The organism is Corynebacterium lipophiloflavum DSM 44291 (assembly GCF_000159635.1).
Taxonomy (GTDB): domain Bacteria; phylum Actinomycetota; class Actinomycetes; order Mycobacteriales; family Mycobacteriaceae; genus Corynebacterium; species Corynebacterium lipophiloflavum.
Genome location: NZ_GG667191.1, coordinates 382308 through 437537 on the forward strand (window position 1 = coordinate 382308; position 55230 = coordinate 437537).

Below are 55230 nucleotides of genomic sequence, written 5' to 3' on the forward strand. Positions count from 1 at the left end.
GCCGTGCGAAACCCCGCCCGCTGTGCGGCGACCGCGGCCGCCGACCCCGCCGGACCGGCGCCGACGACAACGCACTCGAACTCATTGGCTCTGATAGTCACGATGATCCATTGTGGCAGAAGCGCCGGGCGAGAACACGCGACCCGCTACTGCGCATACACCCCGCCGTGGGCTACCGTAGGAAACGCACAACTCACGGACCTCTTAGCACCAAGGACGACACCGATGACCCACGGGATCCAACCGGCACCCCGCCACGACTTTTCCATGGACCTCGGGGACGCAGAACTAACGGCTCGAGTGGCCGAGGGGCTTGAAAAGTCCGAAAAGCTGCTGATGGAGCGCCTGTCAACCGGCGAAGATTTCATCGTGGATAAGGTAACCCACTTAGCGCTTGCCGGGGGCAAGCGCTTTCGGCCCCTCGTCGCGTTGCTGTGCAGCGAGTTTGGGCCCCACCCAGGCAGTGACAACGCCGTCAAGGGTGCGGTGATCACTGAGCTGGTCCACCTCGCCACGCTGTACCACGACGACGTGATGGACGAAGCCGACATGCGCCGCGGCGTGGAATCCGCCAACGCGCGCTGGAACAACACGGTGGCCATCCTCGCCGGAGACATCCTCTTTTCCCACGCCTCGTTGATGATGAGCGAGATCGACACCGAAACCGTCAGGCACTTCGCGGACACCTTCGGCCAGCTCGTCACCGGGCAGATGCGCGAATCCGTCGGAGCGCGCGGAGGGGACCCGGTCCAGCACTACCTGACGGTGATCCGCGAGAAGACCGCCGTGCTCATCGCCTCCGCCGCCCACCTCGGATCGCTCCACGCGGGGGCGAGCGCCGACGTAGTCACACGTTGCGAGACGATCGGCGAGGCCATCGGCATGATTTTCCAAATCGTCGACGACATCATCGACATCTTCTCCGACTCGGAGCAATCCGGCAAGACACCGGGCACCGACCTGCGCGAGGGCGTGTTCACCCTCCCGGTGCTCTACGCCCTGGAGGATCCTTCCCCCGCCGGCGAGCGGCTGCGCGGCATGCTCACGGGGCCGCTCGAGCGCGACGAGGACGTCGCCTACGCCATCGAACTCATCGGGCAGACCCAGGCGCGGCAGAAAACGCTCGACACCGTGCGCCACTACCTCAGCATCGTCGACGAGCAACTCGCTGAACTTCCCGACATCGCCGCGAACCGGGCGCTGCGCGACCTGTCGCAGAGCACCGTCGAGCGCGTCGGGTAAAAATGGCGGTTATGCTCGCGATTTGTTGACTGCCGCGGGCGTTGCTGTATTGTTGTTCACGCACTCGTTGAGTGCGCGCCAGGTTGCCCGAGCGGCCAAAGGGAGCGGACTGTAAATCCGTCGGCATTGCCTACAGAAGTTCGAATCTTCTACCTGGCACAACGAAGTGAACGTAACCCGCCCACCTCCGTCGTGGAGGTCGGGCGGGTTTCGTCGTTTTGGCGTGTCGGTGAGAGTGCCTTTTCGGGCCGGAAATGTGTACTGACCTGCCGATTTGTGCTGTCGCGCTATGTCGGGTTAATCTTTTCAAGGCTTCAAGGGCAGCGGGATGAAAAACGCCCACAACTTGAGAGGCTGCGCCCCCTTAGCTCAGTCGGCAGAGCGTCTCCATGGTAAGGAGAAGGTCAGCAGTTCGATTCTGCTAGGGGGCTCTGTTGTTTGTCGGGCTCAAAGCTCGGCGGACACATGGCGGTGTAGCTCAGTGGTAGAGCAAGCGACTCATAATCGCTGTGTCGAGAGTTCAATTCTCTCCATCGCTACTTCCCTTGACACTGGGGTGAAACCTCCGTGATAGGGTAGGCGTACTGTTAAGTCAGTGCCCAAGGGGCGTGGCGCAATTGGTAGCGCAACGGTCTCCAAAACCGTAGGTTGCAGGTTCGAGTCCTGTCGCCCCTGCCACAGTGTGAAGCAATAGGAGCTGTAGTGACGAACCCGCAAGGTCAGAACCCGGCCCAGCCGACCAGTAAGCGTCAGCTGCGCGGAGTTGCACCTGCAGCCCCCAGCAGGGAAACCACGCCGGCAAAGGCCGAGCCCACGGACAGCCCCGGTGCCGGCGTCGGCGCTTTCCCCGGTGAAGTTGTCTCCGAGATACGCAAGGTGATCTGGCCCACCGGGCGCCAGATGGTCAACTACACCCTGATCGTGTTCGCCTTCCTGATCGTCCTCACCGCCATTGTGTGGAGCGTGGACTGGGTCGCACGCTGGGGGATTGAACAAGTCCTCGTGCGTTAGTTATACTTCCTTCTTGTACACGTCCCGCCGCCTCGAAAAATCATCGAGGGCGGCGGGATAATTTGTTGGCTCGCACGCCTGCCAACCGGCCCGTCCCGTTGGTAGTCTGGGGCGCACAAACGAGTGATAGAGGAGAACTAGCCATGGCTGAAGACACCACCGGCAAGATTGAGAACAACGAGCAGGAGATGATCGACGAGGGTGCCCCCGTGACCCCGGAGACCGATCCTGAGGCGAAGGAAAACCAGGAGACTGGTGAGGCAGGTGAGACCGCGTCCGACTCCGACGAGGAGTCCGACAGACCCGGCGACGAGGCGGTCGACCGCGAGCTGATTGCGGAGACGAAGATGATCTCCGAAGGCGGCCCGGTGAACCCGGAGGGCGAACCTGAACTCCTGACAGAGGACGGGGAGGACTCCGGCGACTCCGAGTACCGTCGCCGCCTGCGTGAATACACCAAGGAACTGAAAAAGCTTCCCGGTCAGTGGTACATCATCCAGTCGTACTCGGGTTACGAGAACAAGGTGAAAACCAACCTCGACATGCGTATCCAGACCCTCGAGGTCGAGGAGTCGATTTACGATGTCGTCGTGCCCATCGAGCAGGCTATCGAGCTCAAGGACGGCAAGCGCAAGATTGTTAACCGCAAGTTGTTGCCCGGCTACGTGCTTGTGCGCATGGACATGAACGACGCTGCGTGGTCCGTGGTGCGCGAAACCCCCGGCGTGACGTCGTTCGTGGGCAATGAGGGTAATGCCACCCCGGTCAAGCACCGCGACGTGGCCAAGTTCCTTATGCCGAAGGAGCCGACCGTGGTCGGCGACGCCAGCCAGAAGTCCGCCGTCAACGCCGAGGGCGAAACCGTCATCGCGATGCCGGAGCAGGAGGTCGCGCCGAAGCTGGCGCACGATTACGAGGTCGGTGAGGCTGTGACCATCCTCACCGGTGCCCTGGCTACCGTGTCCGCGACGATCTCGGAGATCGATCCGGAGTCCGGCAAGATCCAGGCGCTGGTGTCGATCTTCGGCCGCGAAACTCCGGTCGAGCTCACTGCGGATCAGATCGAGCGGATCATGTAATCCGCGTTTTGCGTCTGAGCTGCCCAACAGCGTAAAGTCAAACGTCGCGCGTGCTTAGCATGCGCGACGTTTTTGTTCGTTATCCCCGGTGGCTCCCAACGCTAAGGGGGCATCCGGCAGGGCCCGTTATTCATCGTGGCGCGGCCCGGTACCAAGGAATTGAGGTAATCCGATGGCAAAGAAGAAGGTCACAGGCCTGATCAAGCTGCAGATCCAGGCGGGCATGGCCAACCCGGCCCCGCCGGTCGGCCCGGCACTGGGTGCGCACGGCGTCAACATCGTCGAGTTCACCAAGGCCTACAACGCCGCCACCGAGTCGATGCGCGGCGACATCATCCCGGTGGAGATCACCGTCTACGAAGACCGCTCGTTCACCTTCATCCTGAAGTCCCCGCCGGCAGCGAAGCTGCTGCTCAAGGCTGCGGGTCTGCAGAAGGGCTCCGGCGTCCCGCACACCCAGAAGGTCGGTTCCGTGACCTGGGAGCAGTGCAAGGAGATCGCCGAGACCAAGAAGGCTGACCTGAACGCCCGCGACATTGAGGCCGGCGCGGCCATCATCGCAGGCACCGCCCGTTCCATGGGCATCACCGTGGAGAAGTAGAAAAAACTCTTCTCTCTCGTGGCAGGGCCGGCCAGGCCCGCACCACAACTCCCCCCTTTAACTAGAAGGAAAAGGAATCCAACATGGCCAAGAAATCCAAGCGCTACAACGAGCAGTTCGCCAAGGTCGACCGCGACAGCCTGTACCACCCGCTCGACGCAGTCGCACTGGCGAAGGAGACCTCCTCCGACAAGTACGACGCCACCATTGATGTGGCAATGCGCCTGTCCGTGGATCCGCGCAAGGCTGACCAGCTCGTGCGCGGTACCGTCTCCCTGCCTAACGGCACGGGCAAGACCGTGCGCGTCGCCGTTTTCGCCGAGGGCGAGAACGCCACCAAGGCCGAGGAGGCCGGCGCAGACATCGTCGGTACCGACACCTTGATCGAGCAGATCAACGCCGGCCAGCTCGACTTCGACGTTGCTATCGCGACGCCGGACCAGATGGCCAAGGTCGGCCGCGTGGCCCGCGTGCTCGGCCCGCGTGGTCTCATGCCGAACCCGAAGACGGGCACCGTCACCCCGGATGTGGCCAAGGCCATCGCCGACGTCAAGGGCGGCAAGATCGCCTTCCGCGTGGACAAGGCTTCGAACCTCCACGCGCTGATCGGAAAGGCTTCCTTCACGCCGGAGCAGCTCGCCGAGAACTACGGCGCTCTGCTCGATGAGGTGATTCGTCTGAAGCCGGCATCCTCCAAGGGCATCTACCTGAAGAAGATCACCGTCTCCGCCACCCAGGGCCCGGGCGTTCCGGTCGATCCCTCCGTGCAGAAGAACTACGCCTCCAAGGCGTAAGAGTTCTCACGCAAAGGCCCCGCTTCGGCGGGGCCTTTTTCAGGCCCGGGGTGGAGGTAATCCCATTCGAGGGTAATTGGCAATTCGGTTCTTAAATGAAAACCGTTATCAGTAATATCCCACTTGTTTTCTGACAAGAAGGGAACCCTCCATGACCCATGAACGCGCCCGCTTACTCTACACGCGGGCATTTCTCGCGCTTGCATGCGCTGGGATTGCTGCTGCAGGAGCTCCTGCATTACCGCAAGCCAATGCCGATAGCGTCACAGTATCGGCAGCATCGACGTGCAGCCAGCCCCTGCAACCGATGATCAAGGATGACCGCACGGTCCCGGCCCAGTGGAAGGATCCCGCATCGATCGTCTTCGGCCTGGGCGACGCTGCCAAAGCGAACCTGCCCCAGGCAGTCGGGCCTGTTCCGGCTGGGACCGCGTGGATGGTGGGCGCCACCCAGCAGGCGGGTGTGCCGTGGATCGGCGCCAACACGCAGCACGAGTCCCTCGGCGGGAACACGTCGGTGACATGGTCGCTGACCGGATTCGAGGGCCCAGGTGAAATGATTGTGTTCACCCAGGGCTCGCTCGGCCAGATCGTCGGGGAGGAGTGGTTCCGCGCAAGCAACGGACAAGGCCAAGGCACGCACACCATCCCCGCGAACTCGCATGTCCACCCCTCCTGGGTGTTCAGCGCACCGGGTACGTACAAGGTCACGGTGCGTCAGACAGCGACGTCGAAAAGCGGCGAAAAGCTCTCGGGCTCTGCGCAGCTGACCTTTAACATCGGCGGGGCGGGCAACGCCGACGACGGCCACTTCGACCTCGGCTCCACTTTTGACCCGCAGGGCAGCTGCATAGGTGCCGCGGGCGGTGCCGGCTCGGCGGGACACGCGGGCCGCGACGGAACCCTCGCCGAAACGGGCACGACGGTGATGACGCTTCCCTTCGCCGTCCTGGGCCTCGGCATTATCGTGTTCGGTGCGGGCATGATTGCGCTCGACGCCCGGCTGCGCAACCGTTTGTTCGGCACCGCAGGCGGGCGGCAGTGAGTAAACGAGTGGCAGCTGCCGCGGCGTGCGCCGTGGCGTTGAGTGTCGGACTTGCGTCCGTGGGTGCTCCGAATGCGTTGACGGGGGCGTCGGCAAGCAGCGAAAAACTGCAAGTCGTGGCCTCGACATCCATTCTGGCGGACGTGGTGCGCAGCGTCGCAGGTGAGGCCGCCGACATCACGGGGCTCATGCCGTCCGGCGTTGACCCGCACACGTACGAACCGAGCCTGCACGCCACGCGCGACATCGCGTACGCTGACGCCGTATTTACCAACGGGCTACTCCTCGAGCCCCAGTCGCTGACCCGGACGGTCAACGCGACCGTTCGCCCCGGAGTGCCCGTCGTCGCGGTCGCCGAGGACGCACAGCGCTACGGATTCAGCCCGATCCCGCTCGTGGAGGACGCGAGCCTGGACACCGTCTGGCTCGGCCTGAAAGTAGTCACAAAGGGCGACCTGCCTCTGACGGCGGTCGCGGACTTCACGCTCACAGCAGCTGAGGGGCCGGGCGAGGCGTCGGCGTTCGTGCTGGGAATATTCGGCACCCCCGAGGTGCTGTTCAACACCCGCGACGGTATCGACACCGGTGATTCCACGACGCTGCCTGTCGACGCCCACACGCACGTCAGCTGGGCTTTTTCGGCGCCGGGAGTGTACACACTCACGTTCAGCTCCCAGGTGCGCGACTCCGTCGCATCGAAGGAAGTGCGCGACGTTGCGCAGGAGACGGTCACGGTCGTCGTTGGCGTCGACCCCGCACAAGCGGCGCCCGGTGCAACCGTCATCGAACACGGGCACGTCGACATCGCCACAGTGGTCGAGCCCCCGGCCGGGAAAATCGTGCTGCGGGGAGATACTCCGCCAGACACGGACCTGAACGACGCGGTCATCGTGGTGCCGAACACGACCCTCCAGCCGATCCCCCCGGAGCGGGCGTTCCGCTTCCTGGGCAATCCCGGCGACGAGACGTACCTTCTTCCCCAAGCCGTCCTGGGCCGGCACGTCCACGGAGAATTGGACCCGCACATCTGGCACGACGTGGCCTCGATGAAGGCGGTGGTCAACGTCGTGCGCGACACGCTGAGCTCGGCTGATCCCGCGCACGCGGACGTCTACGCAGCCAACGCGTCGGCGTACCAGTCGAAATTGAATGCGGCGGATGAGCAGATGCGCGCCGCGGTGGACAGCGTGCCACCGGCCAACCGCAACCTGGTGACCACCCACCACGGGTACTCCTACCTCGGCAGGGCTTACGGCATGACCATCGCAGGATCTGTCACCCCCAACCCGAGCGTGCAGGCCAGCCCCCGCGACCTGATGGCGCTGACGCGCACGCTACAGAACCTCGACGTGCCTGCGGTGTTTTTGGAACCCGAGCTGGTGGGCCGCTCCAACGAACTGACGGAGACAGCGGCGCATCTGGGAGTGCGGGTGTGCACGATCCGGGGCGATTCCCTCGACCCCCCGGGCACCGGCCCCGCGACGACGTACGTGGACATGATTCGCGCCAACGCCGAGCAGGTGGGCGAATGCCTGAAAGACCCGAAAGATCCGAAGGATCCACACGAAAGGACAACTCCATGGATGTGAAACTCGCGGCGTGCGCCGCGGCGCTGTTCTGCGCACTTTCCGCCGGCCCCGTCGGTACCACCGCCACCGCGTCAGCGCAGGTGGCGGACAAGGACCCGGCCCTGCAGCAGCAGGTGTCCGCCGAGGAGCGCATCGCGCCGGCGGGGGAGCGGACCGTTATCTCGGCGGGCCACGCCGACTTGGGTGCGACGTTCGTGGACGGCACGCTCGTCTTCCTCATGCGCGACGATTGAAGTGTGCCCCCGGTGTGGCGCCAGCTTGAGGACGTCGTGCTCGAGGTCGGCGACGAGGCACAGCAGACCATCCCGGAGGGCGGTGACTTCGACTTCACGGGCGCGAAGCCGGGTGAAGAGGTCTGGGTGATCCCGCAGACGGAGGTCGCCGGGGTGCCGTGGCTTGGATGGAACACGCAGGCCCCGCCCTTCTCGAGCACGCCGGGGCTGGAGTCAGCCTCGAACTCGGCGGGCATCAGGGCGCCGGCGACTTCAGCCTGTTCATCCAGCCCGGCGGCTTCCACCAGCCCCAGCAGCTGTGGAACTCGCGTCTCGACGGCGCGCAGCCGATGTGGGTCGAACCAAACACTCACACGCACGCCAACTGGGTGTTCACGGATCCGGGGGTGCACCTCGTCGGGGTCCGGGCGGTAGTTAAGGACAACGCCGGCGAAGTCCACACCGACGAGCAGGTGGTGCGCATCGCCGTCGGCGACGGAACAGATCCCGCCGAAGCGTTCGACGCCACCTTCGCCGGACCCGGCGCACCGTCATCCGCGACCGTACCCACTCTGACCGTCGCGATCGCGGTCGCCGCGGGAGGCATCGTACTCGCGCTGATCGCGTTCGCTGCCGTGCGGGCCGCGCGCGCGAAAAAGGGCGGGGTGTCATGAGTACCCCACTTCTCCGGGTCACCGACCTCAGCGCCGCCTACTACGAACGCCCTGTTTTCGAGCGGGTCAGCCTCGAGCTCTCGGAAGGTGAGTTCATCGGTCTCATCGGGCCCAACGGGGCGGGTAAAACCACCTTGATACGCGCCATCCTCGGGCTGGTCGCCGTCCGCGGCGGAACTGTCACGGTGAGCGGCCGCGAGGGATCCGCCGTGCGCGACATGGTCGGTTACGTGCCGCAGCGTCACGACGTGGCGTGGGATTTCCCGGTCGACGTGCGCTCCGCGGTGCTCAACGGCACCCTCGGGCAGCGGCCGTGGTGGCGCGGCCCGGGTGCTGAGCACGTCGCGGCCGTCGACGAGGCGCTCGCCGCCGTCAACCTCGATGATCTGGCCCTCCGCCCCATCGGCGAGCTTTCCGGCGGCCAGCGGCAGCGGGTGCTTGTCGCCCGCGCGCTGGTGCGGCGTCCCCGGGTGCTGCTTCTCGACGAACCCTTCACAGGCCTGGATATCCCCTCCACGGAGCAGCTGCTCGCGCTGTTCCGCGACCTCGTCGGGCAGGGCATTTCCATTGTCATGTCCACCCACAACATCGTCGAGGCCGTCGACTCCTGCGACCGCTTGATTCTGTTCCGGGGCGGCATCGTCGCCGACGGGACGCCCGCGGAGCTGGGGGACGCGGATCCGTGGATGGCGACGTTCGGGGTGGGCCCGCAATCCCCCTGGCTGCGCTCGCTGCGCAGGCATGTCTCGGAGGCCGCCCATGCCTGAGATCAGCTTTATGCAATTCCTTGCCGATGTCGCCAATCCCCAGCTCGCGTTCCTCCCGCGCGCGCTACTCGTCGCGGTCATTTCCGCAATCGTGTGCGCTGTCGTGGGCTGCTACGTGGTGCTGCGCGGTATGGCGTTCATAGGCGACGCCGTCGCCCATGCAGTGTTTCCCGGTATCGCCGTGGCGTTCGCTCTGCAGGCCTCGGTCCTGCTCGGCGGGGCGGTGGCGGGGGTGATCGTAGCGGTCGCCATCGCTGTGCTGTCGCAGCGCCGCCGTGTGAAGGAGGACACCGTCATCGGCATCGTCTTCGCGGCAGCATTCGCGCTCGGCCTGGTGGTGATTTCGCGGGTGGACGGCTACACCGCGTCGTTAAGCTCGTTCCTCTTCGGCTCACTGACGGGTGTGAGCGCGTCCGCCATCTGGGTCAGCGCCGTCGCGGGCGTGGTGATCGTCGCCGCCATGGTGCTGCTGAAGCCGTGGCTGGCCGCGGTGGCCCTTGACCGGGAAACCGCGCGCGCCATGAACCTGCCCGTGGCCGCCCTCGACCTGGCCTTGTACCTGTGTGTCACGGCTGCGGTGGTCATCTCCGTGCAGACGATCGGCAACATTCTCGTGCTCGCGCTACTGGTCACCCCGGCCGCGGCGGCGCGCCTGTACACCGACAACCTTTCCACGATGATGCTGCTCTCGGCGTCGATAGGCGCTGTCGGCAGCGTCGTCGGGGTGTGGCTGTCGTGGTCCTACAACTCACCCACCGGCGCGACCATCGTGCTGGCCGTCACCTCCATTTTCGCGCTCAGCTGGCTGTTCGTGCCGCGCCAGGGCGTGGTCGCCGAAAACCTCAGCGTGCGGCGCGCGCAACCCATCAAGGAGAACGTCTCATGAAACTCAACATTCTCGGCGCAGCAGTCGCCGCCGCATTCCTCCTGGGCAGCGCGCCGGCGGTAGCCCAGGCGCAGGAGACAACCGCGCCGGCACTGACGGAGAGCGGGCACAAGCCGGGAAACGTCGGCCACGGCGTGAACTTGCCGGCAGACACGACGTACACGACGGTGGACGGCGAGAGGGTGACGCACCCGTGCGCCGGTCGCAAACTGGTCTACCAGTCCCACAACGACGCTCTCTACGACACCCGCTACGGTGGCCGGATTCTGGCGGTCATGGCTGTCGACGGCCAGTAGGTCGTCGAGCAGGATGACGTCTGCTTCCGCCTCGCCCGCGACGCCGACGCCAAAGGCAACGAACTTTCGCGCATCGTGATCCCGGAGGAGCTGTCGTTCTTGGGCACCCCGGGCGACACTATCTGGGTTGCACCGCAGACGGTGAACTGGGCCCAGCAGTGGCGCCCCCTCTGGTCCGGTCTGGGCGCGTTCGATCCGGCGCACGAGTCGTCCACGGATGCAATCCCCACCACGTTTGTGGATGACACGATGCACTTCGACATGATCGATTTTAAGGGCCCCGGGGATATGCAGATCTTTTGCAAGAACGCGGTTCGCCCTCCACAACGCTTCTTCTCCAGCGCCGACCCCGCGCTGCACACCGTCGACTACAAGGTGGGTGCGCACGGTCACTTCAACTGGACCTTCACGAAGCCCGGTATCTACGCAGTTACCTGGCAAGGACGCGCGGAGCACGAGGACGGCCGAGTGGAGAAGTCGGTACCGGTAACCCAGTACTGGCTGGTCGGCGACGACCCGGATGTCGGCCTCCCGGAAGGCACGACGACCGAGCTGAACCCGGTAACCCGGCGCGTCGACGACCCCGCACCGCCCGCACCTGAGCCGAGCACGCCCACGACAAAACCGGCCCCAACTACCCAGCCGACCCAGCCGACGCAGCCGACCCAGCCGACGACCGGCACCGGGCGCTGCGACGCGATCGAGGCGCTGGCCACGAAGCCGAACGCCTTTATCAAGGCGGGGCACATGGACCTCGCGCTGGTAGACAACAATGGCGTGGTCACCGCCCAGCTTCACGACGACAGCGACACCCAGAATCCCGCCGCCCGCGAAAGCGGCACCTTCCTCTTCGAGGTCAGTGACGAAGCTCTGATAGATGTGCCGGCGTCACAGAAGGACTCTTTCCTCGGGGAGTTCGACCGGATATGGCTGCTCCCACAGGCACAGGACCAGAAGTTGCCGTGGCTTGGCTTCTCCACGATCGGTTTGTCCAACAGCAGTCTTCAGGAAGGATCGAAGGTCGAGGTAACGATGAAGGACGTGGAAGGCCCGGGACACATCCTCACCTGGCACGAGGATCTCACAGGCCTGGCCAAGGAGCTCGATTCCCGCGATCCGTCCAGCGGGATTTCCTACGGTCAGAACGTGCATAACCACCAGGCGTTCGGGTTTACCGCTCCCGGGCTCTACACGGCCACATTCGTCTACACCGGTGTCGCCGGGAACGGGACGCCGTTTTCCGAACAGTTGCGTGCAAGCTTCGCAGTGGGGCAGCAGGCGATCGCGGACGCGCGTGCGTTTAGGGAAGCCGATTACACCACGCTTCCCACCAAGGACGAGTGCACGGATGTCGTTGACGTGCCGGGAGGGGCGTCGGAAAGCGCATCGGCTACTTCTCTCCCGCAGGCCCTCGCCCAGGGGTTCCGCGAAATTGACAAGGCGCTGCAGAACCTCGGGAAGGAGGTGGGGCCAGTCGTGGCGAAGTTCAGTAAGCAGCAGGGCGCAGCAGGAAATAACACCGCCACCGACCAAAGCCAGACGTCGGCTCCGGGTGAGTTAGTTGCTCAGCCGCAAGCGGTCGCACTCGCGCAGGCGGCCCCTGCGCCAGCCAGCAATACCCAAGGCCGGGCCAGTGCCAGCCAGGGCGGAGGTAATCCGTCGGATGGTTCCGGCTCTAAAGGCACAGCAAGTTCCGGAGGCGGGGCGGCCGCGCCTGCTCCGGCGGGAAATAACTCCGGGGCTGCCTCTGCTGCACCAGCCGGCACTGAAAGTACAGGGGGCGTTGAAAGTGCTGAGGGCGCTGAGGGCGAGGACTCCACTGTGATCGCGGATGCCCCGTCAACCGGCTCCGGCTCAGGGGTCATTTCCTCAATCGGCGGCGCAGAGCCCGGAGCCTACGACATGGCGTCCAAGGGTGTGACGGCCGGCGGGTTCTGGGCGGGTCTCGCCTTCGGTATTGGCGCGATGGCATTGGTTGGTGGTGCGGTGCTGTTCGCCGCGGCGTGGCGTGTGCTGAGGGAAGTCCGTTCCCGCGGCGGCGATTTGGTGGGCGGCCAGCCGGTAAGCTAGGCTCACCAACTGAAGTTTGAACGGGGGAACACCCCCGAGCTCAAGTTTCACCGAAGACCGTCGGTCACTCTCGCTGAGAGTCGAAGGTTTCCCCTCCAGGGAACGGCCCACGCAGGAGAAACGTGGCCTACCTTGTGGCGCCTCGTGCTTCTGCACGGGGCGCTTTCGCTGTCGCAGGCGGGCGCGTCCCGGGCGGATTGTAGGACGTTAATTATTGGAAGGAGGCGTGTGTCATGGCAAACCCGAAGAATACTGCAGAGCTGGCTGTCCTCAAGGACAAGTTCCAGGAGGCGAGCTCCATCGTTCTCACCGAGTACCGCGGCCTTACCGTGGGTCAGCTCCAGGAGCTGCGCGGTGAGCTCGGTTTTGATGTCGAGTACCACGTCGCCAAGAACACCCTCGTCAAGATCGCCGCAAGCGAGAATGGCATGGAGGGTCTCGATGAGCTTCTGACCGGCCCGACCGCCGTCGCCTTCATTAAGGGCGAGGCAGTTGACGCCGCCAAGGTCATGAAGAAGTTCAACAAGGCTCACGACGCGTTCGTGATCAAGGGCGGTTACATGGACGGCAACGTCCTGTCTGCCGCTCAGGTTGATGCCATCGCTGAGATGGACAACCGCGAGACCACCCTCGCCAAGATCGCAGGCGCTTTCCAGGGTTCCTTGGCCAAGGCTGCCGGCCTGTTCCAGGCTCCGGCATCCAAGACCGCCCGCCTTGTCGCTGCACTGCAGGACAAGCAGGGCGAAGCCGCGTAACGCGCACCGAACATCTACATAGCACATCCCCGGGCCGGCTGGGTCGGCCCACAAAAGAAAGGAAGCCACAATGGCTAAGCTGTCTAAGGACGAGCTCATTGAGCAGTTCAAGGAAATGACCCTCATCGAGCTCTCCGAGTTCCTGAAGGAGTTCGAGGAGGTCTTCGACGTCACCGCTGCTGCTCCGGTCGCAGTTGCCGCTGCAGGCGCTCCCGCCGGTGGCGAGGCTGCCGCTGAGGAGGAGAAGGACGAGTTCGACGTCGTTCTCGAGGACGCTGGCGACAAGAAGATCGGCGTGATCAAGGCTGTCCGCGAGATCGTCTCCGGCCTGGGTCTGAAGGACGCCAAGGAGATGGTCGAGGGTGCTCCGAAGGCCATTCTCGAGGGCGCAAGCAAGGACGACGCCGAGGCTGCAAAGGCCAAGCTCGAGGAGGCTGGCGCGAAGGTTACCCTCAAGTAATCTCGCCGTACTCCACGCAGTGTGAAGCTCCCCGCCGGGTTTTCCCGGTTCGGGGAGCTTTTTGCTTGTCGACGCCCGCGGCGACTACCCGGTCAAAATCTTCGTAATCGTCCGGCGCAGGATGTCGGGGGAGAAGTCGGCCAGGCTCTTGAGAACCTTGTCGGTGGTGCTCACGCCGTGGTGGACCCGGAGCTTGTCGTAGAAGTTCGGGTCGGCGAACACTTTCTGGGCGACTTCGGCCACGTCGGAGGGTTCCAGGTGGACTCCGAGGGTCCGGATGGAACGGGCGTTGACTTCGGAGACCTTCGTCTTCGCCCACAGGGGAGCAAGATCGTGCACGCGGATCTTGTCTTTCGCCCACTCGAGGCTCAACGCCTCCGTCAGGCCTTTGACGTAGAACTTGGATGCGGAATAGGTCGAGATTTCGGGCTGGCCAAAGATGGCGGAGGCGGAGCCCATGGAGACCATGACGGAATCCTTCGTTTTCTTCAGGTAGGGGTGGCAAGCCTTTGCGCCGTAGCTGACGCCGACGCAGTTAATGTCCACGAGCCACTGGATGCGGTCGGGGTCTTGGTCCTCAATCCGGCCGTCAACAATCACGCCGGCGTTGTTGAAGAAGGCGTTGAGCTTGCCGCCGGTGTGCGAGGTGAAATCTTTGAGCGCGTTTTCCCAGTCCTCGAAGTTGCGCACATCGAGATGCCCGGTGATCAGCTGGTCCTCATCGAGGTCGAGATCGTGGTGCCATTCAGTTGGGACGATGTCGTAGCTGCCCACGATCCACCCCCGGTCGAGCATCTTTTTCGCCGTCTCCATGCCAATTCCGGAGGCGGCGCCGCTGATGAAGATAGATTTCTTTTGGTCAAGTAATTTTGCCATGCGAATAGTATAGATCTCCAAAGCGTCGTGTGTATATGGTGTTGGAAAGAAAATTTCCTCCTACGAAAGAGAAGTGCCATGACCCAGGCCGTTGCCCCCTCGCGCTCCATGACCGACATCATCAACCCGGTGACGGGCGAGGTGATCACCCAGGTTGTCGCCCACACCAAGGAGGAGACATCTGAGGCGTTCGCTCGCGCCCGACGTGCCCAGAAACGGTGGGAGAGGACGAGCTTGCGCACACGCCGCCGGATTTTCCTGAAGTTCCACAACCTCGTGATCGATAACCGCGAGCGGATCATGGACACGATTCAGGCGGAAAACGGCAAGAACCGGCTCAGCGCGCTGGAGGAGGTTCTCGATGTGGCTATGACGGCTCGCCACTATGCCTACCGGGCGGAGAAGCTGTTGAAGCCCAAGTCTCGGCGAGCGGGCGTTCCCCTGTGGACGTCGACACGCGAAGAGTTCGCCCCGAAGGGCGTCGTCGGGGCGATCGCGCCGTTTAACTACCCGTTCACGCTGACGATCTCGGACGCGATTCCCGCGATCCTGGCAGGCAACGCAGTGGTGATCAAGCCTGATTCACAGACCCCGCTGTCGGCAATTTTGGGCGCGGAACTCCTCGCTGAGGCTGGTCTCCCAGAGGGCGTCTTTACCGTGGTCACGGGCCGCGGGTCCGAGGTGGGGCAGGCAATCACCCAGGAGTGTGACTACCTGATGTTTACGGGATCGACGGCGACCGGCCAGTCCCTGGCCGAGCAGGTCGCGCCCCGCCTGATCGACTACTCGATGGAACTCGGTGGCAAGAACCCGCTAATCGTCGCGGATGACGCGGATGTCACGCGCGCGGTTGCGGGAGCGTGGCCTGCCTGCTTCGGCAATTCCGGACAGCTGTGCATCTCCATCGAGCGCATCTATGTTCACCGTGCGGTGGCCGACGAGTTCATCGCCGGTTTCGTCGACCGCGTCAAGCAGCTCAAGGTCGGCGGCGGAACAAGCTGGGAGACGGACATGGGCTCCCTGATCTCCGTCGAGCACGCTGATCTGGTGGAGAGTTTCGTCGACGACGCCGTCGCCAAGGGCGCCACGGTCCTCGCGGGTGGCAAGCGACTGCGCGAGCTTGGCGACGCCTTCTACGCGCCGACGGTTCTCACCGACGTGCCGGCCAGTGCCGATCTGCACCGCGCCGAGGTGTTTGGCCCCGTGGTCTACATCGAGGTCGTCGACTCCAACGATGAGGCCGTGCGCCGCGCGAACGACACTGAGTACGGTTTGAACTCCTCGGTGTGGGCGGCGCCCGCCACCGGCAAGAAGCTGGCTTCCCGCCTCGAGTCGGGAACGGTCAACATCAACGAGGGCTACGCCCCGGCGTGGACCGCGATCGACGCGCCGATGGGTGGGTGGAAGGCGTCCGGTGTCGGGCGTCGTCACGGCGACGGCGGAATGACCAAGTACACCGAATCACGCAACGTGACGCAGACGCGGTTCATGAACGTGGTCAATAACGGCATCGACAGCAAGACCTGGGCGACGGCCCTGTCGACGACGCTGAAGCTGGGACGCGACATCCTGCGCTAGTTATTGCGCCCCCGCTTCTGCGTTACAATCGGCAACCATGCTTTCCACTTCCCGAATTCTGGCGGCCCTGCTCACCGGTCTCGGCATCGCCCTGATCGTGGGAGGGTTGCTGGCCCCGCGGTTCCTCATCGGGGACGGGCGGATGCCGCTGGATCTGGAGCATACGACGTGGACCATGGTGGATCCCGCCGGGGAGTACGAGGGCGAGACGCAGCCGGTGACGCGTCAGCTCCACATGGAGGTCCAGAATCCGTCGAATAGCGAGATTGCCAGCATCCGTGTCGGTGAAACCCTTCTCGCGGGGGAGTCCGAGAATGATTTCGACAACCTCGTTAGCGCTGGGACGTGGACGTTTAGCATGGATCGCCGTACAGGCATGCCTACCGGACCGCTGAAACTCTCCAACGTGATGGTCCTTCCGGAGACGGAGGTGGGGCAGACTGGCAACTGGCTGAAGCTTCCCGCCAATGCTGAGCGGACCACCTACCAGGTGTTCGACTCCACCTTGCGCGGCACTGCCCCTGCCAATTTCGCTGGGGAAGACGAGATCGAGGGCCGTACGGTGTACCGCTACACCCAGGACATCGAACCGACCAACCTCGCGTTGCGCTATGCCGACATGCGGAACACGAAAACGCAAGTTGATTCAGAGGGCAACCAAACGCGTTCGTTTCTCTACTACGCGGCGCAGCGAGAGTTGATCGTGGACCAGGTGTCGGGCCTCGTCGTCGGGGTCAACGAGAAAGTGGACACCTACTACGGGGACGCGCAAGGCGCCCGCGTCGAAGATGTTGTGCGTTACGACGCCCGCATGCCGCAAGAGCAAACGGCATCCATGGTCAGCCAGCTGGACGGGGTGTTTTCGCAGCGTCAGTCGCAGGCGGTCACCACCACGGTGATCGTGGTCGGGGCGATCCTGACGCTCATCGGGCTCGTCGGGGCGCTGCGGCCGGGACGTGGCTACCCGGGCAGTGCCAACAGTGTCAGTGGTAGAGTTCCCACCCGACGGCCGAGTTAGTATCGACGAGAGTGGCGACGTTTCTGGGCGCCTTTACAACACCGCGGTGTTCGTATAAAGTTAATCGTTGCGCTGGAAGCCGTCTCCGTGCGCGCTGATAAGCCTTGTCTGTCGTTCTATGAAAAAGGGACTTGACAAGGCGGCTTTGTGCATTTCGGGGGCGAGGATTCCACAGCTGACCGATTACCAACTTATCCAGCGGAAAACCCCGTAATCTGCTGCTGGCAAGCAGATCACGCAGGTGCCGCGTGAGGTGCTGGAAGGACCCAACTTGGCAGTCTCCCACCAGACCATGTCTATGGCCAATATCCCCGGAGCTCCGGAGCGTTACTCGTTTGCGAAGATTTCCGAGCCCGTGAGCGTGCCCGGATTGCTCGACGTGCAGAGCGAATCCTTCGCCTGGCTCGTCGGGACCCAGGAGTGGCGCGAGCGTCAGCGCGCCGAGCGCGGCGACGACGCTCATATTAAAAGCGGCCTCGAGGACATCCTCGAGGAGATTTCCCCGATCCAGGACTACTCGGGCAACATGAGCCTGTCTCTGTCCGAGCCGCGCTTTGAGGAGATCAAGTACTCGATCGACGAGTGCAAGGAAAAAGACATCAACTACTCCGCACCGCTGTACGTTACCGCGGAGTTCATCAACAACGACACGCAGGAGATTAAGTCTCAGACGGTGTTCATCGGCGACTTCCCGCTGATGACCGACAAGGGCACGTTCATCGTCAACGGCACCGAGCGCGTCGTCGTTTCCCAGCTCGTGCGCTCCCCGGGCGTTTACTTCGACGAGACGATTGACAAGTCCACCGAGCGGCCGCTGCACGCCGTGAAGGTCATCCCCTCGCGCGGTGCGTGGCTTGAGTTCGACGTCGACAAGCGCGACACCGTCGGCGTGCGCATCGACCGCAAGCGCCGCCAGCCGGTTACCGTGCTGCTCAAGGCACTTGGCTGGACCACCCAGCAGATCACCGAGCGCTTCGGGTTCTCGGAAATCATGATGACCACACTCGAGTCCGACGGCGTGGCCAACACCGACGAGGCCCTTCTGGAAATCTACCGCAAGCAGCGTCCGGGCGAGCAGCCCACCCGCGACCTCGCCCAGTCCCTGCTAGAGAACTCCTTTTTCAAGGCGAAGCGCTACGACCTGGCCCGTGTCGGCCGCTACAAGGTCAACCGTAAGCTCGGTCTCGGCGGCGACCACGACGGTTTGATGACCCTGACCGAGGAAGACATCGCCACCACGCTCGAGTACCTCGTGCGCCTGCACGCGGGCGAGACCGAGATGACGTCGCCGACCGGGGAGATCATCCCGATCAACACAGACGACATCGACCACTTCGGCAACCGCCGTCTGCGTACCGTCGGTGAGCTCATCCAGAACCAGGTCCGTGTCGGCCTGTCCCGCATGGAGCGCGTTGTGCGCGAGCGCATGACCACCCAGGATGCGGAGTCGATTACCCCGACGTCCCTGATCAACGTCCGCCCGGTCTCCGCAGCCATCCGCGAGTTCTTCGGTACCTCCCAGCTGTCGCAGTTCATGGACCAGAACAACTCGCTGTCGGGACTGACCCACAAGCGCCGCCTGTCCGCGCTGGGCCCGGGTGGCCTCTCGCGCGAGCGCGCCGGCATCGAGGTCCGCGACGTGCACCCGTCTCACTACGGCCGCATGTGCCCGATTGAGACCCCGGAAGGCCCGAACATCGGCCTGATCGGCGCTCTCGCCTCCTACGCGCGCGTCAACGCGTTCGGTTTCATCGAGACCCCGTACCAGAAGGTCGAAGACGGCAAGCTGACCGACCAGATCGACTACCTCACCGCCGACGAGGAGGACCGTTACGCCATCGCGCAGGCGGCCACCCCGATGGATAAAGAGGGCAACCTCACCGGTGAGCGCATCGAGGTTCGCCTCAAGGACGGAGACATCGGTGTCGTCGGCGCGAGCGGCGTCGACTACCTCGACATTTCCCCGCGCCAGATGGTGTCGGTGGCAACGGCGATGATTCCGTTCCTCGAGCACGACGACGCGAACCGCGCGCTGATGGGCGCCAACATGCAGAAGCAGGCTGTGCCACTGCTGCGCTCCGAGGCTGCCTACGTGGCTACCGGCATGGAGCAGCGTGCCGCCTACGACGCGGGCGACACCGTGATCAGTCGCAAGGCTGGCGTGATTGAGGACGTCACCGGCGACTTCATCACTGTCATGGACGACGAGGGCATCCGCGACACCTACCTGCTGCGCACCTTCGAGCGCACCAACCAGGGCACCTGCTACAACCAGACCCCGATCGTGTCTGCGGGGCAGCGCGTCGAGGCCGGCCAGGTTATAGCCGACGGTCCCGGCACGAAGAACGGCGAGATGGCGCTGGGCCGCAACCTGCTCGTGGCGTTTATGCCGTGGGAGGGCCACAACTACGAGGACGCCATCATCCTCAACCAGCGCGTTGTGGAAGATGACATCTTGACCTCGGTGCACATCGAGGAGCACGAGATCGACGCCCGCGACACCAAGCTCGGTGCCGAGGAGATCACCCGTGAGATCCCGAACGTCTCTGAGGACGTGCTCAAGGACCTCGACGAGCGTGGCATCATCCGCATCGGCGCGGACGTGCGCGACGGCGACATCCTCGTAGGCAAGGTCACCCCGAAGGGTGAGACCGAGCTGACCCCGGAAGAGCGCCTGCTGCGCGCAATCTTCGGCGAGAAGGCCCGCGAAGTGCGCGATACCTCCTTGAAGGTGCCGCACGGTGAGACCGGCAAGGTCATCGCCGTGCGCCGCTTCTCGCGCGAGGACGACGACGATCTGAGCCCGGGCGTCAACGAGATGATCCGCGTCTACGTTGCCCAGAAGCGCAAGATTCAGGACGGCGACAAGATGGCCGGCCGCCACGGCAACAAGGGTGTCGTGGGCAAGATCCTGCCGCAGGAAGACATGCCGTTCATGGCCGATGGCACCCCGGTGGACATCATCTTGAACACCCACGGTGTGCCGCGTCGTATGAACATCGGCCAGGTTCTCGAGGTCCACCTCGGGTGGCTGGCTCACGCCGGCTGGACCGTCAACCCGGACGACCCGGCCAACGCCAAGCTGCTCGAGACGCTGCCGGAGCACCTCTACGACGTGCCGCCGGAGTCCCTGACCGCCACCCCGGTGTTCGACGGCGCAAGCAACGAGGAGATCACGGGCCTGCTCGCGAACTCCAAGCCCAACCGCGACGGCGATGTCATGGTCGATGGCAACGGCAAGACCGTGCTTTTCGACGGCCGCTCTGGCGAGCCGTTCAAGTACCCCGTTTCCGTGGGCTACATGTACATGCTCAAGCTGCACCACCTGGTGGACGAGAAGATCCACGCCCGTTCCACGGGCCCGTACTCCATGATCACGCAGCAGCCGCTGGGCGGTAAGGCCCAGTTCGGCGGACAGCGTTTCGGCGAGATGGAGGTGTGGGCCATGCAGGCATACGGCGCGGCCTACACACTGCAGGAGCTGCTCACCATCAAGTCGGACGACGTCGTCGGCCGCGTGAAGGTCTACGAGGCCATCGTCAAGGGCGACAACATCCCGGATCCGGGCATCCCCGAGTCCTTCAAGGTGCTGCTCAAGGAGCTTCAGTCCCTGTGCCTCAACGTTGAGGTCCTCACCGCCGACGGCACTCCGATGGAGCTCTCGGGCGACGACGACGACTTCGACCAGGCCGGATCATCGCTGGGCATCAACCTCTCGCGCGACGAGGGTGCAGCGGCTGACACGGCGTAGGCGCCAACCAACGCAACGCAAAAAACTATCCACACCGATCCTCCCCACGAGGGGGAGGTGAAAGGGAATTTACGTGTTTGACGTAAACCTCTTCGACGAGCTTCGCATTGGCCTGGCCACCGCCGACGATATCCGCCGCTGGTCACACGGCGAGGTCAAGAAGCCGGAAACCATCAACTACCGCACCCTCAAGCCGGAGAAGGACGGACTCTTCTGCGAGCGCATCTTCGGCCCCACCCGCGACTGGGAATGCGCCTGCGGCAAGTACAAGCGCGTGCGCTACAAGGGCATCATCTGCGAGCGCTGCGGCGTCGAGGTGACCAAGTCCAAGGTGCGCCGCGAGCGCATGGGCCACATCGAGCTCGCTGCTCCCGTGACCCACATTTGGTACTTCAAGGGCGTCCCCTCGCGCCTGGGTTACCTCCTTGATCTTGCCCCGAAAGACCTTGAGCGAATCATCTACTTCGCCGCCAACATCATCACCTCCGTCGACGACGAGGCACGTCACAACGACCTCTCGACGCTCGAGGCTGAGATGATCCTGGAGAAGAAGGAAGTTGAGGCGGACGCGAACTCCGAGATCGCGGAGCGCGCCCAGAAGCTCGAGGAAGACCTCGCGGAGCTGGAGGCGGCCGGCGCGAACGCGTCGTCACGCAAGAAGGTCCAGCAGGCGGCCGACAAGGAGATGACCCACATCCGCCAGGCGGCGGAGCGCGAGGTCGAGCGCCTCGACGAGGTGTGGCAGACCTTTGTCAAGCTCGCACCGAAGCAGATGGTTATCGACGAGAACCTCTACGAGGAACTCATGGACCGCTACGAGGACTACTTCACGGGCGGAATGGGCGCCGAGGCGATCCAGACCCTGATCCGCAACTTCGACCTCGAGGCCGAGGCCGAAGAGCTGCGCAGCGTCATCGCCGAGGGCAAGGGCCAGAAGAAGGTCCGTGCGCTCAAACGCCTCAAGGTTGTTGCCGCGTTCCTGCGCTCCGGCAACGACCCGGCCGGCATGATCCTGGACGCGATCCCGGTCATCCCGCCGGAGCTTCGCCCGATGGTTCAGCTCGATGGCGGCCGCTTTGCGACGTCCGACCTCAACGACCTATACCGTCGCGTGATCAACCGCAACAACCGCCTCAAGCGCATGATCGACCTCGGCGCGCCCGAGATCATCGTGAACAACGAGAAGCGCATGCTGCAGGAATCCGTCGACGCGCTGTTCGACAACGGCCGTCGCGGCCGCCCCGTCACCGGCCCGGGCAACCGCCCGCTGAAGTCCCTGTCGGACCTGCTCAAGGGCAAGCAGGGCCGCTTCCGCCAGAACCTGTTGGGCAAGCGCGTTGACTACTCCGGCCGCTCGGTGATTATCGTCGGCCCGCAGCTGAAGCTGCACGAGTGTGGTCTGCCGAAGTTGATGGCCCTCGAGCTGTTCAAGCCGTTCGTGATGAAGCGCCTGGTGGACAACGACTACGCGCAGAACATCAAGTCGGCCAAGCGTATGGTGGAGCGCCAGCGCCCCGAGGTGTGGGACGTGCTTGAAGAGGCCATCTCCGAGCACCCCGTGCTGCTCAACCGCGCCCCGACGCTGCACCGTCTCGGCATCCAGGCGTTCGAGCCGAAGCTCGTCGAGGGTAAGGCCATCCAGCTGCACCCGCTGGCGTGTGAGGCGTTCAACGCCGACTTCGACGGTGACCAGATGGCTGTCCACCTGCCGCTGTCCGCCGAAGCCCAGGCTGAGGCCCGCGTGCTCATGCTCTCGTCGAACAACATCCTGTCCCCGGCCTCCGGCAAGCCTCTGGCCATGCCGCGCCTGGACATGGTGACCGGCCTGTACTTCCTGACCATGCTCAAGGGCGGGACCGAGATCGGCGGCGAGGGCGCTTACGCCCCGGCCGACGAAAACGGTCCGGAGCGCGGTGTCTACACCTCCTACCGCGAGGCCATCATGGCCTACGACCGCGGGGTGCTGGGCCTGCAGGCCCCGATCAAGGTGCGCATCGACCACCTCCGCCCGACGGAGGAGATAGAAGCCGAGCTCTTCCCCGACGGTTGGGAGAAGGGCCAGTCCTGGATGGCCGAAACCACGCTGGGCCGCATCCTGTTCAACGAGATGCTGCCGTTCAACTTCCCGTACCAGGAAGGCGCGATGGTGCGCAAGGGCGGCGGCTCCGGCAAGGTGCTGCTCGGCGACGTCATTCAGTCCATGGTGGAGAAGTACCCGATGATCACCGTGGCGCAGACCCTGGACAAGATGAAAGACGCCGGTTTCTACTGGGCAACCCGCTCGGGCGTGACCATCTCGATGTCTGACGTTCTGGTTCTGCCGAACAAGGTCGAGGTGCTCGAGCAGTACGAGCGCGAGGCCGAGGAGATCGAGCGCAAGTTCTGGGAGAAGGGCGCCCTGACCGAGGAGAACCGCTACGACCGTCTGGTCGAATTGTGGCAGGACGCGACCAACAAGGTCGGCCAGGCCGTCGAGGACCTCTACCCGGATGACAACCCAATCCCGATGATCGTGAAGTCCGGCGCGGCCGGCAACATGCGCCAGATCTGGACGCTCGCGGGCATGAAAGGCATGGTCGTTAACTCGCGTGGTGAGTACATCACGCGACCGATCAAGACCTCCTTCCGCGAGGGTCTGAGCGTGATGGAGTACTTCAACAACTCCCACGGTTCGCGCAAGGGCCTGGCCGACACCGCTCTGCGCACGGCCGACTCCGGCTACCTGACCCGCCGTCTTGTCGACGTCGCCCAGGACGTCATCGTCCGCGAGGACGACTGCGGTACCCACCAGGGTGTCAAGGTGCCCGTCGCGCGCCAGGTGGGCGACAAATGGGTCCGCGACGAGTTGGTGGAGACCTCGGTCTCCGGCCGCGTCGTCGCCGCGGACGCGAAGGACGCCGACGGCACCGTCGTGCTCGAAGCTGGTGCGGACCTGACCGAGGAGAACATCGACCGCCTCGTGGCGGCCGGTGTCGCCGAAGTCAAGGTGCGTTCGGTGCTGACCTGCCAGACCCCGACGGGTGTCTGCGCGAAGTGCTACGGCAAGTCCATGGCCTCCGGCAAGCTCGTCGACATCGGCGAGGCCGTCGGCATCGTCGCGGCACAGTCGATCGGTGAGCCCGGCACCCAGCTGACCATGCGCACCTTCCACCAGGGCGGCGTCGGCGGCGACATCACCGGCGGTCTGCCGCGTGTGCAGGAGCTGTTCGAGGCTCGCGTACCGAAGAACCGCGCCCCGATCGCTTCCGTGGCCGGCACGGTGACCCTCGAGGATGAAGGCAACTTCTGGACCCTGACCATCCACCCGGATGACGGCTCGGACGTCGTTGTCTACGAGAAGCTGTCGAAGCGCCAGGGCCTGGCCCAGGTGCGCCGCCCGATGGAGTCCAACCCGAACGCGATGATCGAGCGCTCCCTGCGCGAGGGCGATCACGTCGAGGTTGGCGACCGCCTGCTGCGCGGTGCTGCCGACCCGCACGACGTGCTCGAGGTGCTGGGCCGGCGCGGCGTTGAAAAGCACCTCATCGACGAGGTGCAGGCCGTCTACCGCACCCAGGGTGTGTCCATCCACGACAAGCACATCGAGATCATCATCCGCCAGATGCTGCGCCGCGGTAACGTCATCGACTCCGGCGACACCGAGTTCCTGCCGGGCACCCTGGTGGATCTCGCCGAGGCACGCCAGGTCAATGCCGCGACGGTGGCTGACGGTGGGCAGCCGGCGGAGATGCGCTCGGAGATCATGGGCATCACCAAGGCGTCGCTCGCTACCGAGTCGTGGCTGTCGGCGGCCTCCTTCCAGGAGACCACGCGCGTGCTTACCGACGCCGCGATCAACAAGCGCTCCGACAAGCTCATCGGCCTGAAGGAGAACGTGATCATCGGTAAGCTCATCCCGGCTGGTACGGGTATTGCGCGCTACCGCAACATCCAGGTCAAGCCGACCGAGGCCGCGCGCTCCGCCGCATACGCGATCCCGTCCTTCGGGGACTCGATCTACGGTGACGACGGCTACGGCGAGTTCACCGGCGCGTCCGTGCCGCTCGACGAGTACGGGTTCGACCAGATCTAGCATCCTGCCCCGTAGCACTACAGGCCCCGCCGGGCGATTCGCCTGGCGGGGCCTGAAGTGTGTGCTGCTCTTAAGGGTTGAGGGGCATCCGCAGCCACGGGGATGTCGGATGAGAAAGCAATGTCGCGGACAGTGCGGCGAGCCCCTCTCCATCCTCGCCCACCATGCCGGACCATGCAGCACGGCCGAGCAACCAACCGGAGGCGTAGGATTTCCAATCTGGATACATCGCCTGAGCGCGCTCAAGCGCGGCCGCGTGGTGCTGAGCGCACTCTTCTTCGTTGAACCAACCAAGTGCGTGGGCCATCCGTGAGATCCAGGCGGCCCGGCAGTAGTCCCAAGACGTAAGCGTGGAGGGAAGCTGACTCGGCAACCCCATTCCTTCAGCAAAAGGTTCGCATACATCTGCAGGACAACGGTGATGGAGGCGGGGTCCACAGCGGGAAGACGCACGGATGCGGATTCTACGAGAGTTTGAACCGTTTCCGGACTCTGGTCCTGTGCATTGACTTTGAGCTCTGGTAAAAGAGCGACGTACTCCGGATTCGAGTCTGTACTCAACAAAGAGGTAACAGCTGCCCTTGCATCGTCTGGGCCAGCGAAACCCCACGTTTCGCTCAGGTTCCGCTCGAATTGGCGGTACAGGGGATTGAAGAAATGGCCTTTTTTACGCTTCAGTACCGGACCTGGACCGTCGACTATTCGACCGTCCGCGAGACTGTACGGAAGAGAGCAAAGGAACGCCCTTTGCATGTGTTCCGGGAACCGGTTTTGCCATTCCAGTTCCGGGAAAGGGGTCTCGCGAAGGGCCGGATCAGCAATAAAATCTTCGAAAGTATTCGCCATGAAAGGAAGGCTAATACACCTTTAGTCGCGTCCCTCGGCGGAATTTGGTTAACAGGGCAACCAGCGGGTAAAGTTCACTTCGATTTCCCGTTAGTCAATGACGGTGAAAGGTGAATCTCCCCGCCGAACGGCGGAAAGTGGTTCACGCAGACGGCAGGGCCCCGACAAGAGCCCCACTTTTTGCGTGTCTAGCCACAGACCGTATACATCGCTACACATCAAGTGAAGGATTGTGAATGCCAACTATTCAACAGCTGGTCCGCAAGGGCCGCCACGATAAGCGAACCAAGGTCGCTACCGCGGCCCTGAAGGGTTCGCCGCAGCGTCGCGGCGTGTGCACCCGCGTGTACACCACTACCCCGAAGAAGCCGAACTCTGCTCTGCGTAAGGTTGCCCGTGTGCGCCTGACCTCCGGCATCGAGGTGTCCGCCTACATCCCTGGCGAGGGCCACAACCTGCAGGAGCACTCCATGGTGCTCGTGCGCGGTGGTCGTGTGAAGGACCTGCCGGGTGTGCGCTACAAGATCATCCGCGGCGCGCTCGACACCCAGGGTGTCAAGGACCGCAAGCAGGCTCGCTCCCGCTACGGCGCGAAGAAGGGATAGTAAACACCAATGCGTAAGCAGCAAGCACCGAAGCGTCCCGTTGTCAAGGACCCGGTCTACAACTCCGAGATCGTTACCCAGCTCGTGAACAAGATCCTGCTCGACGGCAAGAAGTCGACCGCAGAGCGCATCGTCTACGGCGCCCTCGAGATCTGCCGCGAGAAGACCGGCACCGACCCCGTCGGCACCCTCGAGAAGGCCCTCGGCAACATCCGCCCGGACCTCGAGGTCCGCTCCCGTCGCGTCGGCGGTGCCACCTACCAGGTGCCCGTCGAGGTCAAGCCCGGCCGTTCCAACACCCTGGCTCTTCGCTGGATGGTCACGTTCACCCGCCAGCGCCGCGAGAACACCATGACAGAGCGTCTCGCAAACGAGATCCTGGACGCCTCCAATGGTCTTGGCGCATCCGTCAAGCGCCGCGAGGACACTCACAAGATGGCGGAAGCCAACCGCGCCTTCGCGCACTACCGCTGGTAGTAGCCACCCGCGTGAAGTGTGTACCCAGTCAGCCAACCCGGGCGCGTAGCCCACGCATCTGGCCCCAAGAACTCCATAGTCGGGATCTTGGCGGCGCGTGGCGGGCGCCCGGGTTACGCGTATTTGCGTCGCTGGGCTGACGAACTGCCTTTTTAATGGCAGAATTGACAAAGGTAAATATCCACACAGGCGTTACCGGCAGGCGCGGCCAGGTATCCGGAAACGCCGACAACACTTAAGTTGGAGTAATAAACGTGGCACAAGAAGTGCTTAAGGACCTCAACAAGGTCCGCAACATCGGCATCATGGCTCACATCGATGCTGGTAAGACCACAACCACCGAGCGCATTCTCTTCTACACCGGTATCAACCGCAAGGTCGGAGAGACGCACGACGGTGGCGCGACCACGGACTGGATGGAGCAGGAGAAGGAGCGCGGCATCACCATTACGTCCGCCGCTGTGACCTGTTTCTGGAACAACAACCAGATCAACATCATCGACACCCCGGGTCACGTGGACTTCACCGTCGAGGTGGAGCGCTCCCTGCGCGTGCTCGACGGCGCAGTCGCAGTGTTCGACGGCAAGGAAGGCGTTGAGCCGCAGTCGGAGCAGGTGTGGCGTCAGGCCGCGAAGTACGACGTTCCGCGTATCTGCTTCGTCAACAAGATGGACAAGCTCGGCGCCGACTTCTTCTACACGGTGCAGACGATCGTCGATAGGCTCGGTGCGAAGCCGCTGGTCATGCAGCTTCCGATCGGTGCCGAGGACGACTTCGACGGTGTCGTCGACCTGCTCGAGATGAAGGCACTTTTGTGGCCGGGCAAGGTCGAGACCGGCACCCCGCCGCAGATCCAGGAGATCCCGGCCGAGCTGCAGGAGAAGGCGGAGGAGTACCGCGAGAAGCTGCTCGAGGCCGTCGCCGAGTCTGACGAAGAGCTCATGGAGCGCTACTTCGGCGGCGAAGAGCTGACCGTCGACGAGATCAAGGCGGCGATCCGTAAGATGACCGTCAACTCTGAGATCTACCCGGTGTACTGCGGTTCCGCATACCGCAACAAGGGCATCGAGCCGATTCTCGACGCCGTGATCGACTTCCTGCCGAACCCGCTGGACATTGGCGAGGTGCACGGCACCTCCATGGACGGCGATACGGAAGACACCCGCAAGCCCTCCGTGGACGAGCCCTTCTCCGCACTGGCGTTCAAGATTGCGGTTCACCCGTTCTTCGGCAAGCTCACCTACGTGCGCGTCTACTCCGGCCAGGCCATCCCGGGCGAGCAGATGCTCAACTCCACCAAGAACTCCAAGGAGCGCGTGGGCAAGCTCTTCCAGATGCACGCGAACAAGGAGAACCCGGTCGAGCACGCCGACGCCGGCAACATCTACGCGTTCATCGGCCTGAAGAACACCACCACCGGTGACACGCTGTGCAACCCGGACCACCCGATCATCCTGGAGTCCATGGACTTCCCGGATCCAGTTATCCAGGTCGCCATCGAGCCGAAGACAAAGGCCGACCAGGAAAAGCTCGGCACGGCGATTCAGAAGCTCGCCGAGGAGGACCCCACCTTCACCGTCAAGCTCGACGACGAGACCGGCCAGACCGTCATCGGCGGCATGGGCGAGCTGCACCTCGACGTCCTCGTCGACCGCATGAAGCGCGAGTTCAAGGTCGAGGCGAACATCGGTTCCCCGCAGGTGGCGTACCGCGAGACCATCCGCAAGAAGGTGGAGTCGCTGGACTACACCCACAAGAAGCAGACCGGTGGTTCCGGTCAGTTCGCGAAGGTCATCGTCACCATCGAGCCGTACAACCCAGAGGTTGGCGAGCTGGAGGAGGGCGAGTCCCCGACCTACAAGTTCGAGAACGCCGTCACCGGCGGCCGCGTGCCCAAGGAGTACATCCCGTCGGTCGACGCCGGCATCCAGGACGCCATGCAGTACGGCTACCTGGCTGGCTTCCCGCTGGTTAACATCAAGGCAACGCTCGAAGACGGCGCCTACCACGAGGTCGACTCCTCGGAAATGGCCTTCAAGATGGCCGGCTCCCAGGTGCTCAAGGAGGCCGTCGCCAAGGCGAAGCCGGTGCTGCTCGAGCCGCTGATGGCCGTCGAGGTTGTCACCCCGGAGGAGTACATGGGTACCGTCAACGGTGACATCAGCTCCCGCCGCGGCCAGGTGTACGCCATGGAAGATCGCTCGGGCGCCAAGGTTGTCAAGGCGAAGGTTCCGCTGTCCGAGATGTTTGGTTACATCGGCGACCTGCGTTCCAGCACCGCCGGCCGAGCGAACTTCTCCATGGTGTTCGACTCCTACGCCGAGGTTCCGTCGAGCGTCGCGCAGGCGATCATCGACGAGCGCAACGGCAACTAGGAACCCCTGCGCCGGCCCCTGAGCCTGACACGCCCGCGCCATCGGACGTGTCAACGGGTGAAGATGGGGCCTAAGCGCCACACCGGGGGAGTAGCGGTTGTGCTGAGGCCCGACCCCAAAATGAGTCGGGTTTGAGCCGGCCGTTACTCTCTAGGTGGATCCGTTTTGTTTGGATCGCCTCAGCCCACGTTCCGCCGCTTTGACGGGGGCGCGACGGTTTGAAAAACGGTCTTAATAAATCTAGGATCATGTAACTGGCACATTGTGAAATGGCCATTGTTGGCGCGCCTCTATTTCGGGGCGAGTGACAAGGCAAAAGTAAACCACGTGGCTGCGAAGGTCGTAGCCACCATGAAGTCCAGGAGGACATACAGTGGCAAAGGCTAAGTTTGAGCGTTCCAAGCCGCACGTAAACATCGGCACCATCGGTCACGTCGACCACGGCAAGACCACCACCACGGCTGCCATCACCAAGGTGCTCGCTGATGCTTACCCGGACGAGAACACCGCTTTCGCGTTCGACGCGATCGACAAGGCTCCTGAGGAGCGCGAGCGCGGCATCACCATCAACATCTCCCACGTGGAGTACAACACCCCGAAGCGCCACTACGCTCACGTTGACGCCCCGGGCCACGCCGACTACATCAAGAACATGATCACCGGTGCTGCTCAGATGGACGGCGCGATCCTGGTTGTGGCCGCTACCGACGGCCCGATGCCGCAGACCCGCGAGCACGTTCTGCTCGCTCGCCAGGTTGGCGTGCCCTACATCCTCGTTGCACTGAACAAGTGCGACATGGTTGACGATGAGGAGATCATCGAGCTCGTCGAGATGGAGGTCCGCGAGCTCCTGGGTGAGCAGGACTACGACGAAGAGGCTCCGATCATCCACATCTCCGCTCTCAAGGCTCTCGAGGGCGACGAGAAGTGGGTTCAGTCCGTCGTCGACCTCATGCAGGCCTGCGACGACTCCATCCCGGATCCGGTCCGCGAGACCGACCGCGACTTCCTGATGCCGATCGAGGACATCTTCACCATTTCGGGCCGCGGTACCGTGGTTACCGGTCGTGTTGAGCGTGGCGTTCTCAACCTCAACGACGAGGTCGAGATCATCGGCATCCGCGAGAAGTCCCAGAAGACCACCGTTACCTCCATCGAGATGTTCAACAAGCTTCTCGACACCGCTGAGGCCGGCGACAACGCCGCTCTGCTTCTGCGTGGCCTCAAGCGCGAGGACGTCGAGCGCGGCCAGGTTGTCATCAAGCCGGGCGCTTACACCCCGCACACCAAGTTCGAGGGTTCCGTCTACGTCCTGTCCAAGGACGAGGGCGGCCGCCACACCCCGTTCTTCGACAACTACCGTCCGCAGTTCTACTTCCGCACCACCGACGTGACCGGTGTTGTGAAGCTGCCGGAGGGCACCGAGATGGTCATGCCGGGCGACAACGTCGACATGACTGTCGAGCTCATCCAGCCGGTCGCCATGGACGAGGGCCTGCGCTTCGCTATCCGCGAGGGCTCCCGCACCGTCGGCGCTGGCCGCGTCACCAAGATCCTGGATTAATCCCCGCACGATCTGACTGACGTTTAACCCCTGCCCACCTGGGCGGGGGTTTTGTCATGCCCGGGGTAATGTAGTTCACCGTGAAAGACCCCACCCGCATCCCGCACGTGATCGATGCCCTGCGGCGCGCGTGGGAGGGACAACCCGACCTCTCCCTACCCGCGGTGATGGGGGTGCTGGCCAACCGCGGCATCGGGTGGGCGTCGACAGATGAGGAGCTCGTCGCAGAGCTCGCGCGGCTCGAGACGGAGCACCCCTCGCTTATCGACGCCCCCACCAGCGCCCACCTGCGGATCACAACGTCCGATCCCGCCCACCTGGTCACGCTCGCCGACGACACCGTGATCGTGCGCAGCGCCCAGCAGGCGCAGCGGATGCCCGGCGTGTGGGGCTTCGGCGGTATGAGGCGCACCGGGCCGGGGTTGCCCCTGGTCATCGCCGACACCGCCGGGGTGGAGCACAGGCTCGGTGTGGTCGGCATCGCCAGCACGTTTGATGCCACGCAAGCGCCGCGGTTGGACGGCCTGAAGCGTTCGCAGGTGGGCAGCTGCCGCTGGCTCGTCGTGTTGGCGGGCGGCCGCCGCTGCGTTGTCGGTCAGCGCATCCGCCTCTGGGACCAGGCGTTGCGGGCGGTGCAAAGCTTTACAGTGACGTTCGACGCTGTCGTCACCTGCGCTGTCGGCGGGCGATTCGTCGTCAGGCAAGCGAGCGGGGCGGGAGAGATGGATCTCGGGGAAGTTGCCGCGATCCACGTCCTTGAGGTTTAGGCCGTGTCGTTAATGCGGTCGTAGTGGAGCTTGTAAACCGTGTCGATGTCCATCGCGCCGCACGCCTCGGTGAAGTCGCGATCCGCGGCCTCGAGGTACTTGATCGACTCGCTAAGGCTGTAGGCGGGATCGGCCGTGACGGTGAACGTGACGGTGGGGCGAGATCCCACCATGGCAACACTCGACATCGCGCCGTCGACGACCCCGGTGCTCGCCATGTGCTCGCAGGCCGCCTGGGCGATGTGCTGGACGTTGAGTTCGGTCTCGCCGTGGTCCGGTTGGGCCGGGACGACGCTTTTCGTGTTAAAGGAGCGCGAACCCACGTTCGCGATGACGATCCACATGCCCGTGGCAAGCGTGACCACGAACGCCGCGGCGAGGGCGACGGGGAACCACGGTTGCGCCGGCAGCGAGCCAAGCTGGCTGCGGTCGTATGATCCGACCGTGTCACTGACGAAGGGGATGTCGAAGTATAGCGCTGCGGGGATCAACCCGCAGGCGATCAGGAGCAGCCCGACGATGAAGACGAGCGCACGGTCAAATGCGACGATGCTGGCTTTCACTTTTCACCCTCCTGTCCGGCATCCTGCAGCTGCGGACGCAGCGTGACGGCGATGTGCGGCCGTAGGCTCAGCGAGGAGAACTCCTGCTCGAGAGCCGTTGCGACGCGTTGCTGGAGCGCTGCCGCTGAGCCATCGTCCTCCACCGACACGTTGAGCCTCTTGCGGGTTGCGCGCGAGCTGATGGCGGAGCCGGGCGCGTGTTGGCGGGCGACGTGAGTTGATTTACGCGCTATATCGACGGGGCGCACCCAGATCGAGGCAGGCGAGACAACGCGCGTGTGCGTCCGCACGCGGGGAGACAGTGCCTTGACCAGCAGCCACACGCCAACCAATGCGACGATCACGCCAACGGTGACCGCGAGAGGATCCGCGGGCGCAGTTGCGGCCCAGTGAAAGGCTTCGGAGATCCACGAGTTCGACGGGTCGTTGAGCGCCCACCGGTACCACATGTCCCTGCCGGCGGCACCTGCGACGGCGAGCAGGGCCGCGCCGATCAGGAGGGCGAGCCAGCGGGCGGTCGGGTTGGCGCGCGGTTGTGCGCCGGGAAGGGGTTTAAAAGCGTCGGGCATGGGATGTCACCACGGGTTGTAGAGTGATCGGGCGCAGCGGTTCCGGGGTCGGCAGCTGGGGGACAATAACCGTTGCCGCGGGCACCGAGAAGGTTTCGATCACATCGGCGGGGATGTAGCCGACGGGGGAAAGCTCGGGCCCGGGCTGCGGGGCCTCGACCGGCGCCACCGGGCGCTTCGGAGGCGCCGAGACGCTGGCGACGTTCGTCGAGGAGGAGCGAACGCGCACGGGTGCGGGAGTGATATCGACGGGGTGAGAGTCCAGCTGAGCGGCATCGAGACGCTCTCCGGGGCCGGCCGGCTTCGCGTTGGCGACCTTGATATTGACCCGGGTGACCTCGAGACCGGTCAGCGTGCTGACCTGTCGGCGGATGGCTTCACGGACCACGTCGGTCACCGCGGCGATGGGGGCGGGGTAGGACGCCGCGATGTCGGCGTCGATAGTTGCCGTGCCCGCGCGACGGTTGAGGTACGCCGTCGCGCGGGGCAGGCTGCGTCCCGCGAGGCCGGCGAGCTTCGCGTCGAGCGAAATCGAGCCCGGGACGCTGCGCGCGGCGACCTCGGCGATGCGCTCCACCGTGCGCTCGCTGAGCTGGTAAGAAAGCTCCGCCATCAGCTGCGTCCTCTGCCGGACCCCGTCGCGATGAGGTCAGCGACGTCGATGCGGCCGTCGAGCTGGGCGCCGATGACGCCCCCGACGGCGGCGAACAGCAAGAGCCACAGCAGTCCAGCCCACCCACCGAACGTGACAAAGAACGCCACGATCACACCGATGAGGATGCCAAGCGCTGTCTTTGATCCGAGAATATTCATGAGTGCGTCTCTTCCTTAAAGTTTCTGGGCGTCCGCGACCACGACGTCAATGAAGTCTAGGCACCCGGCAACCGAGTTGAGCGCTGCAGAGCGAACCTCTGTCGCGACCTCGGCAATGGGGCGAGCTGATCCGACATCGAAGATGATGTGGACTTCGCTGCCGCTCAAGCCCCCGCGCTCTGCCGCGCGGATGCCACGGATACGCTCACCCGGCAGCAGCAGCGCGACTTCGCCGAAGCGCCCGGAGCTCAATCCGGCGACGCCGGGGACACCGAGCGCGGCGTCGCATAGAGCCTCGCCGATTTCGCGGGTGATCGGGCCGGACATAATTACTGAACCAGTGAGGTCGCGGCCGTATCGGCGGGCTCGATGCGGTCGATCGGTTCCATATCGGGCAGGTTGACATCGTGGACCGTGATGTCGACGCGGTCCACGATCAGGCCGGTCATCCGGGTGACGGCCTGGGTGACGTTTTCGCGGATGGCCTTCGCCAGCTCGTGGATGGCCACGCCGTACTCGGCGATGATCGCTACTGCGATTGAGGCGTGGCCGTCCTGCACGGCAACGTTGACGCCCTGCTGGACGTTCGTGGACGCGGTCAGAGACTCGCGCACCACGCCCCACATGCGCGCCGCACCCCCGCCGAGGTTGGCCACCCCGGACACTTCACGTGCGGCGATGCCGGCAATTTTTCCGACGACTGTGTCGTCAATGACGGTCGTGCCGTGGTCGGTGACCAAATTTTCGTTGCGTACCGTTGAAGCCTCCGGCGTGACGACGCTCGAGGTGGTGTTTGTGGGATCAGTGGTGTTGTCTGCCATGGTTGTCCTTTCACGGGTTGGTTGCGCCAATTCTACTCCGGAGCCGCTAGAAGTGGCGTCGCGAAGCGTCTTGCTTTTGTTTTCCCCCTTGTGCTTTAATAGTCGGGTTGCTTTGACACGGCGCTCGTGCGCGGTGGTGAGGCGAACATGACACCTTCTAATCCAAGAAGGCCCCTAGCAGGGGGACCGGAGAAGGGCCATGGCAAATAAACAGCGGCAGTACGCAAGGGTCACGCGCCCTTCCGAGTCTGACACCCGCGCCCGTTGATAAGGGACGCAGGCGGAAGCACTAAAGCAGATGCACGCATTTATTTGCTGTGCTGCTTTACCTTCCGGTTCGTGTCATGGCAGTCAGAAACGACACTGGCGTTGCGCCCAGGGCCCAGCCCGGACAACGTTATAGAGAAACTACAAGCTTAAAACCCCACCGCTTCGGTTGCGGCCGAATGTGGGGGAAGCGAGGAAGAGGTAAGCGTGGCGGGACAGAAAATCCGCATCAGGCTCAAGGCCTACGACCACGAGGCAATCGACGCATCCGCGAAGAAGATTGTCGAGACGGTCACCCGCACGGGTGCCCGCGTCGTTGGGCCGGTGCCGTTGCCCACTGAAAAGAACGTGTACGCCGTTATTCGTTCTCCCCACAAGTACAAGGATTCTCGCGAGCACTTCGAGATGCGCACTCATAAGCGCCTCATCGACATTCTCGATCCGACGCCCAAGACGGTGGACGCGCTCATGCGCATCGACCTGCCGGCAAGCGTCGACGTGAACATTCAGTAAGCAAGATCCCGACTTTTGGTAGTGGAGAACTAACACATGTCTGACAACCAGATCAAGGGCATTCTGGGCACCAAGCTCGGCATGACCCAGATCTTCGACGAGGACAACCGGGTTATCCCGGTCACCGTCGTCGAAGCTGGGCCGGTCGTGGTCACCCAGATTCGCACCGCAGAAACCGATGGCTACAGCGCCATCCAGATCGCTTACGGCGACATCGATCCCCGTAAGACCAAGAAGCCGCAGGCCGGCCACTTCAAGAAGGCTGGCGTCAACCCGCGCCGCCACGTTGCGGAAATCCGCATGGATGACACTTCCGCATACGAGGTCGGCCAGGAATTCAACGCGACGATCTTCGACGGCGACACCTACGTCGACGTCGTCGGCACCACCAAGGGCAAGGGCTACGCCGGTGCCATGAAGCGCCACGGCTTCGCAGGCCAGGGCGCCTCCCACGGTAACCAGGCCGCGCACCGCCGCGTCGGTTCCATCGGCGCCTGCGCGACCCCGGGCCGCGTGTTCAAGGGCACCCGCATGGCTGGCCGCATGGGCTCTAACCGCGTTACCACCCAGAACCTGAAGATCCAACGCATCGACGGTGACAACAACCTGATCCTGATCAAGGGAGCGATCCCGGGCGTCAAGGGCAGCATTGTTACCGTCAAGACCGCAGTGAAGGGCGGTGCTCACGCATGACGAACCTGACACTCGACGTTCATACCGCCGACGGCAAGACCAACGGTTCCGTCGATCTCCCGGCCGAACTCTTCGACCGCGAGGCGTCCATCCCCCTGATGCACCAGGTGGTTGTCGCCCAGCAGGCGGCAGCTCGCCAGGGTACCCACGCCACCAAGACCCGCGGCATGGTCCGCGGCGGTGGTAAGAAGCCGTTCCGCCAGAAGGGCACCGGCCGCGCACGCCAGGGTTCGATCCGCGCGCCGCACTACACCGGCGGTGGCATCGTCCACGGTCCGCAGCCGCGTTCCTACGCGCAGCGCACCCCCAAGAAGATGATCAAGGCTGCCCTCGCGGGCGCTTTGACCGACCGCGCACGCGGCTCGCGCATCCACATTGTGGAGGAGCTCGTCCCGGGTCAGACCCCGTCGACGAAGTCCGCACGCGCCTTCATCGAGCGTCTCACCGACCGTAAGTCCGTTCTGCTCGTCATCGGCCGTGAGGATGTCAACTCCCGACTTTCCGCAAGGAACCTGCCGGGCGTCCACATCCTTGAGCCGAGCCAGCTCAACACCTACGACGTGCTCAACGCTGATGATGTCGTGTTCTCCGTCGAGGCGCTTCACACCTTCGTGAACGCGGCCGCCGGCGCACCCGTTGCCGCAGCTGAGGAGGAGAAGTAAATGGCTAAGATCGTCAACCCGCGTGACGTCGTCATCGCACCGGTCCTCTCCGAGAAGACCTACGCGCTGATGGAGCAGAACACGTACACGTTTTTCGTGAACCCGTCCGCCAACAAGACCCAGATCAAGATTGCCGTGGAGAAAATCTTCGGCGTCGACGTCGCTTCGGTGAACACCGCCAACCGAGAGGGCAAGCGCAAGCGCTCCCGCACCGGCTTCGGCAAGCGTAAGAACACCAAGCGCGCCTACGTCACCCTCCGCGAGGGCAGCGACTCCATCGACATCTTCGGCGGCGCAGCCGTCTAAGTGGCTCGATAGAAAAGGACACACTATGGCTATTCGCAAGTACAAGCCGACAACCCCGGGTCGCCGCAACAGCTCCGTCTCCGAGTTCTCGGAGGTTACCCGCTCCACTCCGGAGAAGAACCTGCTGCGCCCGCTCCCGAAGAAGGGTGGTCGTAACAACCACGGCCACATCACCACCCGCCACCGCGGCGGCGGACACAAGCGCCGCTACCGCGTCATCGACTTCCGACGCAACGACAAGGACGGCGTGCTGGCGAAGGTCGCTCACATCGAGTACGACCCGAACCGCACCGCCAACATCGCGTTGCTCCACTACACCGACGGTGAGAAGCGCTACATCATCGCGCCCAAGGGCCTGACCCAGGGCACCGTGATCGAGTCGGGGTCCAACGCGGACATCAAGGTTGGCAACAACCTCCCGCTGCGCAACATCCCGACCGGTACCACCATCCACGCAGTGGAGCTGAAGCCGGGCGCGGGCGCGAAGCTCGCCCGCTCCGCAGGCACCTCCATCCAGCTGCTGGGTAAGGAGGGCAACTACGCGGTGCTGCGTATGCCGTCTTCCGAGATCCGCCGCGTGGACATCCGCTGCCGCGCCACCATCGGCGAGGTCGGCAACGCCGACCAGATCAACATCCGCTGGGGCAAGGCCGGCCGTATGCGCTGGAAGGGCTGGCGCCCGACCGTCCGCGGTGTCGTCATGAACCCGGTCGACCACCCGCACGGTGGCGGCGAGGGCAAGACCTCCGGTGGACGCCACCCGGTCAGCCCGTGGGGCCAGAAGGAAGGCCGCACCCGCAACCCGAACCGTTACTCCAACAACATGATCGTGCGCCGTCGTCGCGCGAACAAGAAGCGCTAAGAGGAGGTAAGCAAACATGCCACGCAGCCTGAAGAAGGGCCCGTTCGTCGATGAGCACCTCCTCAACAAGGTGGACGCTCAGAACGAGGCCGGCACCAAGCAGGTCATCAAGACCTGGTCTCGCCGCTCGACCATTCTCCCCGATTTCATCGGCCACACCTTCGCCGTCCACGACGGTCGCAAGCACGTGCCGGTGTTCGTCGATGAGTCCATGGTCGGTCACAAGCTCGGTGAGTTCGCACCAACCAAGACCTTCAAGGGTCACATCAAGGAATCGAAGGGACGTCGATAAGCGATGAGTGACACCATCACCTCCGCATCCGCGACGGCCAGGTTCGTCCGCGTCTCCCCGATGAAGGCGCGCCGCGTGCTCGCTTTGGTCCGCGGAAAGTCCGTCTCCGAGGCTCTCGCCATCTTGAAGTACGCCCCGCAGGGCGCATCCAAGGATATCGCCAAGGTTGTCGCGTCTGCGGCGGCCAACGCCGAGAACAACTTCGGCCTGGACCCGCGCACCCTGGTCATCGCCGAGTGCTACGCCAACGAGGGCCCGACCATGCGCCGCTACCAGCCGCGCGCACAGGGCCGCGCTTTCCAGATCCGGAAGCGCACCTCTCACATCACCGTGGTCGTCGAGTCCGCTGAATCTAAGGAAGGGGCTAAGTAATGGGCCAGAAAATCCACCCACACGGCCTTCGCCTGGGAATCACCGCTGACTGGAAGACCCACTGGTACGCCGACAAGAACTACGCTGATTACGTCGCTGAGGACATCAAGATCCGCGAGTTTCTCTCCAAGGGCCTTGATCGCGCCGGCATCGCCGACGTCGTCATCGAGCGCACCCGCGACCGCGTCCGCGTCGACATTCACACCGCCCGCCCGGGCATCGTGATCGGCCGCCGCGGCGCCGAGGCAGACCGCATCCGCCGCGAGCTGGAGAAGCTCACCGGCAAGATGGTTGCGCTGAACATCCTCGAGGTCAAGAACGTCGACGCCAACGCGGCTCTCGTCGCGCAGTCTGTCGCCGAGCAGTTGGTCAACCGTGTGGCTTTCCGCCGCGCGATGCGCAAGGCAATCCAGTCTTCGATGCGTAATCCGCAGGTCAAGGGCATCAAGATCATGACCTCCGGTCGTCTCGGCGGCGCCGAGATTGCTCGTGTCGAGCGCTACCACGAGGGCCGTGTGCCGCTGCACACCCTTCGCGCGGAGATCGACTACGGCATTGCCGAGGCACACACCACCTTTGGCGTCATCGGCGTCAAGGTGTGGATCTACAAGGGCGACGTCGTCGGCGGCGTGCGTGAGTCTGACCTCAACGCACCGTCGGGCGATCGTCGCGGACGCGGCGACCGTGACCGCCGCCCGCGCCGTGGTGGCCAGCGCCGCCAGCGCGCTGAGCAGAAGCAGGAGGGCTAAACACATGCTTATTCCAAAGCGAGTGAAGTACCGCCGCCAGCACCGCCCGCACCGCCGTGGCGTGTCCAAGGGTGGCAACACCATCAACTTCGGTGATTACGGCCTCCAGGCTCTCGAGCCGGCCTACATCACCAACCGCCAGATCGAGTCCGCTCGTATCGCGATCAACCGCCACGTCAAGCGCGGCGGCAAGGTCTGGATCAACATCTTCCCGGACCGCCCGTTGACCCAGAAGCCGCTCGGCGTGCGTATGGGTTCCGGTAAGGGTCCGGTTGAGAAGTGGGTGGCTAACGTGAAGCCGGGCCGCATTCTCTTCGAGATGTCCTACCCGAACGAGGAGACCGCTATGGAAGCTCTGCGCCGCGCAGGTGCGAAGCTGCCGTGCAAGGTCCGCGTGATTAAAAAGGAGGACCTGTTCTAATGGCTGCTGGTACCCCCGCATCCGAGTTCCGCGAGCTGACCGACGATGAGCTCCGCACCCGCCTGGCCGAAGCGAAGGAAGAGCTGTTCAACCTGCGCTTCCAGCTCGCGACTGGCCAGCTGACCAACAACCGCCGCATCTCCACCGTCAAGCGCGACATTGCACGCATCTACACCGTGCTGCGCGAGCGCGAGCTCGGTCTGTCTGTCGTCCCGGGAGCTGAGGCATAACCATGACTGAGGCAAACGTGACTGTAACTGACAACGCTGCAAACGAGGCAGCAAACGGCAAGAAGGAAAAGGGCCTGCAGAAGCGCCGCCGCGGCTACGTCGTGTCCGACAAGATGGACAAGACGATCGTGGTCGAGGTCGAGGACCGCAAGTCCCACGCGCTCTACGGCAAGATCGTGCGTTCCACCAAGCGCGTCAAGGCGCACGATGAGGACAACTCGGCCGGTGTGGGCGATCTCGTCCGCATCGAGGAGACCCGTCCGCTGTCCAAGGACAAGCACTTCCGTCTGGTCGAAATCATCGAGAGGGCCCGCTAAACTCAGCGCGCCTTCTAGCCGAAAAGCCCCGCCTCGTGCGGGGTTTTTTGCTTTTCGACGCCCCGTTAAACGCCCCGCGCACGCGGTGAACGCACTTTTGATTCACTAACTGTTCACCTCAGATTCTCCGGTGTGCAAGCGTCGAGCCTTAACGTTTAATGGGCCAGTTTCGACATCATGCTCATTTCGTGTGAAGACGGGGAGTCCAACCATGACCATCAAGGGCCTTAACCTTCTGTTCCAATCCAAGCGCTCCAAGCTGACCTGCACCTACAAGTGCGGTAACGCATGCTGGGGCGAGTGCGCCAACACGTCAGACAACGCGTACTTCGGTGACCTTGTCTCGCGTCGCGGCGTGCTCAAGTCCTTCGGCCTCGGTGTCGTCACCGTCGGCGGTGGCGCCGCGCTGGCGGCCTGCGGCACCGAAGCTGGCAACGGCGCGGCAGGTACGACGACCGCTTCCGCGGCAACGGGTAGCTCCTCAGCTGCTGCCACCGAGGTCAAGGCCCCGGAGGGGATGCAGTTCGAGCCTGTCGCGCCGAACACCGAGGACAAGGTCGTCGTTCCGGCCGGCTACGCCACCAGCGTTCTTATTGCGTGGGGTGACCCGATCTTCCAGGACGCCCCGGAGTTCGACCCGGAGAACCAGACTGCGGCCGCCGCGGAGAAGCAGTTCGGCTTCAACAACGACTTCGCTGGGCTGATGGACCACCCGGACGATGAAAACCGCATGGTGTACGTGTGCTCGCACGAGTACACCACCGAGCCGCAGATGTTCCCCGGCTACGACGCTGAAAACCCCACCGACGAGCAGATCAACATTGGTCTGGCGAACCACGGACACACCATCCTCGAGGTCTCCAAGGTGGGAGATACCGGTGAGCTCAAGCGCGAGTTCGGCCCGCTGAACCGCCGCATCACCGCGAACACCCCGTTTGAGCTCCGCGGTATCCTCGCTGGTGCTGACCTGGTCAAGACCAGCGCAGACCCGGAGGGCAAGATGGTTCTGGGCACGCTGAACAACTGCGCGGGCGGCATGACCCCGTGGGGCACCTTCCTGTCGGGCGAGGAGAATATCGACCAGTACTTCGCTAACGGTGCCGCCGTTACGGGCGAGCGCCCGGCCGCAGACGTGAAGCGTTTCGGCGTGGATGATGAGGCCTCCGAGCGCAAGTGGGAGCGCCTGCACGATCGCTTCGACCTGGCGAAGGAGCCCAACGAGTTCAACCGTTTCGGCTACATCGTCGAGATCAACCCGCTGGACCCGAACTCCACCCCGATCAAGCACACCTCGATGGGCCGCTTCAAGCACGAGGCCGGAAACGTCCACGTTGACAAGGATGGCACCGTGGTGTGCTACTCGGGCGACGATTCCCGCTTCGAGTACATCTACAAGTTTGTCTCCTCCAAGAAGATGGTCGAGGGCGACGTCGAGCACAACATGGGCATCCTCGACGAGGGCACCCTCTACGTGGCCAAGCTCGAGGGCGACTCCCCGCAGAGCGAGATCACTGGCGACGGCGACCTGCCCGCCGACGGCGAGTTCGACGGTAAGGGCACGTGGGTCAAGCTGCTGACTGTGACCGAGAATGGTGCCGAGTCGCATGTCGACGGCTTCACCCCCGAGGAGGTTGCGGTCTACACCCGCCTCGCGGCCGATGAGGTCGGTGCGACGAAGATGGATCGCCCGGAGGACTTTGAGGTCAACCCGGTCAACGAAAAGGTCTACGTTGCCCTGACCAACAACTCCTACCGCGGTGCGACCGGCGAGAACGCGTCGAAGAGCAAGGAAGACGTGATGGAGTACGCGCCGATCCGCGAGAACAAGAACGGTCTTGTCATGGAGATCGAGGATGACTTCGCGGGCGAGAACTTCACCTGGAACCTGCTTCTGGTGTGTGGTGACCCGGTTGCGGCGTCGACCTACTTTGGCGGCTTCGACAAGGACAAGGTTTCCCCGATCTCCTGCCCAGACAACCTTGCGTTCGACACCTACGGAAACCTCTGGATCTCCACCGACGGCAACGCGCTGGGCAGCAACGACGGTCTCTACGCTGTTGGCCTCGAAGGCGAGAACCGCGGCCAGGTCAAGTGCTTCCTCACGGTGCCGAAGGACGCTGAGACCTGTGGCCCGATCGTGACCGAGGAGCGCGTGATGGTCAACGTCCAGCACCCGGGCGAGTCGGACGACGCGACCTACGAGAACCCGACCTCCAACTGGCCGGAGGGTGGCAACTCCGTGCCTCGCCCAGCCGTGGCTGTTGCGTGGCGCGAGGACGGCAAGGAGATCGGCGTCGAGGCGTAGCCGATTGACCCCCCTGGTGGCCGGGGGAAAGGAACAAATGTTGACGTGTCTACGTTGAACGGGGCATGAAGAAGTTTGGATTCCTTTCCTTCGGCCACTACGCGTTTTCCGGGCAGCAGGGCCCAGGCGCGAAGCAAACCCTGCAGGACACCGTAGAGATCGCGCGGCAAGCGGACGCGATCGGCGTCAACGGCGCCTACGTCCGGGTGCATCACTTCGCCCCGCAGTTCTCATCACCGATCGCGCTGCTCTCCGCAATGGCCGCGGTAACGAAGCACATCGAGGTGGGAACGGGTGTGTTGGATATGCGCTTCGCCAACCCGCTGCAACTCGCCGAGGACATCGCCACGCTCGACCTGCTCTCCAACGAGCGCGTCGCCCTCGGTGTGTCCCGCGGTTCACCCGAGCCCGCCGACAAGGGCTGGGAGTCATTCGGCTTCACCGCCCAAGCGGACAACGGCGCGGACTTAGCAAGGGATCACTTCGAGCGCTTCATGGCCGCGCTGCGCGGCGAGGGGATGGCGGTCTCGGCGCCGCTGGACAGGCAGTACCCGCGGATGTATCGCCCGGGCATCGATCTGCCGGTGCTGCCGCACTCGCCGGGCGCGGACCGCCGCATCTGGTGGGGCGCGGGGTCCTTCGAGTCCGCTGAGCAGGCCGCCCGTGACGGGGTGAACCTGATGAGTTCGACGCTGATCAGCGAGGCCGACGGGTCGTCGTTAGGCGAGCTCCAGGCCCGTCAGATTCAGCGCTACCGCGAGTCGTGGGCCGAGGCCGGCCACGAGTGGACGCCGCGCGTGTCGGTGTCGCGCAGCGTTTTTCCGATCGTTGACGACACCTCGCGCCGCCTGTTCGCGATGCAGGGCAGCTCGGAGCAGATCGGATCGCTGGGGGAGGGCAGGCAGGTGACCTTCGGCAAGACTTATGCCGCCGAGCCGGACCAGATCATTGCGGAGCTCAAGGCGGATCCCTCGATCCAGGCCGCGGACACGCTGATGCTGACCATCCCGAACCAGCTCGGGGTGGACCTCAACGTTAAGATCCTCGCCGACTTCGCCGAGCACATCGCCCCGGCGCTGGGCTGGGTGCCGGCCAACGAGAGCTAGCGCCGGCCCGCCTGGTCGAAGAAGTCGCGCTCGTAGTAGCAGGCGTGCATGAAGGCATCCGCCGCTTGTCGATGCTGCGCCTGAGTCGCCGCAGCCAGAGCCTCTTCGGCGCGCGCGATCGCCTCGCGGGCCTCGCCCACGAATTCTTGGCCGCTATAGGTGTCCAGCCAGGCGCGGTAGGCGTGAGTGGGGGAGTTGCTGTCCGCCAAGTACAAGCCCACCTCGGCGTAGAGCCAGAAACACGGCAGAACCGCGGCCACGCCGACGGGGTAGTCCTCCAGCGCGACCTTCGCCTTGAGGAAGCTGACGTAGCCCAGGGTCACCGGAGAGATCGGGGTGGTGTCGACGTCGATGCCGTGGTCGCTAAACCACGAGCGGTGCAGTTCCTGCTCCGCGACGATCGCTTGCTGGGCGGTGTGCGCCCACCACACTTGCTCGTCGGCCGCGGGGGCTTTGGCGCTCAAACCCGCGAGCGCGCGGGAGTAGTCGCCGAGGTAGTGTGCGTCCTGGGCGAGGTAGAAGTCGAACTCGTCGCGCGCCAGCGTGCCGTCGCGAAGGTCCCGGATAAAGCCCGAGCCGAGGATCTGCGGCCAAACGACGCGCGCCGCCATCTCCCAGAGCCGACGCGTGTGCTCGCCGGCGGGCGCGATCCGCGGGGCGGGCAGCGGCGTATCGACGCCCCCCTCATGCCACCGGTCCGTCTCACCCCAGGGGCGCGTGGAACCGCTCGCGGCGCGGCGCCGCAGGGCGTGGAAGTGGTCGACGGGGCCGTGGCCGCCCCCGACGTGCAGCGCGTCGGCGTGAGAAATCGCCTCGTGCAGCCAGTGCGAGGCCCACTCGGCGGCGGCGTTTCCGGAGGCGTCGATAGTTAGGCGCGTGGCCAGGGCGGACGACAGCGAGCAGCCCGTCCCGTGCGTGTTGGGAGTGTCTACCCGCGGCACCTCGATAACGTGCACCTCACCGGCAGGGGTGACCAGCGCGTTCGAGGCGTGCCCACTCGTGAGGTGGCCGCCCTTGACCAGCACGCTGACGCCGGTGTCGGCGGCAAACGAGGCGCCCTGGGCAACCGCAGCGTCGAAGTCGGTGGCCGCAGCGGCGCCGGTGAGCACCGCGAGCTCCGGGATGTTGGGGGTGACCACCGTGGCGTGGTCGCGGATCAGCTGGCGCAGTGCGCCTTCCGCATCCGTGCTGAGCAGGCGATCGCCGGAGGTGGCCACCATGACGGGGTCAACCACGACAACAGGGACCGGGTGCTGCGTGAGGAAGGAGGACACGGTTGCGGTGGTGGCGGGGTCGCCGAGCATCCCGATCTTGACGGCGTCGACACGGACATCGTCGAACACGGCCTCGAGCTGGGCTGTGAGAAAATCCTGCGGTGGAGTATGGACCTCGCGTACACCGCAGGTGTTCTGCGCCACGAGCGCGGTGACCACGGCCATACCGTAACCCCCGGCGGCGGCGATGGACTTGAGATCTGCGTGAATTCCCGCGCCGCCGGTCGGATCGGTGCCGGCGATGGACAGAACGCGGGGCTGCTGATTGGACATGCACACCGGTTTACACCAAAAAAGCGAAGCGGCGTCCGGGGTTTTGCTTTCTGCGAGGTCGGCGTGGTTGAATATACAGGTTGTCTTGAGCTGGTCGGGGTTTCCCGCGCGTTTCCGAGTGGGAGCCCCGAGACCCTTCGACCACGGCCGCGTGGTTCGTCGATAAGCGAAGAGGCACAAGTAAGCATTGACCACGTGCGCGCAGGACGGAAATCTGGCGCACTTTGAAACCAGGTCAGGAGAGACCCTAGTGATTCAGCAAGAATCGCGTCTGAAGGTCGCCGATAACACTGGTGCACGAGAAATTCTGTGCATCCGCGTCCTCGGCGGCTCTGTCCGACGCTTCGCCGGCATCGGCGACACGATCGTCGCCACCGTGAAGGAAGCCACCCCCGGTGGCAACGTCAAGGAGGGTGAGGTCGTTCGCGCCGTCATCGTCCGCGCCAAGAAGGAGACCCGTCGCCCGGACGGCTCCTACATCTCATTCGACGAAAACGCTGCCGTTCTGATCAAGAACGACACTGAACCCCGCGGTACCCGTATCTTCGGCCCGGTCGCGCGCGAGCTGCGCGACAAGAAGTTTATGAAGATCGTTTCTCTCGCACCGGAGGTGATCTAACCCATGAAGATCAAGAAGGGCGATATGGTCCAGGTCATCTCGGGCAAGGACAAGGGCGCTCAGGGCAAGGTCATCGAGGCTTACCCGCAGCGCGACAAGGTCCTCGTCGAGGGCGTCAACCGCATTAAGAAGCACGTCGCTAACTCCTACAACGAGCGCGGCGCCGAGTCCGGCGGCATCGTCACCCAGGAAGCGCCCATCCACGTCTCCAACGTGATGGTCCTGGATTCCGACGGCACCCCGACTCGCGTGGGCTACCGTTTCGACGAGAACGGCAAGAAGGTCCGCGTGGCAAAGTCGAACGGGAAGGACATCTAAGCATGGCTGAGAACTACACCCCGCGCCTGAAGAGCCGCTACAAGGACGACATCCGCGCCAAGCTGACCGAGGAGTTCGGCTACGACAACGTCATGCAGATCCCCGGTCTGACCAAGATTGTGGTCAACATGGGCGTTGGCGATGCTGCCCGCGACTCCAAGGTCATCAACGGTGCCCTCGAGGACCTCACCGCAATTACCGGCCAGAAGCCGCAGCTGCGTCGCGCGAAGAAGTCGATCGCAAACTTCAAGCTCCGCGAAGGAATGCCGATTGGCGCCAAGGTCACCCTGCGCGGCGACCGCATGTGGGAGTTCCTGGACCGCCTGCTATCCGTGGCCTTGCCGCGTATCCGCGACTTCCGCGGCCTCAATGACAAGCAGTTCGACGGTGCTGGTAACTACACCTTCGGCCTGAACGAGCAGACCATGTTCTACGAGATCGACATCGACAAAGTCGATCGCGTCCGCGGCATGGACATCACTCTGGTGACCACCGCAACCAACGACGAGGAAGGCCGCGCTCTGCTGCGCCACCTCGGCTTCCCGTTCGCCGACAAGGACGGCAAGATGCAGCGCGCTTAACTAGCCGCCGCGAGACGACGCACCCCCGCACGCGCCCTTTCCAAGAAGGGTCGCGAGCGGGGGTGCCTTTTGGCTTATGGCCGGGCCTTGCCGTGAAACCAAAACGGCACCCATACAACGTCTTCGCGAGCGACGCCCCACGTATTGATGGCGAGCGAGCGCACAGCCTTAGTGAGCGCGCCCTCGCCAGAGACCCACACGGAATACGGCGCGCGTGCGTGGTAAAGCGCGCGCAGGGTGTCGAGTGTCGCCCCCGTCTCGGTGTGTTTGGGTGCGTCGACGACGGTGAGGCTGCGAAGCGCGTCGCCCCATTGGGTGAGGAGCCCGTCTTCGATCTCCTCGTCAGCCGTGACAACCGCAACGACATCGGTGAGCGCTAGCGCCTCCGGGGCATTCGCGCGCTGGAAGTCGAGGATGTGGCGCAGCGCGGGGAGCGCGGAGGCGTCGGCGACGAGCAGCTGTGATCCGGTAGGCGGCGTCCACAGCGCTGGGCAGGTGAACATTCCCGCCGTCGCGCCTGGACGGGCGCGGCGGATCCACCGCGAACCGGGGCCGGAGTCGCCGTGGGTGACCACGTCGACGTCGATCAGCTTTTTGTCCTTGTCAAGCCTGCGGATGGTGTACCAGCGCAGGTCGGGGCGGGTGTCCTCGGGCAGTGCCGCGACCGCCGCGCGGATGTTGACGCCGTCGATGTCAAACGGCTCGAAGGCGCGGCCGGGTTTGGGCATGACGAGGCCGAAGTACTCGTCCGGGCCGGTGAGGGGGAAGTCAGCGAATGCATCTGTGGTGAATGTCAACCTGTGCAAGCGGGGCTTGAGCTGCTGATTATCGAGCAGTGTGACGGTGTGGAGGGCGTGGTTATGCATGGCACCAATCAGTCTCTAGTAAGGCAAGGCTTGCTTTAGTACATCGTTGGCGCTTAGTATACATCTCGCCCTCATTTTAGGCACGTTGATGTGTCGTAAATCGAAAAAGTTAAGGAATCGAATGGGAATTTTCGCGCGCAAGCCCACCACTGCAGTCGCGCTTGTGGCCGCCGCAGCACTCGCACTCACAGGCTGCACACGAGGAGAAGGCGAGCCTGCCACAACCGATGGCGCAGGTGAGGCGAGGATAGCAAGCCTCGGGCTTGGCGACGTCGACACGCTGCTCGCGCTCGATGTCACCCCCGTCGCCATTGCCCCCTGGGGCGCCGAGGGCGACGGGGACGAAAGTGGCGTCGGGCCGTGGTCGAAGGAGCTGCTCGGCAGCGCGCGACCGGCGACAATCTACAACACGGCCAGCGGCTTTACCGCCGATGTCCTCGAACAGGTCGCCGCCACCGAGCCCACCCAGATCATTGCGGTCAACCAGGCCGTCGACGTCCAAGCCCAGGACTCGCTCGAGCAAATCGCGCCGACCACGCTCAAGCCCGAGGGCTACGACAACTGGCAGATCCCCTGGGACAAGCAGGTTGAAACAATCGCCGCGGCCGTGGGTAAGCAGGCCGAGGGTGAGGAACTGATCGCGCAGACGGAAAAGGCTTTCGCAGACTTCCGAGACAACCACCCGGAGCTCGTCGGCAAAAGTGCTGCAATCGTGATGCCCTACGAGGGAAAGATTGGCCTCTACACCGCCGGCGACGGGCGCGGGCAGTTCATCGAGAACCTGGGCTTTAGCATCCCGACCGAGCTTCAGGGAGACGGCTCCAGCTTCTTCGTCGACTACGCCCCCGAAAACTACGCGGCTTTAAACGGCGTGGATTACCTATTCGTCCTGGACTACAACGGCGCGCTCACCGCGCTGGAGAACGACCCAACGTTCCAAAACCTGGACATCGTCAAAGACGGCAGGGTGCGCTACCTTGCCACCGACGTCGGCAACGCGATGAGCATGCCCAACCCGGTGACCATTCCGTGGGCGATCGACAAGTTCACCGAGCAGCTGTCCTAGCCCAGATTGACACGAGAGAAACCTCGCCCACGATGAGCGCCGAACGACGAAGCACACGTCATACCGGCATTGTGTGCACCGCGCTGCTCGTCGCCGTCGCTGCGGCGGTCGTGGCGTCGTTGTTCGTCGGCTCCCGCGCCGTGCCGGCGAACGAGGTGCTTCTTGGCCTGCGCGGTGCCGGCACGGCAGAGATTCGGGGAATCGTGTGGGACCTGCGCGTCCCGCGCACGCTCCTTGCCTTCGCAGTCGGTGCCTCGCTTGCGCTGGCAGGCGCGCTGGCCCAGGCGTGGACGCGCAATCCGCTCGCCGATCCCGGCTTTATCGGGATCACCGCGGGTGCTTCCTGCGCCATGGCGATCGGGGCGGTGATGGGCGTGAGCGCCACTTTCACCGGCTCACTCGCCCTCGCTTTCGGGGGTGCCGCCGCGGCCACCGGCGTGGTCATGCTCATTGCGCGCCGGTCGCTGTCTCCTTTCACCTTGATTCTCGCCGGGGTCGGGGTCGACGCGTCGCTGCGCTCCGCCGCAACCCTGCTGGGATTATTCGACACGGAAGTGTTCGACTCCATGCGCCACTGGGTGGTCGGCTCCACCTTTGGCCGTGGTTACGTAGAAGCGGCCGTCGCCTGGGCCGGGTGTGCCGTCGGTGGGGTGTGTGCTCTGCTTGCTGCACGTCCCCTCGACCTGTTGGCGATGGGCAGGGAAACCTCCCTTGCCCTGGGCGGCTCGGAGCGGCGAGCGCATGTTGGCGCCGCGGCTGGGATCGTGCTCTTGGCCGGCAGCGCTACCGCGGCAGCCGGACCGGTCGCCTTCGTCGGGTTCGCCGCCCCGCACATCATGCGCTGGCTGGTCGGCCCGCAGCTCACGGTCTTGCTGGTTCCAGCCGCGCTTTTCGGGGGCACGATCGTGTTGCTTGCCGATGTCCTCGGCAGGCTCGTGCTTACCCCAGGGGAGCTGGAAATGTCCATCGTGCTCGCGTTCATTGGCGCTCCGCTGCTCATCGCCGCGGTGCATCGGGGCGCAGGTGCGAACAAGGCGGTGATCTAGATGCGGCAAACCTCACGACTCATCGGCGCCACGGTGCTGTTCGCCGCGATCGCGGCCGCGGCCTACATCGCGCTTTTGGGCCAAGGCGCCGTACAACTGAGCCCCGCCCAGGTTCTCAACGTTTTGCGTGGCGGTGGATCAAGCCGCGAGATTGCTGTGGTGTGGGATCTGCGCCTGCCGGTTGCCGTGGCCACGCTCCTTGTCGGGGCCGCGCTCGGGATGGCAGGGGCGTGGACCCAAGCGATGGCGCGCAACCCGCTGGCGTCGCCCGACATCCTCGGCGTGACTTCGGGGGCCGCGCTACTCGTCGTGCTGGGAACGGTGACGTACCGCCCGGAGTTTTCGCAAGCACTGCCCGACTTCTGGTGGCGCGCCGCTCTCGCGCTCTGCGGTGCCGCGGGCGTGGTCGTGCTGCTAGTCGCGCTCGGCGGGGTGGGCACCGGTGACCGAATCGTGCTCACGGGGGTTGCTCTCTCACTGATGCTTCACGCCGCAGTGAGCTACCTGCTGCTCAAAGCCGAGGTGCTGCGTGCCGTCGAGGCGCAGACGTGGCTGGCGGGCTCGACTGGTTTTGTTCGGATGGATGGCGTTATCGCGCTGAGCGTTGGAGTGCTCCCGTTCATTGCCCTCGGGTTGTGGTGTGGGCGGGATCTGCCGTTGCTTGCCCACGACGACACTTCTGCCACCGCGCTGGGTGTCAACCTTAAGGCGCAGCGCGCGGCTCTGTTAGTAGCGGCGACGGGGATCTCGGCGGTGGTGGTTTCTGTGGTCGGGCCCATCGGTTTCGTCGCGCTGCTCGCCCCGCACCTGGGGCGCATCGTTGCGCGCACGCCGAACCCGGCGCCGGTGGTATCCGCCGCAGCGGGTGCCGCGCTGCTCGCGGTATGCGCGGTGGTGGCGGGGCTAATCCCCGCCGCTGCACCCGTAGGCGCGGTGTCATCAGCTATCGGCGGCGTCGCCCTCGTATTGCTGGTGTGGCGGCAGTCTCGGAGCACACGATGAAGACAAGGCGAGGTAGGAAATAATGAACGCAGGGCAACCAGTCGTCGCGCGCGATATTGTCGCAGGTTACGGCAGCAGCAGCGACGTGCTGCACGGTGTGAGCTTGGTCGCTCGCCCTGGCGAGGTGACCACTTTGATCGGCCCGAACGGATGCGGCAAGTCGACGCTGCTCAAGGCAATGTCGAAAATTCTCATTCCCCGGGCCGGCACGGTGACGGTTGCGGGTCAAGATGTTCACTCTCTGTCGTTTCGCCAGGCAGCGACGCACATTGCGATGCTCGCGCAGAACCCCGTCGCCCCTGATGGTCTGCGCGTCGGAGAGCTTGTCGCCCGCGGCCGCCACCCGCACCGGGACCGCCTGCGGGGCCTTGGCGCCGAGGACCGGGAGGCGATCGAGCGGGCCTGCGCGGAAACCTCAGTCACCGAGCTCGTCGATCGCGACATTGCGGAGCTCTCCGGCGGGCAGCGCCAGCGCGTGTGGCTAGCGATGGCGCTCGCGCAGGACACACCAGTTTTACTTCTCGACGAACCAACCACGTTCCTTGACCCCGCCCACGCCATCGCCATGCTCGAGCTCGCCCGCGGCCAAGCGCGCCGGGGCAAGGCCGTGGTGATGGTGTTGCACGATCTGATGCTGGCGGGGATGTACTCCGACACCCTGGTTGTGATGAAGCAGGGGCGGATCCTGGCCGAGGGCACCCCCGCGCAGGCGTTGATTCCGCAGGTATTGGAGCAGGCCTACGGGCTGCGCGCCGAAGTGTGGGAGGACCCGGCGGGAGACTCGCCGGTCATTGTCCCGCGCGGCGTTGTATACAGCGATTGGCCCAGCTAAAGGGGTATCGCTTGAGCGGGTGCCCTGTGGTCTAGGGGGTTAGGTGTGCGTGTCCCTTCGCTGAGTATGCATTCGCAAGCGCCGAGCCCTAGAGCGTCGCGTCGTAGTCGTGGTCGAATTCGATGGTGGATTTAATCGCGTCCGCGTTGGTTCGCGTGGTGATGCTCAGCCGGTTAAACGTGTTGATCGCCAGGATGCTCACCAGCACGTCGTGCGCGCCCTGGGTGCCAAAGTGCTTCTCGACGCTGTCCCACAGCTCGTCGGGTACGGATTCGTAGCCGTCAATGTGTGTCACCGCGTCGGTCAGGGCGAGCACCGCGGTTTCCTTCTCGTCGAAGCGGTCGCGATGGTTGGTCCAGTCCTCTGCACGCAAGATGCGCTTTTCGTCCCAGCCGTCAGCGCGCGCATCACGACGATGCGTGGTGATGCAGGCTTTGCAGTCGTTGATCACCGACGCGCGCAGCGACACCAGGTGCCGGTAGGCCTGATCGACGTTGCTACCCGAGTACTTGACCATGGGAAGTATGGAGCGCAGCGCCTCGCCGCGCATTTGTTTTCTCGCCTCCACCATGCCCGCGAGCCTAGTGGCGGGTCGGAAGCTTATCCACAATTGGCAGTTATCCACAGGCGTTGACCTCCGGCGGGTACGAGTGCGGGTTGCTCAGGTAGCAGTTGGGGAGGAACAACTCACGGACAGGGGGAATGGGCAACATCATGGCAACGACCGAGAAAATCAAGGACAAGGTGCAAAAGCTGCTGAATCAGGCGGCGGATCGGCAGGGCACGGCCGAGGGGGAGTCCTTCTACGCCAAGGCTTTTGCGCTGATGGCCAGCCACGGCTTCGATGAACGAGACCTAAACTCACCCGATGAGGGAGATGACGTGGCGCACCACACCGTTGAGATCCGCGGGGCCTACGCGGACATGCAAGCCGCCCTCTTGCTCGGCATCGCCGGGGCACTTCACTGCACCGGGTTTGGCCAGCGGGTGCGCCGCAGCACGAGGATCAGTTCGGTGGCCATTTTCGGGCTGCGCCGCCACCTCGACCGCGTCAACCTGCTCTTCACGCTGCTCAACCCGGCGATGATCGCGGCTGCGAGGACGATCGTCGCCGGCCCGTACGACGCTACTTCCACGGTCGTGCAGCGCCGCTCGTTCATGACTGGCTTCGCGCACAGCATCGCTTCCCGGCTGAGCGAGGCGGAGCACAGCGTCGCGGAAACAGCGGGCCAGTACGCGCTAGCGCTTGTCGACGACTCCAGGAAGGCGCGGCAGGCTCAAGAGGAGTTTGGTCGCCACCACGGTCTGTACTTCGAGGACTTTCGCTCGCAGCGAACCTTCGACGGCGCGTCCTACGGTCAGGGAGTGGAGGCGGGGGAGAGGTCCGATTTGGGGCAAACCCGCGTCGGGTCGCGGCGGGCGCTTCCGCCCAGAAATATTACTTAGCAAAACCATAACATCTACATATGTAGACCACTAATGTGACCTACCGTACGTAATTGGGCTTAAGGTGCGGGAGGTCACATGAGTTTGGTGGGTTCGGCGAAGGTGTGGCCGTCTGCGGCCGCAGCAATCACGGCGAGCGCGGTAGCGGTGTCGGCGGTTCTCGCTGGCGGGGGCCATGCAACGGCCGCAGAAGGATCACTGGAAGGCTCCACGGTCGGGTCGTCGGTAGTGACGCAGGGGCGCGTCCAGCCCAGTGCCGTGGACCCCTTCTACGACACTTCCGGCGTCGCCCCGAGCCGGGTCGGCGAGATTCTTCGCACGCAGCCGGCGCCCTATTCGGGAATTCTCGGCAACGGCTCGCCGGGCCTTCCCACCAGTGTGGACAAGATCATGTACACCACCGAAGATGCGGACGGCATGTTGGTGCCCGTGACCGGGTACGTGCTCGAACCAACGGTGCCGTGGCGCGGTGAGGGCCCGCGCCCCACCGTGGTGATCGTGCGCGGGACGGTCGGGCAGGGCGACCATTGCGCGCCCTCGCGCAACTGGCCGCTTGACGGGCAGCCAGATCCGGTCTACACGGGCAGGACGGTCAACCTTGAGGGCAACTACGACATGATGTTCGCCAGCCAGGGCGCACGCGTTGTCGTCACAGATCTGATCGGGATGGGCACCCCGGGCCTGCACACGTATATGAACCGCAAGGACCAGGCGCACGCGATGCTCGACGCCGCGCGCGCCGCGCGGGAGCTTGTTGAAAGCCGCGGCGGGCAGTTCGGCAAGGTGGCCGTCTACGGGCACTCCCAGGGCGGCGGTGCATCGGCGGCAGCGGCAGAGGCGCAGCCCGATTACGCACCCGACGTGAACCTGGTGGCCAGCTACGCTTCGGCACCGCCGGCGGACCTCATTAAAGTCCAGGAAAACATCGATGGCTCAGACCTTTCCGGCGCGATCGGTTTTGCGATCAACGGGCTGAAAGTCCGCTACCCCGAGCTCGGAGAGATCATCGACGCGAACGTTTCTCCAGCGGGGCGCGATGCGCTGGAGAAGGTGGCCAACATGTGCACCAACGACATCATGAGGGAGTACGACGGCGTCTACACCCGCGAATGGATCAGCGGAGACCGCTCGCTTGGCGAGCTGGCCGACGAGTACCCCGCCGCGCGAAAGGCAGTCGACGAGCAGTTCATTGGCAATGGTGCGCCGAAGGTTCCGGTGATGATCGTCTCCGGCCCCTACGACCAGAACGTCGCATACGACCAAGCCAAGGTCCTTGCCCGCGCCTGGTGTGCGAAGGGGGTGCTCGTGGTCTACCGCGATGATATCCTCCCGCCGCTGTCCACCTACAACCACGTGGCCCAGGCGGTTTCAGGTGGTGCGTTCGGTATCCCGTTCGTCATTGACGCGTTCCACGGCCGCATGCCGGCGCAACCGACGGTGTGCACGAACTTCGAGGGCAACCTCGGTTCCTCCGCCACTGATCTCAGCTCTGCGGTGAGCTCGCTGCCACTGTCCAGCGGGCTCGTCCCGCAGGGGGTTGAGACGGGCTTGAGTTCGGGAACTCAGGGCTCAGGGCGTTTGTAGGCCCGCGTAGACCCTGACGCGGTTCGCGCTCGCGCGGGCCACCAGCGTCATTCCTGCGTGGCGGGCTAGCTCCACTGCCAGCGACGTCGCGTCCGCAGTGGTCACGATGGCGGAAATCCCCGCCATCAACGCTTTGCGCGCGATCTGAAACGTCACCTGCGAGTCGAGCACCAGAACGCGCCCGGACGCAGGAACCGCGGAGTCGAGAACCAGAGCGCCAACGAGCTTGTCGACGGCGTGGGCAACGTTTAGGTCCTCTCGCCGCAGCACACCGTCAGCCTCCGCGGTAGCGACAACCGCGTTTCGAGTCGGTGCCTTGGCGCTGCCTTCGACGACCAGGTAGGCGAAGCGAAACCACGTTTCATCGGCGACATCAACCGGTGTGACCGGACCAGGAGCACTGTGCACGATCTCCGAGATGGTTTGCTCCCGGGACACGCCGCAAGAATCCGCAAGCGGTGAGACGGGGGCGAGCGGTGCTGCGATGTCAACGTCCATCAGGTTGTAGGTATTGCGTCCACCGGTGTCCACGGCGCCCGCGCAGTAACGCGCCGTTGCGACATCGGAGGCGTTGTTGATCAGCCCCTCAGTAAACAACCACCCATGAACGAGTTCCACGTCGTTTCCCGGGGTGCGGGTCGTGGTCAACAGCGTAACGCCGCGCGAGCGCAGTTGCAGTGGTTCCTCCGCGGCCGCGGTTCCAGCACGCGTGTCGGAGAAGACCTGTGCCGCCCCGGAGGCGTCGTCAAGCGACAGCGTCGTCACTGCAAAGCTGCGGTTGATCCGTCCCACGTGCCACCTTCCTTGCGTTGACTTTCGCCCATGAGGATTACGAGCCTACCCATGTCGCGATCTGCCTAGGACGTCAACCATGCCGCGGCGGCGACAACGATCGCTTCGACTCCGCGATCCAGCGTCGGTTGCAGGTCCGGGGCGAAGGCCGGGTTGTGATTGCCGGGCGCGTTGGCTTGATCGGCGAAACCGCCAAGGCCCCAGAACGTGTACGGCACCCCCAACTCGCGCGGAATGACCGAAAAATCCTCCGAGGCCGG

General features: G+C 64.2%; 59 protein-coding genes, 4 tRNA genes and 1 pseudogene (1 of these 64 cut by a window edge). 51 read left to right on the plus strand and 13 right to left on the minus strand.

All coding sequences use genetic code 11. The annotated features are described in order from the left end of the window. Positions 1 to 225 precede the first annotated feature (225 nt). The 20 genes and pseudogenes from HMPREF0298_RS01900 (at position 226) to rplL (ending at position 13481) form a co-directional block, all read left to right on the plus strand. Entirely contained in the window at positions 226 to 1242 is a 1017-nt protein-coding gene (locus HMPREF0298_RS01900) for a polyprenyl synthetase family protein (protein ID WP_006839399.1), read from the plus strand. Positions 1243 to 1319: 77 nt separating this feature from the next. Further along, positions 1320 to 1401: transfer RNA gene (locus HMPREF0298_RS01905), tRNA-Tyr, on the plus strand. A gap of 199 nt (positions 1402 to 1600) precedes the next feature. Continuing rightward, a tRNA-Thr gene (locus tag HMPREF0298_RS01910) sits at positions 1601 to 1673 on the plus strand. 36 nt (positions 1674 to 1709) lie between these two features. Continuing rightward, a tRNA-Met gene (locus tag HMPREF0298_RS01915) sits at positions 1710 to 1781 on the plus strand. 63 nt (positions 1782 to 1844) lie between these two features. After that, positions 1845 to 1920, plus strand: a tRNA-Trp gene (locus HMPREF0298_RS01920). A gap of 24 nt (positions 1921 to 1944) precedes the next feature. Then, complete coding sequence (gene secE, locus HMPREF0298_RS01925) at positions 1945 to 2253, plus strand: preprotein translocase subunit SecE (RefSeq protein WP_006839400.1); 309 nt, start codon at positions 1945 to 1947, stop codon at positions 2251 to 2253. A 143-nt stretch (positions 2254 to 2396) separates the two neighbouring features. Then, positions 2397 to 3332: a transcription termination/antitermination protein NusG gene (gene nusG, locus HMPREF0298_RS01930; protein ID WP_006839401.1), complete on the plus strand. Its 936-nt coding sequence runs from the start codon at positions 2397 to 2399 to the stop codon at positions 3330 to 3332. 172 nt (positions 3333 to 3504) lie between these two features. Beyond that, complete coding sequence (gene rplK, locus HMPREF0298_RS01935; RefSeq protein ID WP_006839402.1) at positions 3505 to 3933, plus strand: 50S ribosomal protein L11; 429 nt, start codon at positions 3505 to 3507, stop codon at positions 3931 to 3933. 83 nt (positions 3934 to 4016) lie between these two features. Then, positions 4017 to 4727 (plus strand): 50S ribosomal protein L1, encoded by a 711-nt coding sequence (gene rplA / locus HMPREF0298_RS01940; protein ID WP_006839403.1) that lies wholly within the window; start codon positions 4017 to 4019, stop codon positions 4725 to 4727. 307 nt (positions 4728 to 5034) lie between these two features. Further along, entirely contained in the window at positions 5035 to 5772 is a 738-nt protein-coding gene (locus HMPREF0298_RS01945) for a TIGR03773 family transporter-associated surface protein (RefSeq protein WP_006839404.1), read from the plus strand. A gap of 77 nt (positions 5773 to 5849) precedes the next feature. Further along, the gene (locus tag HMPREF0298_RS01950) at positions 5850 to 7361 is read left to right on the plus strand and encodes an anchored repeat ABC transporter, substrate-binding protein (RefSeq protein ID WP_006839405.1); all 1512 of its coding nucleotides are present in this window, start codon (positions 5850 to 5852) and stop codon (positions 7359 to 7361) included. Continuing rightward, positions 7352 to 7594 (plus strand): hypothetical protein, encoded by a 243-nt coding sequence (locus tag HMPREF0298_RS12655; RefSeq protein ID WP_006839406.1) that lies wholly within the window; start codon positions 7352 to 7354, stop codon positions 7592 to 7594. Before HMPREF0298_RS01950 ends, HMPREF0298_RS12655 begins: the two co-directional genes overlap by 10 nt. A gap of 36 nt (positions 7595 to 7630) precedes the next feature. Then, positions 7631 to 7732 (plus strand): annotated as a pseudogene (locus HMPREF0298_RS12865) (choice-of-anchor M domain-containing protein); the annotation flags it as partial. A 29-nt stretch (positions 7733 to 7761) separates the two neighbouring features. Continuing rightward, positions 7762 to 8247 carry a choice-of-anchor M domain-containing protein gene (locus tag HMPREF0298_RS01955; protein ID WP_006839407.1) on the plus strand — a complete coding sequence of 162 codons (486 nt, stop codon included), beginning with the start codon at positions 7762 to 7764 and terminating at the stop codon, positions 8245 to 8247. Then, positions 8244 to 9014 carry an anchored repeat-type ABC transporter ATP-binding subunit gene (locus HMPREF0298_RS01960; RefSeq protein WP_006839408.1) on the plus strand — a complete coding sequence of 257 codons (771 nt, stop codon included), beginning with the start codon at positions 8244 to 8246 and terminating at the stop codon, positions 9012 to 9014. The genes HMPREF0298_RS01955 and HMPREF0298_RS01960 overlap by 4 nt, the downstream gene beginning before the upstream one ends. Further along, complete coding sequence (locus HMPREF0298_RS01965; protein ID WP_006839409.1) at positions 9007 to 9900, plus strand: anchored repeat-type ABC transporter permease subunit; 894 nt, start codon at positions 9007 to 9009, stop codon at positions 9898 to 9900. Before HMPREF0298_RS01960 ends, HMPREF0298_RS01965 begins: the two co-directional genes overlap by 8 nt. Beyond that, complete coding sequence (locus HMPREF0298_RS11510) at positions 9897 to 10196, plus strand: hypothetical protein (protein WP_006839410.1); 300 nt, start codon at positions 9897 to 9899, stop codon at positions 10194 to 10196. Before HMPREF0298_RS01965 ends, HMPREF0298_RS11510 begins: the two co-directional genes overlap by 4 nt. Before the next feature lie 75 nt (positions 10197 to 10271). Next, positions 10272 to 12266: a choice-of-anchor M domain-containing protein gene (locus HMPREF0298_RS11515; protein ID WP_006839411.1), complete on the plus strand. Its 1995-nt coding sequence runs from the start codon at positions 10272 to 10274 to the stop codon at positions 12264 to 12266. A gap of 233 nt (positions 12267 to 12499) precedes the next feature. After that, positions 12500 to 13021 (plus strand): 50S ribosomal protein L10, encoded by a 522-nt coding sequence (gene rplJ / locus HMPREF0298_RS01975; RefSeq protein WP_006839412.1) that lies wholly within the window; start codon positions 12500 to 12502, stop codon positions 13019 to 13021. Positions 13022 to 13091: 70 nt separating this feature from the next. After that, positions 13092 to 13481, plus strand: coding sequence for a 50S ribosomal protein L7/L12 (rplL, locus tag HMPREF0298_RS01980; RefSeq protein ID WP_006839413.1), 390 nt, complete (start codon positions 13092 to 13094; stop codon positions 13479 to 13481). An 84-nt stretch (positions 13482 to 13565) separates the two neighbouring features. Here the strand turns inward: rplL and HMPREF0298_RS01985 are convergent, their stop codons facing one another. After that, positions 13566 to 14357, minus strand: a complete 792-nt coding sequence (locus HMPREF0298_RS01985; RefSeq protein ID WP_006839414.1) for an SDR family oxidoreductase — start codon at positions 14355 to 14357, stop codon at positions 13566 to 13568. Between the two features lie 78 nt (positions 14358 to 14435). Here HMPREF0298_RS01985 and HMPREF0298_RS01990 point away from each other — a divergent pair, with 78 nt between their 5' ends. The 4 genes from HMPREF0298_RS01990 to HMPREF0298_RS02005 all read left to right on the plus strand — a co-directional run bounded on the left by HMPREF0298_RS01990 (position 14436) and on the right by HMPREF0298_RS02005 (position 24776). Next, complete coding sequence (locus HMPREF0298_RS01990; protein WP_006839415.1) at positions 14436 to 15935, plus strand: succinic semialdehyde dehydrogenase; 1500 nt, start codon at positions 14436 to 14438, stop codon at positions 15933 to 15935. Between the two features lie 37 nt (positions 15936 to 15972). Continuing rightward, positions 15973 to 16953 (plus strand): cell envelope lipid trafficking protein PgfA, encoded by a 981-nt coding sequence (pgfA, locus tag HMPREF0298_RS01995; RefSeq protein ID WP_006839416.1) that lies wholly within the window; start codon positions 15973 to 15975, stop codon positions 16951 to 16953. A gap of 253 nt (positions 16954 to 17206) precedes the next feature. Next, complete coding sequence (gene rpoB / locus HMPREF0298_RS02000; protein ID WP_040422165.1) at positions 17207 to 20704, plus strand: DNA-directed RNA polymerase subunit beta; 3498 nt, start codon at positions 17207 to 17209, stop codon at positions 20702 to 20704. Between the two features lie 73 nt (positions 20705 to 20777). Then, a complete protein-coding gene (locus HMPREF0298_RS02005) occupies positions 20778 to 24776 on the plus strand; it encodes a DNA-directed RNA polymerase subunit beta' (RefSeq protein ID WP_006839418.1) in 3999 nt (1332 codons plus the stop codon). Between the two features lie 70 nt (positions 24777 to 24846). On the opposite strand, the gene HMPREF0298_RS12945 is transcribed toward HMPREF0298_RS02005, so the two are convergent. Further along, positions 24847 to 25386 (minus strand): DUF1266 domain-containing protein, encoded by a 540-nt coding sequence (locus tag HMPREF0298_RS12945; RefSeq protein ID WP_425358133.1) that lies wholly within the window; start codon positions 25384 to 25386, stop codon positions 24847 to 24849. A gap of 472 nt (positions 25387 to 25858) precedes the next feature. Between HMPREF0298_RS12945 and rpsL the strand changes: the two genes are divergently transcribed. The 5 genes from rpsL (at position 25859) to HMPREF0298_RS02035 (ending at position 31410) form a co-directional block, all read left to right on the plus strand. Further along, positions 25859 to 26227, plus strand: coding sequence for a 30S ribosomal protein S12 (rpsL, locus tag HMPREF0298_RS02015; RefSeq protein WP_006839420.1), 369 nt, complete (start codon positions 25859 to 25861; stop codon positions 26225 to 26227). A gap of 9 nt (positions 26228 to 26236) precedes the next feature. After that, positions 26237 to 26704: a 30S ribosomal protein S7 gene (gene rpsG, locus HMPREF0298_RS02020; protein ID WP_006839421.1), complete on the plus strand. Its 468-nt coding sequence runs from the start codon at positions 26237 to 26239 to the stop codon at positions 26702 to 26704. A 254-nt stretch (positions 26705 to 26958) separates the two neighbouring features. Beyond that, positions 26959 to 29079 carry an elongation factor G gene (gene fusA, locus HMPREF0298_RS02025; protein ID WP_040422167.1) on the plus strand — a complete coding sequence of 707 codons (2121 nt, stop codon included), beginning with the start codon at positions 26959 to 26961 and terminating at the stop codon, positions 29077 to 29079. 373 nt (positions 29080 to 29452) lie between these two features. Then, the gene (gene tuf / locus HMPREF0298_RS02030) at positions 29453 to 30643 is read left to right on the plus strand and encodes an elongation factor Tu (protein ID WP_006839424.1); all 1191 of its coding nucleotides are present in this window, start codon (positions 29453 to 29455) and stop codon (positions 30641 to 30643) included. Between the two features lie 80 nt (positions 30644 to 30723). After that, a complete protein-coding gene (locus tag HMPREF0298_RS02035) occupies positions 30724 to 31410 on the plus strand; it encodes a hypothetical protein (RefSeq protein ID WP_006839425.1) in 687 nt (228 codons plus the stop codon). Here HMPREF0298_RS02035 and HMPREF0298_RS02040 read toward each other — a convergent pair. Genes HMPREF0298_RS02040 through HMPREF0298_RS02065 form a run of 6 tightly spaced genes read right to left on the minus strand, consistent with a single transcriptional unit; the run spans position 31407 to position 34176 of the window. Then, the gene (locus HMPREF0298_RS02040) at positions 31407 to 31973 is read right to left on the minus strand and encodes a hypothetical protein (RefSeq protein WP_006839426.1); all 567 of its coding nucleotides are present in this window, start codon (positions 31971 to 31973) and stop codon (positions 31407 to 31409) included. The two genes, HMPREF0298_RS02035 and HMPREF0298_RS02040, sit on opposite strands and share 4 nt — an antisense overlap. Then, complete coding sequence (locus tag HMPREF0298_RS02045) at positions 31970 to 32542, minus strand: Asp23/Gls24 family envelope stress response protein (RefSeq protein ID WP_006839427.1); 573 nt, start codon at positions 32540 to 32542, stop codon at positions 31970 to 31972. Before HMPREF0298_RS02045 ends, HMPREF0298_RS02040 begins: the two co-directional genes overlap by 4 nt. Then, positions 32526 to 33155 carry an Asp23/Gls24 family envelope stress response protein gene (locus tag HMPREF0298_RS11520; RefSeq protein ID WP_006839428.1) on the minus strand — a complete coding sequence of 210 codons (630 nt, stop codon included), beginning with the start codon at positions 33153 to 33155 and terminating at the stop codon, positions 32526 to 32528. Before HMPREF0298_RS11520 ends, HMPREF0298_RS02045 begins: the two co-directional genes overlap by 17 nt. Further along, positions 33155 to 33355, minus strand: a complete 201-nt coding sequence (locus HMPREF0298_RS02055; RefSeq protein WP_006839429.1) for a hypothetical protein — start codon at positions 33353 to 33355, stop codon at positions 33155 to 33157. Before HMPREF0298_RS02055 ends, HMPREF0298_RS11520 begins: the two co-directional genes overlap by 1 nt. Before the next feature lie 15 nt (positions 33356 to 33370). Further along, positions 33371 to 33682 carry an Asp23/Gls24 family envelope stress response protein gene (locus HMPREF0298_RS02060; RefSeq protein ID WP_006839430.1) on the minus strand — a complete coding sequence of 104 codons (312 nt, stop codon included), beginning with the start codon at positions 33680 to 33682 and terminating at the stop codon, positions 33371 to 33373. A gap of 2 nt (positions 33683 to 33684) precedes the next feature. Beyond that, positions 33685 to 34176, minus strand: coding sequence for an Asp23/Gls24 family envelope stress response protein (locus HMPREF0298_RS02065; RefSeq protein WP_006839431.1), 492 nt, complete (start codon positions 34174 to 34176; stop codon positions 33685 to 33687). A gap of 474 nt (positions 34177 to 34650) precedes the next feature. Here HMPREF0298_RS02065 and rpsJ point away from each other — a divergent pair, with 474 nt between their 5' ends. The 13 genes from rpsJ to HMPREF0298_RS02130 all read left to right on the plus strand — a co-directional run bounded on the left by rpsJ (position 34651) and on the right by HMPREF0298_RS02130 (position 43271). After that, positions 34651 to 34956, plus strand: a complete 306-nt coding sequence (rpsJ, locus tag HMPREF0298_RS02070) for a 30S ribosomal protein S10 (protein WP_003848085.1) — start codon at positions 34651 to 34653, stop codon at positions 34954 to 34956. Between the two features lie 36 nt (positions 34957 to 34992). Beyond that, on the plus strand, positions 34993 to 35649 hold the full coding sequence (gene rplC / locus HMPREF0298_RS02075) for a 50S ribosomal protein L3 (protein WP_006839432.1): 657 nt from the start codon (positions 34993 to 34995) through the stop codon (positions 35647 to 35649). Next, positions 35646 to 36311, plus strand: a complete 666-nt coding sequence (rplD, locus tag HMPREF0298_RS02080) for a 50S ribosomal protein L4 (RefSeq protein WP_006839433.1) — start codon at positions 35646 to 35648, stop codon at positions 36309 to 36311. Before rplC ends, rplD begins: the two co-directional genes overlap by 4 nt. Then, the gene (gene rplW, locus HMPREF0298_RS02085; protein ID WP_006839434.1) at positions 36312 to 36617 is read left to right on the plus strand and encodes a 50S ribosomal protein L23; all 306 of its coding nucleotides are present in this window, start codon (positions 36312 to 36314) and stop codon (positions 36615 to 36617) included. It begins immediately after the preceding gene. A 25-nt stretch (positions 36618 to 36642) separates the two neighbouring features. After that, complete coding sequence (gene rplB / locus HMPREF0298_RS02090; RefSeq protein WP_006839435.1) at positions 36643 to 37479, plus strand: 50S ribosomal protein L2; 837 nt, start codon at positions 36643 to 36645, stop codon at positions 37477 to 37479. A 16-nt stretch (positions 37480 to 37495) separates the two neighbouring features. Beyond that, positions 37496 to 37771: a 30S ribosomal protein S19 gene (gene rpsS / locus HMPREF0298_RS02095; protein WP_006839436.1), complete on the plus strand. Its 276-nt coding sequence runs from the start codon at positions 37496 to 37498 to the stop codon at positions 37769 to 37771. Between the two features lie 3 nt (positions 37772 to 37774). Then, positions 37775 to 38143 carry a 50S ribosomal protein L22 gene (gene rplV, locus HMPREF0298_RS02100; RefSeq protein WP_006839437.1) on the plus strand — a complete coding sequence of 123 codons (369 nt, stop codon included), beginning with the start codon at positions 37775 to 37777 and terminating at the stop codon, positions 38141 to 38143. Then, entirely contained in the window at positions 38143 to 38892 is a 750-nt protein-coding gene (rpsC, locus tag HMPREF0298_RS02105) for a 30S ribosomal protein S3 (RefSeq protein ID WP_006839438.1), read from the plus strand. The genes rplV and rpsC overlap by 1 nt, the downstream gene beginning before the upstream one ends. 4 nt (positions 38893 to 38896) lie before the next feature. Next, positions 38897 to 39313, plus strand: coding sequence for a 50S ribosomal protein L16 (gene rplP / locus HMPREF0298_RS02110; protein ID WP_006839439.1), 417 nt, complete (start codon positions 38897 to 38899; stop codon positions 39311 to 39313). Further along, the gene (gene rpmC / locus HMPREF0298_RS02115) at positions 39313 to 39543 is read left to right on the plus strand and encodes a 50S ribosomal protein L29 (protein WP_006839440.1); all 231 of its coding nucleotides are present in this window, start codon (positions 39313 to 39315) and stop codon (positions 39541 to 39543) included. The genes rplP and rpmC overlap by 1 nt, the downstream gene beginning before the upstream one ends. Positions 39544 to 39545: 2 nt before the next feature. Then, positions 39546 to 39860 carry a 30S ribosomal protein S17 gene (gene rpsQ, locus HMPREF0298_RS02120; protein WP_006839441.1) on the plus strand — a complete coding sequence of 105 codons (315 nt, stop codon included), beginning with the start codon at positions 39546 to 39548 and terminating at the stop codon, positions 39858 to 39860. A 211-nt stretch (positions 39861 to 40071) separates the two neighbouring features. Continuing rightward, entirely contained in the window at positions 40072 to 42165 is a 2094-nt protein-coding gene (locus HMPREF0298_RS02125; RefSeq protein WP_006839442.1) for a PhoX family protein, read from the plus strand. A gap of 65 nt (positions 42166 to 42230) precedes the next feature. Further along, positions 42231 to 43271: an LLM class flavin-dependent oxidoreductase gene (locus tag HMPREF0298_RS02130; RefSeq protein ID WP_006839443.1), complete on the plus strand. Its 1041-nt coding sequence runs from the start codon at positions 42231 to 42233 to the stop codon at positions 43269 to 43271. On the opposite strand, the gene HMPREF0298_RS02135 is transcribed toward HMPREF0298_RS02130, so the two are convergent. Next, positions 43268 to 44818 carry a bifunctional hydroxymethylpyrimidine kinase/phosphomethylpyrimidine kinase gene (locus tag HMPREF0298_RS02135; protein WP_040422170.1) on the minus strand — a complete coding sequence of 517 codons (1551 nt, stop codon included), beginning with the start codon at positions 44816 to 44818 and terminating at the stop codon, positions 43268 to 43270. The two genes, HMPREF0298_RS02130 and HMPREF0298_RS02135, sit on opposite strands and share 4 nt — an antisense overlap. 250 nt (positions 44819 to 45068) lie before the next feature. Between HMPREF0298_RS02135 and rplN the strand changes: the two genes are divergently transcribed. The 3 genes from rplN to rplE are packed head-to-tail and all read left to right on the plus strand — an operon-like array spanning position 45069 to position 46336. Beyond that, positions 45069 to 45437 (plus strand): 50S ribosomal protein L14, encoded by a 369-nt coding sequence (rplN, locus tag HMPREF0298_RS02140; RefSeq protein WP_040422171.1) that lies wholly within the window; start codon positions 45069 to 45071, stop codon positions 45435 to 45437. Between the two features lie 3 nt (positions 45438 to 45440). Beyond that, complete coding sequence (gene rplX, locus HMPREF0298_RS02145; RefSeq protein WP_006839446.1) at positions 45441 to 45755, plus strand: 50S ribosomal protein L24; 315 nt, start codon at positions 45441 to 45443, stop codon at positions 45753 to 45755. Between the two features lie 2 nt (positions 45756 to 45757). Further along, positions 45758 to 46336, plus strand: a complete 579-nt coding sequence (rplE, locus tag HMPREF0298_RS02150; RefSeq protein WP_006839447.1) for a 50S ribosomal protein L5 — start codon at positions 45758 to 45760, stop codon at positions 46334 to 46336. A 74-nt stretch (positions 46337 to 46410) separates the two neighbouring features. Here rplE and HMPREF0298_RS02155 read toward each other — a convergent pair whose 3' ends face one another. Beyond that, positions 46411 to 47202, minus strand: a complete 792-nt coding sequence (locus tag HMPREF0298_RS02155) for a siderophore-interacting protein (protein ID WP_006839448.1) — start codon at positions 47200 to 47202, stop codon at positions 46411 to 46413. Between the two features lie 121 nt (positions 47203 to 47323). Between HMPREF0298_RS02155 and HMPREF0298_RS02160 the strand changes: the two genes are divergently transcribed. From HMPREF0298_RS02160 to HMPREF0298_RS02175, 4 genes are read left to right on the plus strand one after another with little or no spacing between them, the layout of a single operon-like run. Next, entirely contained in the window at positions 47324 to 48268 is a 945-nt protein-coding gene (locus tag HMPREF0298_RS02160) for an ABC transporter substrate-binding protein (protein ID WP_006839449.1), read from the plus strand. Between the two features lie 32 nt (positions 48269 to 48300). Next, positions 48301 to 49314 carry a FecCD family ABC transporter permease gene (locus tag HMPREF0298_RS02165; protein ID WP_083789484.1) on the plus strand — a complete coding sequence of 338 codons (1014 nt, stop codon included), beginning with the start codon at positions 48301 to 48303 and terminating at the stop codon, positions 49312 to 49314. Continuing rightward, positions 49315 to 50316, plus strand: a complete 1002-nt coding sequence (locus HMPREF0298_RS02170) for a FecCD family ABC transporter permease (RefSeq protein WP_006839451.1) — start codon at positions 49315 to 49317, stop codon at positions 50314 to 50316. A gap of 22 nt (positions 50317 to 50338) precedes the next feature. Continuing rightward, on the plus strand, positions 50339 to 51148 hold the full coding sequence (locus HMPREF0298_RS02175) for an ABC transporter ATP-binding protein (RefSeq protein ID WP_006839452.1): 810 nt from the start codon (positions 50339 to 50341) through the stop codon (positions 51146 to 51148). A gap of 88 nt (positions 51149 to 51236) precedes the next feature. On the opposite strand, the gene HMPREF0298_RS02180 is transcribed toward HMPREF0298_RS02175, so the two are convergent. After that, the gene (locus tag HMPREF0298_RS02180; protein ID WP_006839453.1) at positions 51237 to 51719 is read right to left on the minus strand and encodes a carboxymuconolactone decarboxylase family protein; all 483 of its coding nucleotides are present in this window, start codon (positions 51717 to 51719) and stop codon (positions 51237 to 51239) included. Positions 51720 to 51862: 143 nt separating this feature from the next. On the opposite strand from HMPREF0298_RS02180, the gene HMPREF0298_RS02185 reads away from it, so the two are divergent. Together HMPREF0298_RS02185 and HMPREF0298_RS02190 are read left to right on the plus strand one after the other, a co-directional pair. After that, positions 51863 to 52594: a DUF2786 domain-containing protein gene (locus HMPREF0298_RS02185; protein WP_157464341.1), complete on the plus strand. Its 732-nt coding sequence runs from the start codon at positions 51863 to 51865 to the stop codon at positions 52592 to 52594. A gap of 78 nt (positions 52595 to 52672) precedes the next feature. Then, positions 52673 to 54178: a lipase family protein gene (locus tag HMPREF0298_RS02190; RefSeq protein WP_006839455.1), complete on the plus strand. Its 1506-nt coding sequence runs from the start codon at positions 52673 to 52675 to the stop codon at positions 54176 to 54178. Here HMPREF0298_RS02190 and HMPREF0298_RS02195 read toward each other — a convergent pair. Together HMPREF0298_RS02195 and HMPREF0298_RS02200 are read right to left on the minus strand one after the other, a co-directional pair. After that, a complete protein-coding gene (locus HMPREF0298_RS02195) occupies positions 54164 to 54970 on the minus strand; it encodes a formate dehydrogenase accessory sulfurtransferase FdhD (RefSeq protein WP_006839456.1) in 807 nt (268 codons plus the stop codon). The two genes, HMPREF0298_RS02190 and HMPREF0298_RS02195, sit on opposite strands and share 15 nt — an antisense overlap. Positions 54971 to 55035: 65 nt before the next feature. After that, positions 55036 to 55230, minus strand: partial view of an amidohydrolase gene (locus HMPREF0298_RS02200; RefSeq protein ID WP_006839457.1) — the end only. Its footprint extends 1038 nt past the window's final position; the window shows 195 of its 1233 coding nt (coding positions 1039–1233); its start codon lies beyond the right edge, outside the window; its stop codon occupies positions 55036 to 55038.

Coding starts and splice junctions, on each gene's coding strand:
- HMPREF0298_RS01960 (WP_006839408.1), top strand. CDS start 8,244: ATGAGTACCCCACTTCTCCGGGTCACCGACCTCAGCGCCGCCTACTAC.
- rplJ (WP_006839412.1), top strand. CDS start 12,500: ATGGCAAACCCGAAGAATACTGCAGAGCTGGCTGTCCTCAAGGACAAG.
- HMPREF0298_RS11520 (WP_006839428.1), bottom strand. CDS start 33,155: ATGGCGGAGCTTTCTTACCAGCTCAGCGAGCGCACGGTGGAGCGCATC.
- HMPREF0298_RS02180 (WP_006839453.1), bottom strand. CDS start 51,719: ATGGTGGAGGCGAGAAAACAAATGCGCGGCGAGGCGCTGCGCTCCATA.
- rpmC (WP_006839440.1), top strand. CDS start 39,313: ATGGCTGCTGGTACCCCCGCATCCGAGTTCCGCGAGCTGACCGACGAT.
- nusG (WP_006839401.1), top strand. CDS start 2,397: ATGGCTGAAGACACCACCGGCAAGATTGAGAACAACGAGCAGGAGATG.
- HMPREF0298_RS11510 (WP_006839410.1), top strand. CDS start 9,897: ATGAAACTCAACATTCTCGGCGCAGCAGTCGCCGCCGCATTCCTCCTG.
- HMPREF0298_RS01955 (WP_006839407.1), top strand. CDS start 7,762: ATGGAACACGCAGGCCCCGCCCTTCTCGAGCACGCCGGGGCTGGAGTC.
- HMPREF0298_RS02155 (WP_006839448.1), bottom strand. CDS start 47,202: ATGCATAACCACGCCCTCCACACCGTCACACTGCTCGATAATCAGCAG.
- HMPREF0298_RS02045 (WP_006839427.1), bottom strand. CDS start 32,542: ATGCCCGACGCTTTTAAACCCCTTCCCGGCGCACAACCGCGCGCCAAC.
- rpsL (WP_006839420.1), top strand. CDS start 25,859: ATGCCAACTATTCAACAGCTGGTCCGCAAGGGCCGCCACGATAAGCGA.
- HMPREF0298_RS02130 (WP_006839443.1), top strand. CDS start 42,231: ATGAAGAAGTTTGGATTCCTTTCCTTCGGCCACTACGCGTTTTCCGGG.
- HMPREF0298_RS02170 (WP_006839451.1), top strand. CDS start 49,315: ATGCGGCAAACCTCACGACTCATCGGCGCCACGGTGCTGTTCGCCGCG.
- rplW (WP_006839434.1), top strand. CDS start 36,312: ATGGCTAAGATCGTCAACCCGCGTGACGTCGTCATCGCACCGGTCCTC.
- rplP (WP_006839439.1), top strand. CDS start 38,897: ATGCTTATTCCAAAGCGAGTGAAGTACCGCCGCCAGCACCGCCCGCAC.
- rpsC (WP_006839438.1), top strand. CDS start 38,143: ATGGGCCAGAAAATCCACCCACACGGCCTTCGCCTGGGAATCACCGCT.
- rplE (WP_006839447.1), top strand. CDS start 45,758: ATGGCTGAGAACTACACCCCGCGCCTGAAGAGCCGCTACAAGGACGAC.
- rplA (WP_006839403.1), top strand. CDS start 4,017: ATGGCCAAGAAATCCAAGCGCTACAACGAGCAGTTCGCCAAGGTCGAC.
- rpsG (WP_006839421.1), top strand. CDS start 26,237: ATGCGTAAGCAGCAAGCACCGAAGCGTCCCGTTGTCAAGGACCCGGTC.
- HMPREF0298_RS01965 (WP_006839409.1), top strand. CDS start 9,007: ATGCCTGAGATCAGCTTTATGCAATTCCTTGCCGATGTCGCCAATCCC.
- rplX (WP_006839446.1), top strand. CDS start 45,441: ATGAAGATCAAGAAGGGCGATATGGTCCAGGTCATCTCGGGCAAGGAC.
- HMPREF0298_RS01985 (WP_006839414.1), bottom strand. CDS start 14,357: ATGGCAAAATTACTTGACCAAAAGAAATCTATCTTCATCAGCGGCGCC.
- HMPREF0298_RS02190 (WP_006839455.1), top strand. CDS start 52,673: ATGAGTTTGGTGGGTTCGGCGAAGGTGTGGCCGTCTGCGGCCGCAGCA.
- rpsS (WP_006839436.1), top strand. CDS start 37,496: ATGCCACGCAGCCTGAAGAAGGGCCCGTTCGTCGATGAGCACCTCCTC.
- rplL (WP_006839413.1), top strand. CDS start 13,092: ATGGCTAAGCTGTCTAAGGACGAGCTCATTGAGCAGTTCAAGGAAATG.
- HMPREF0298_RS12655 (WP_006839406.1), top strand. CDS start 7,352: ATGGATGTGAAACTCGCGGCGTGCGCCGCGGCGCTGTTCTGCGCACTT.
- rpsQ (WP_006839441.1), top strand. CDS start 39,546: ATGACTGAGGCAAACGTGACTGTAACTGACAACGCTGCAAACGAGGCA.
- rplD (WP_006839433.1), top strand. CDS start 35,646: ATGACGAACCTGACACTCGACGTTCATACCGCCGACGGCAAGACCAAC.
- HMPREF0298_RS02165 (WP_083789484.1), top strand. CDS start 48,301: ATGAGCGCCGAACGACGAAGCACACGTCATACCGGCATTGTGTGCACC.
- HMPREF0298_RS01990 (WP_006839415.1), top strand. CDS start 14,436: ATGACCCAGGCCGTTGCCCCCTCGCGCTCCATGACCGACATCATCAAC.
- HMPREF0298_RS02055 (WP_006839429.1), bottom strand. CDS start 33,355: ATGAATATTCTCGGATCAAAGACAGCGCTTGGCATCCTCATCGGTGTG.
- HMPREF0298_RS02135 (WP_040422170.1), bottom strand. CDS start 44,818: ATGTCCAATCAGCAGCCCCGCGTTCTGTCCATCGCCGGCACCGATCCG.
- HMPREF0298_RS02175 (WP_006839452.1), top strand. CDS start 50,339: ATGAACGCAGGGCAACCAGTCGTCGCGCGCGATATTGTCGCAGGTTAC.
- pgfA (WP_006839416.1), top strand. CDS start 15,973: ATGCTTTCCACTTCCCGAATTCTGGCGGCCCTGCTCACCGGTCTCGGC.
- rplC (WP_006839432.1), top strand. CDS start 34,993: ATGTCTGACAACCAGATCAAGGGCATTCTGGGCACCAAGCTCGGCATG.
- HMPREF0298_RS01945 (WP_006839404.1), top strand. CDS start 5,035: ATGATCAAGGATGACCGCACGGTCCCGGCCCAGTGGAAGGATCCCGCA.
- HMPREF0298_RS02125 (WP_006839442.1), top strand. CDS start 40,072: ATGACCATCAAGGGCCTTAACCTTCTGTTCCAATCCAAGCGCTCCAAG.
- rplK (WP_006839402.1), top strand. CDS start 3,505: ATGGCAAAGAAGAAGGTCACAGGCCTGATCAAGCTGCAGATCCAGGCG.
- HMPREF0298_RS02060 (WP_006839430.1), bottom strand. CDS start 33,682: ATGTCCGGCCCGATCACCCGCGAAATCGGCGAGGCTCTATGCGACGCC.
- HMPREF0298_RS02185 (WP_157464341.1), top strand. CDS start 51,863: ATGGCAACGACCGAGAAAATCAAGGACAAGGTGCAAAAGCTGCTGAAT.
- rplB (WP_006839435.1), top strand. CDS start 36,643: ATGGCTATTCGCAAGTACAAGCCGACAACCCCGGGTCGCCGCAACAGC.
- HMPREF0298_RS02160 (WP_006839449.1), top strand. CDS start 47,324: ATGGGAATTTTCGCGCGCAAGCCCACCACTGCAGTCGCGCTTGTGGCC.
- HMPREF0298_RS01900 (WP_006839399.1), top strand. CDS start 226: ATGACCCACGGGATCCAACCGGCACCCCGCCACGACTTTTCCATGGAC.
- rplV (WP_006839437.1), top strand. CDS start 37,775: ATGAGTGACACCATCACCTCCGCATCCGCGACGGCCAGGTTCGTCCGC.
- HMPREF0298_RS02065 (WP_006839431.1), bottom strand. CDS start 34,176: ATGGCAGACAACACCACTGATCCCACAAACACCACCTCGAGCGTCGTC.